Annotated in this window: 57 protein-coding genes (2 of these 57 cut by a window edge); 32 read left to right on the top strand and 25 right to left on the bottom strand. The window is 63.8% G+C overall.

The genetic code is table 11. The features are described 5' to 3' along the window. The 3 genes in view from L858_RS0104955 to L858_RS0104945 are tightly spaced (at most 32 nt apart) and all read right to left on the bottom strand, a layout consistent with a single transcriptional unit that may run on beyond the window. Positions 1-1196 carry the 5' portion of an SAM-dependent methyltransferase gene (locus L858_RS0104955; RefSeq protein ID WP_022682046.1) on the bottom strand. Its footprint begins 46 nt before the window's first position, so 1196 of the gene's 1242 nt are visible here — the first part of the coding sequence; it begins with the start codon at positions 1194-1196; the stop codon falls past the left edge of the window. Between the two features lie 32 nt (positions 1197-1228). Then, on the bottom strand, positions 1229-1981 hold the full coding sequence (locus tag L858_RS0104950) for a molybdopterin-binding protein (RefSeq protein ID WP_022682045.1): 753 nt from the start codon (positions 1979-1981) through the stop codon (positions 1229-1231). Further along, on the bottom strand, positions 1978-2694 hold the full coding sequence (locus tag L858_RS0104945; RefSeq protein WP_022682044.1) for a cytochrome b/b6 domain-containing protein: 717 nt from the start codon (positions 2692-2694) through the stop codon (positions 1978-1980). The genes L858_RS0104950 and L858_RS0104945 overlap by 4 nt, the downstream gene beginning before the upstream one ends. A gap of 289 nt (positions 2695-2983) precedes the next feature. On the opposite strand from L858_RS0104945, the gene L858_RS0104940 reads away from it, so the two are divergent. Both L858_RS0104940 and L858_RS0104935 read left to right on the top strand, forming a co-directional pair. After that, positions 2984-3496, top strand: a complete 513-nt coding sequence (locus L858_RS0104940; protein WP_022682043.1) for a porin family protein — start codon at positions 2984-2986, stop codon at positions 3494-3496. 311 nt (positions 3497-3807) lie between these two features. Next, positions 3808-4344 carry an outer membrane protein gene (locus L858_RS0104935; RefSeq protein WP_028055831.1) on the top strand — a complete coding sequence of 179 codons (537 nt, stop codon included), beginning with the start codon at positions 3808-3810 and terminating at the stop codon, positions 4342-4344. Positions 4345-4397: 53 nt separating this feature from the next. Here L858_RS0104935 and L858_RS0104930 read toward each other — a convergent pair whose 3' ends face one another. The 3 genes from L858_RS0104930 to L858_RS0104920 form a co-directional block, all read right to left on the bottom strand. After that, the gene (locus tag L858_RS0104930; RefSeq protein WP_022682041.1) at positions 4398-4820 is read right to left on the bottom strand and encodes a hypothetical protein; all 423 of its coding nucleotides are present in this window, start codon (positions 4818-4820) and stop codon (positions 4398-4400) included. A gap of 84 nt (positions 4821-4904) precedes the next feature. Next, the gene (rlmN, locus tag L858_RS0104925) at positions 4905-6164 is read right to left on the bottom strand and encodes a dual-specificity RNA methyltransferase RlmN (protein ID WP_022682040.1); all 1260 of its coding nucleotides are present in this window, start codon (positions 6162-6164) and stop codon (positions 4905-4907) included. 177 nt (positions 6165-6341) lie between these two features. Next, entirely contained in the window at positions 6342-6833 is a 492-nt protein-coding gene (locus L858_RS0104920; RefSeq protein WP_022682039.1) for a hypothetical protein, read from the bottom strand. Positions 6834-7004: 171 nt separating this feature from the next. On the opposite strand from L858_RS0104920, the gene dnaN reads away from it, so the two are divergent. Then, on the top strand, positions 7005-8117 hold the full coding sequence (gene dnaN, locus L858_RS0104915) for a DNA polymerase III subunit beta (RefSeq protein WP_022682038.1): 1113 nt from the start codon (positions 7005-7007) through the stop codon (positions 8115-8117). 240 nt (positions 8118-8357) lie between these two features. Next, entirely contained in the window at positions 8358-10964 is a 2607-nt protein-coding gene (locus L858_RS0104910; protein WP_022682037.1) for an EAL domain-containing protein, read from the top strand. Positions 10965-11035: 71 nt separating this feature from the next. Here the strand turns inward: L858_RS0104910 and uvrB are convergent, their stop codons facing one another. Beyond that, on the bottom strand, positions 11036-13219 hold the full coding sequence (uvrB, locus tag L858_RS0104905) for an excinuclease ABC subunit UvrB (protein ID WP_022682036.1): 2184 nt from the start codon (positions 13217-13219) through the stop codon (positions 11036-11038). 51 nt (positions 13220-13270) lie between these two features. On the opposite strand from uvrB, the gene L858_RS0104900 reads away from it, so the two are divergent. From L858_RS0104900 to L858_RS0104885, 4 genes are all read left to right on the top strand, one after another. Further along, entirely contained in the window at positions 13271-13807 is a 537-nt protein-coding gene (locus L858_RS0104900) for a DUF3617 domain-containing protein (protein WP_028055830.1), read from the top strand. Further along, positions 13804-14079 (top strand): HNH endonuclease, encoded by a 276-nt coding sequence (locus tag L858_RS0104895; protein ID WP_028055829.1) that lies wholly within the window; start codon positions 13804-13806, stop codon positions 14077-14079. The genes L858_RS0104900 and L858_RS0104895 overlap by 4 nt, the downstream gene beginning before the upstream one ends. 72 nt (positions 14080-14151) lie before the next feature. Further along, positions 14152-14649 (top strand): DUF3617 domain-containing protein, encoded by a 498-nt coding sequence (locus L858_RS0104890; RefSeq protein ID WP_022682033.1) that lies wholly within the window; start codon positions 14152-14154, stop codon positions 14647-14649. 109 nt (positions 14650-14758) lie between these two features. Continuing rightward, positions 14759-15229, top strand: a complete 471-nt coding sequence (locus tag L858_RS0104885; protein ID WP_022682032.1) for a hypothetical protein — start codon at positions 14759-14761, stop codon at positions 15227-15229. A 27-nt stretch (positions 15230-15256) separates the two neighbouring features. Here L858_RS0104885 and L858_RS0104880 read toward each other — a convergent pair whose 3' ends face one another. From L858_RS0104880 to L858_RS0104860, 4 genes are all read right to left on the bottom strand, one after another. After that, positions 15257-16477: an MBL fold metallo-hydrolase gene (locus L858_RS0104880; RefSeq protein WP_022682031.1), complete on the bottom strand. Its 1221-nt coding sequence runs from the start codon at positions 16475-16477 to the stop codon at positions 15257-15259. A 66-nt stretch (positions 16478-16543) separates the two neighbouring features. After that, complete coding sequence (locus L858_RS0104875; RefSeq protein WP_022682030.1) at positions 16544-17461, bottom strand: DMT family transporter; 918 nt, start codon at positions 17459-17461, stop codon at positions 16544-16546. 251 nt (positions 17462-17712) lie between these two features. Beyond that, complete coding sequence (locus L858_RS0104870; protein ID WP_022682029.1) at positions 17713-19116, bottom strand: AlbA family DNA-binding domain-containing protein; 1404 nt, start codon at positions 19114-19116, stop codon at positions 17713-17715. Positions 19117-19439: 323 nt separating this feature from the next. Beyond that, the gene (locus tag L858_RS0104860; protein WP_022682028.1) at positions 19440-20960 is read right to left on the bottom strand and encodes a fumarate hydratase; all 1521 of its coding nucleotides are present in this window, start codon (positions 20958-20960) and stop codon (positions 19440-19442) included. 129 nt (positions 20961-21089) lie between these two features. Between L858_RS0104860 and L858_RS0104855 the strand changes: the two genes are divergently transcribed. After that, positions 21090-21617 carry a hypothetical protein gene (locus tag L858_RS0104855; protein WP_022682027.1) on the top strand — a complete coding sequence of 176 codons (528 nt, stop codon included), beginning with the start codon at positions 21090-21092 and terminating at the stop codon, positions 21615-21617. Positions 21618-21642: 25 nt separating this feature from the next. On the opposite strand, the gene L858_RS0104850 is transcribed toward L858_RS0104855, so the two are convergent. Continuing rightward, a complete protein-coding gene (locus tag L858_RS0104850) occupies positions 21643-22293 on the bottom strand; it encodes a glutathione S-transferase family protein (protein ID WP_022682026.1) in 651 nt (216 codons plus the stop codon). 496 nt (positions 22294-22789) lie between these two features. Here L858_RS0104850 and L858_RS0104845 point away from each other — a divergent pair, with 496 nt between their 5' ends. From L858_RS0104845 to L858_RS0104825, 5 genes are all read left to right on the top strand, one after another. Next, positions 22790-24724: a ribonucleoside-diphosphate reductase subunit alpha gene (locus L858_RS0104845; protein WP_022682025.1), complete on the top strand. Its 1935-nt coding sequence runs from the start codon at positions 22790-22792 to the stop codon at positions 24722-24724. A 61-nt stretch (positions 24725-24785) separates the two neighbouring features. Next, positions 24786-25154, top strand: a complete 369-nt coding sequence (locus L858_RS0104840; RefSeq protein WP_022682024.1) for an endonuclease domain-containing protein — start codon at positions 24786-24788, stop codon at positions 25152-25154. A gap of 63 nt (positions 25155-25217) precedes the next feature. Then, complete coding sequence (locus L858_RS0104835) at positions 25218-26273, top strand: ribonucleotide-diphosphate reductase subunit beta (protein ID WP_022682023.1); 1056 nt, start codon at positions 25218-25220, stop codon at positions 26271-26273. Positions 26274-26276: 3 nt separating this feature from the next. Continuing rightward, positions 26277-26807 (top strand): DUF6680 family protein, encoded by a 531-nt coding sequence (locus L858_RS22525; RefSeq protein ID WP_022682022.1) that lies wholly within the window; start codon positions 26277-26279, stop codon positions 26805-26807. 197 nt (positions 26808-27004) lie between these two features. Then, a complete protein-coding gene (locus L858_RS0104825; RefSeq protein WP_022682021.1) occupies positions 27005-27541 on the top strand; it encodes a glycine zipper 2TM domain-containing protein in 537 nt (178 codons plus the stop codon). On the opposite strand, the gene L858_RS0104820 is transcribed toward L858_RS0104825, so the two are convergent. Both L858_RS0104820 and L858_RS0104815 read right to left on the bottom strand, forming a co-directional pair. After that, positions 27538-27945, bottom strand: a complete 408-nt coding sequence (locus L858_RS0104820; RefSeq protein WP_022682020.1) for a thermonuclease family protein — start codon at positions 27943-27945, stop codon at positions 27538-27540. The two genes, L858_RS0104825 and L858_RS0104820, sit on opposite strands and share 4 nt — an antisense overlap. Before the next feature lie 364 nt (positions 27946-28309). Continuing rightward, positions 28310-28657 carry a hypothetical protein gene (locus L858_RS0104815; protein WP_022682019.1) on the bottom strand — a complete coding sequence of 116 codons (348 nt, stop codon included), beginning with the start codon at positions 28655-28657 and terminating at the stop codon, positions 28310-28312. A 131-nt stretch (positions 28658-28788) separates the two neighbouring features. On the opposite strand from L858_RS0104815, the gene L858_RS0104810 reads away from it, so the two are divergent. The 5 genes from L858_RS0104810 to L858_RS0104790 are packed head-to-tail and all read left to right on the top strand — an operon-like array spanning position 28789 to position 31732. Continuing rightward, on the top strand, positions 28789-29169 hold the full coding sequence (locus L858_RS0104810) for a RidA family protein (protein WP_022682018.1): 381 nt from the start codon (positions 28789-28791) through the stop codon (positions 29167-29169). Between the two features lie 4 nt (positions 29170-29173). Beyond that, a complete protein-coding gene (locus L858_RS0104805) occupies positions 29174-29530 on the top strand; it encodes an ArsC family reductase (RefSeq protein WP_022682017.1) in 357 nt (118 codons plus the stop codon). Next, the gene (locus L858_RS0104800; RefSeq protein ID WP_028055827.1) at positions 29527-30567 is read left to right on the top strand and encodes a glycerophosphodiester phosphodiesterase; all 1041 of its coding nucleotides are present in this window, start codon (positions 29527-29529) and stop codon (positions 30565-30567) included. The genes L858_RS0104805 and L858_RS0104800 overlap by 4 nt, the downstream gene beginning before the upstream one ends. A 40-nt stretch (positions 30568-30607) precedes the next feature. Then, complete coding sequence (locus L858_RS0104795; protein WP_022682015.1) at positions 30608-31033, top strand: RrF2 family transcriptional regulator; 426 nt, start codon at positions 30608-30610, stop codon at positions 31031-31033. 42 nt (positions 31034-31075) lie between these two features. Then, complete coding sequence (locus tag L858_RS0104790) at positions 31076-31732, top strand: MBL fold metallo-hydrolase (protein WP_028055826.1); 657 nt, start codon at positions 31076-31078, stop codon at positions 31730-31732. Position 31733: 1 nt separating this feature from the next. Here the strand turns inward: L858_RS0104790 and L858_RS0104785 are convergent, their stop codons facing one another. Then, complete coding sequence (locus L858_RS0104785) at positions 31734-32165, bottom strand: MAPEG family protein (protein ID WP_022682013.1); 432 nt, start codon at positions 32163-32165, stop codon at positions 31734-31736. 214 nt (positions 32166-32379) lie between these two features. On the opposite strand from L858_RS0104785, the gene rpmF reads away from it, so the two are divergent. From rpmF to L858_RS0104760, 5 genes are all read left to right on the top strand, one after another. Then, positions 32380-32559 carry a 50S ribosomal protein L32 gene (gene rpmF / locus L858_RS0104780; RefSeq protein ID WP_022682012.1) on the top strand — a complete coding sequence of 60 codons (180 nt, stop codon included), beginning with the start codon at positions 32380-32382 and terminating at the stop codon, positions 32557-32559. A gap of 33 nt (positions 32560-32592) precedes the next feature. Continuing rightward, positions 32593-33651, top strand: a complete 1059-nt coding sequence (gene plsX, locus L858_RS0104775) for a phosphate acyltransferase PlsX (RefSeq protein ID WP_022682011.1) — start codon at positions 32593-32595, stop codon at positions 33649-33651. Continuing rightward, positions 33648-34616 carry a beta-ketoacyl-ACP synthase III gene (locus L858_RS0104770; RefSeq protein WP_022682010.1) on the top strand — a complete coding sequence of 323 codons (969 nt, stop codon included), beginning with the start codon at positions 33648-33650 and terminating at the stop codon, positions 34614-34616. Before plsX ends, L858_RS0104770 begins: the two co-directional genes overlap by 4 nt. A gap of 154 nt (positions 34617-34770) precedes the next feature. Then, entirely contained in the window at positions 34771-35067 is a 297-nt protein-coding gene (ihfA, locus tag L858_RS0104765) for an integration host factor subunit alpha (RefSeq protein WP_022682009.1), read from the top strand. A 75-nt stretch (positions 35068-35142) separates the two neighbouring features. Beyond that, positions 35143-35496 (top strand): MerR family transcriptional regulator, encoded by a 354-nt coding sequence (locus tag L858_RS0104760; RefSeq protein WP_022682008.1) that lies wholly within the window; start codon positions 35143-35145, stop codon positions 35494-35496. A 1-nt stretch (position 35497) separates the two neighbouring features. Here the strand turns inward: L858_RS0104760 and L858_RS0104755 are convergent, their stop codons facing one another. Genes L858_RS0104755 through L858_RS0104740 form a run of 4 tightly spaced genes read right to left on the bottom strand, consistent with a single transcriptional unit; the run spans position 35498 to position 39709 of the window. Further along, the gene (locus L858_RS0104755) at positions 35498-36016 is read right to left on the bottom strand and encodes a GNAT family N-acetyltransferase (RefSeq protein ID WP_022682007.1); all 519 of its coding nucleotides are present in this window, start codon (positions 36014-36016) and stop codon (positions 35498-35500) included. A gap of 6 nt (positions 36017-36022) precedes the next feature. Further along, entirely contained in the window at positions 36023-36562 is a 540-nt protein-coding gene (locus L858_RS0104750; protein WP_022682006.1) for a SixA phosphatase family protein, read from the bottom strand. Continuing rightward, positions 36559-39309 (bottom strand): ATP-dependent DNA helicase, encoded by a 2751-nt coding sequence (locus tag L858_RS0104745; RefSeq protein ID WP_022682005.1) that lies wholly within the window; start codon positions 39307-39309, stop codon positions 36559-36561. Before L858_RS0104745 ends, L858_RS0104750 begins: the two co-directional genes overlap by 4 nt. 52 nt (positions 39310-39361) lie before the next feature. Further along, positions 39362-39709, bottom strand: coding sequence for a PilZ domain-containing protein (locus L858_RS0104740; RefSeq protein WP_022682004.1), 348 nt, complete (start codon positions 39707-39709; stop codon positions 39362-39364). A gap of 197 nt (positions 39710-39906) precedes the next feature. Between L858_RS0104740 and L858_RS0104735 the strand changes: the two genes are divergently transcribed. Then, a complete protein-coding gene (locus L858_RS0104735; RefSeq protein WP_022682003.1) occupies positions 39907-41487 on the top strand; it encodes a lysine--tRNA ligase in 1581 nt (526 codons plus the stop codon). Between the two features lie 220 nt (positions 41488-41707). Here the strand turns inward: L858_RS0104735 and L858_RS0104730 are convergent, their stop codons facing one another. The 3 genes from L858_RS0104730 to L858_RS0104720 form a co-directional block, all read right to left on the bottom strand. Continuing rightward, positions 41708-42178 (bottom strand): RcnB family protein, encoded by a 471-nt coding sequence (locus tag L858_RS0104730; protein WP_028055823.1) that lies wholly within the window; start codon positions 42176-42178, stop codon positions 41708-41710. 176 nt (positions 42179-42354) lie between these two features. Beyond that, positions 42355-43032 carry a prolyl hydroxylase family protein gene (locus tag L858_RS0104725; protein ID WP_022682001.1) on the bottom strand — a complete coding sequence of 226 codons (678 nt, stop codon included), beginning with the start codon at positions 43030-43032 and terminating at the stop codon, positions 42355-42357. 114 nt (positions 43033-43146) lie between these two features. Continuing rightward, positions 43147-43998: an RcnB family protein gene (locus L858_RS0104720; RefSeq protein ID WP_037504384.1), complete on the bottom strand. Its 852-nt coding sequence runs from the start codon at positions 43996-43998 to the stop codon at positions 43147-43149. A 247-nt stretch (positions 43999-44245) separates the two neighbouring features. Between L858_RS0104720 and L858_RS0104715 the strand changes: the two genes are divergently transcribed. The 3 genes from L858_RS0104715 to L858_RS0104705 are packed head-to-tail and all read left to right on the top strand — an operon-like array spanning position 44246 to position 48221. Then, positions 44246-44785, top strand: coding sequence for a biliverdin-producing heme oxygenase (locus tag L858_RS0104715; protein WP_022681999.1), 540 nt, complete (start codon positions 44246-44248; stop codon positions 44783-44785). Beyond that, the gene (locus tag L858_RS0104710) at positions 44778-47351 is read left to right on the top strand and encodes an HWE histidine kinase domain-containing protein (RefSeq protein WP_022681998.1); all 2574 of its coding nucleotides are present in this window, start codon (positions 44778-44780) and stop codon (positions 47349-47351) included. Before L858_RS0104715 ends, L858_RS0104710 begins: the two co-directional genes overlap by 8 nt. Positions 47352-47411: 60 nt before the next feature. After that, positions 47412-48221, top strand: coding sequence for a DODA-type extradiol aromatic ring-opening family dioxygenase (locus tag L858_RS0104705; RefSeq protein WP_022681997.1), 810 nt, complete (start codon positions 47412-47414; stop codon positions 48219-48221). On the opposite strand, the gene L858_RS0104700 is transcribed toward L858_RS0104705, so the two are convergent. The 3 genes from L858_RS0104700 to L858_RS0104690 all read right to left on the bottom strand — a co-directional run bounded on the left by L858_RS0104700 (position 48206) and on the right by L858_RS0104690 (position 50624). Next, on the bottom strand, positions 48206-48754 hold the full coding sequence (locus tag L858_RS0104700) for a (2Fe-2S)-binding protein (protein ID WP_022681996.1): 549 nt from the start codon (positions 48752-48754) through the stop codon (positions 48206-48208). The genes L858_RS0104705 and L858_RS0104700 overlap by 16 nt on opposite strands. Next, positions 48751-49227: a DUF2721 domain-containing protein gene (locus tag L858_RS0104695; protein ID WP_022681995.1), complete on the bottom strand. Its 477-nt coding sequence runs from the start codon at positions 49225-49227 to the stop codon at positions 48751-48753. The genes L858_RS0104700 and L858_RS0104695 overlap by 4 nt, the downstream gene beginning before the upstream one ends. Before the next feature lie 188 nt (positions 49228-49415). Then, a complete protein-coding gene (locus L858_RS0104690; RefSeq protein WP_022681994.1) occupies positions 49416-50624 on the bottom strand; it encodes an LL-diaminopimelate aminotransferase in 1209 nt (402 codons plus the stop codon). A gap of 140 nt (positions 50625-50764) precedes the next feature. On the opposite strand from L858_RS0104690, the gene L858_RS0104685 reads away from it, so the two are divergent. The 4 genes from L858_RS0104685 to L858_RS0104670 all read left to right on the top strand — a co-directional run. After that, positions 50765-52504: a PHA/PHB synthase family protein gene (locus L858_RS0104685; protein ID WP_028055821.1), complete on the top strand. Its 1740-nt coding sequence runs from the start codon at positions 50765-50767 to the stop codon at positions 52502-52504. A gap of 141 nt (positions 52505-52645) precedes the next feature. Beyond that, the gene (locus L858_RS0104680) at positions 52646-53515 is read left to right on the top strand and encodes a phasin family protein (RefSeq protein ID WP_022681992.1); all 870 of its coding nucleotides are present in this window, start codon (positions 52646-52648) and stop codon (positions 53513-53515) included. A gap of 142 nt (positions 53516-53657) precedes the next feature. Next, the gene (gene clpS / locus L858_RS0104675) at positions 53658-54032 is read left to right on the top strand and encodes an ATP-dependent Clp protease adapter ClpS (protein WP_028055820.1); all 375 of its coding nucleotides are present in this window, start codon (positions 53658-53660) and stop codon (positions 54030-54032) included. A 45-nt stretch (positions 54033-54077) separates the two neighbouring features. Next, on the top strand, positions 54078-54847 hold the 5' portion of the coding sequence (locus tag L858_RS0104670; protein ID WP_022681990.1) for a glycerol-3-phosphate dehydrogenase. The gene runs 730 nt beyond the window's last position; the window shows 770 of its 1500 coding nt (coding positions 1-770); the start codon lies at positions 54078-54080; its stop codon lies beyond the right edge, outside the window.

Below are 54847 nucleotides of genomic sequence, written 5' to 3'. Positions count from 1 at the left end.
GTTATGGGCAGGGTGCGGCGGTCGCGCACATATTGAACCTGATAATTGACCATGCCGCCATGTTCGAACACCGTTGCCGCCCCCGCCAGGTAGAAGGTCCAGAGGCGGAAGAAGCGCTCGTCGTACAGCGCCACGATCTCCGCCTTGTTGGCGAGCGTGCGCTTATACCATTCGCGGATGGTGAGGCCGTAATGCAGGCGCAGCACCTCGACGTCAGTCACCATCAGCCGGGTGCCCTCGCTGCCCCGGATCATCTCCGACAGGGCGGGGATGTAGCCGCCGGGGAAGATATATTTCCGGGTGAAGGCATCGGTGATCCCCGGTCCATCGATGCGGCCGATGGTGTGGATCAGCATCACCCCCTCGGGCTTCAGAAGGTCGCGGCACTTGTTGTAGAAGGTCCGATAATCGGCCGTCCCGACATGCTCGAACATGCCCACCGACACGATGCGGTCGAACGGCCCCTCTATGTCGCGATAGTCGATCAGTTCGAACCGGACATGATCGGCTACGCCGGCCTCCTCCGCTCGCTGCCGCGCGACCTTCAGTTGTTCCTCTGATAAGGTGATGCCGGTCACATCCACGCCGCAGGTGCGGTGGAGATAGAGAGCCATGCCGCCCCAGCCGCAGCCGATGTCCAGCACTTTCATGCCAGGCTTCAGGTGCAGCTTGGCCGCGATATGCGCCTTCTTGTCTTCCTGCGCCTGCTCCAGGCTGATGCCGGCTTCATTGTCGGCGTCCGGGAAATAGGCGCAGCTATATTGGCGGTCGCGATCGAGGAACAGCGCGTAGAGCGCGCTCGACAGATCATAATGATGCGCGACATTCGCCTTCGACCGGCTGCGGTGATTGGCCGCCCAAAGCTTGCGCCGGATCGCCTTGAAGCCTCGCTTCAGCGAGCCAAGATCGCTGATCGACTTGCCGCTTTCCCATGCATTGTTGCTGCGGATGAGCGAGATCAGTTCCATGATCCCGCCGCCCTCTATGCTGACCCGGCCGTCGATATAGGCTTCGGCCATGCCAAGGCGCGGGTCCTTGATGATGTCGAACGGCACCCGCTTGTCGTGAAAGCGGAGCGCAAGCGAGGGGCGGGCGGGGTCGGGGGTTCCGACCGAGATCTTGCTGCCGTCATGATAGTGGATGGTGAGCTGGCCGCGCGTCACCAGTCGCTTGAGAACCCGATCGAATAATTTCATGGCGCGCAACCTGTCAGGTCATCTCGCGGACGTCAAATGCCGGCATACCAGTCATAGCCGGCATGGTCCTCCCAGAAGCCGCCTTTGCCCCCGCCGATCTCCTTCAAGCTGGCAACCGCCTCTATTTCCATCAGATATTTGGCGTGCTTGTAGCCCAGCTGCCGCTCGACGCGCAGCCGCAGCGGCGCCCCGTTGGCGACGCGCAACGGCTGATCGTTGAGGGCAAAGGCAAGGATGGTCTGCGGGTGAAAGGCATCCACCAGATCGATGCTTTCATAATAAGGGCGCCCGCCGCCCATGTCGTCGGCGCAGCGGAAGACTATATAGCGCGCATCGCTCCGCAAACCCACGCCGTCGAGGATCAGCTTGAGCGGCACGCCTCGCCACTTGCCGATCGCGCTCCAGCCCTCGACACAGTCATGGCGTGTGATCTGTTCCCGATGGGGCAGGTGGTGAAGCTGGGCGAGCGACAGCGACAAGGGGCGATCGACCAGCCCGCCGACTTTCAGCCGCCAGTCCGCGAAGCCATGGCGCCACAAGGCCTTATAGCCCGGAGTATTGGGGTTGGCGGTGCCGTTGGGCCGGAAGAAGGGGGATATCTGGTCCGGGCGGAACTCCTGTGCCAATGCATCGCGCGCCATCAGGCTGCGCTGCGCCCATTTATGGAAATTCTCGGCGGAAAACAGCGCCTCACGCACACTGTCATGGCGGGCGAGCCGGTCGCAACCGGCCAGCGTCGCGCCCATACCCAGCACCAGCGTACGGCGATCGAGGATCAGGCTCATGACCGGGCCTCCGGCAATCGATAGCGGCCCGTGATCATCGAGCGGAGTTCATTGGCGGCCCCCGCCAGCAGTACCATCAGCACATGGACGAGGACGAAGGCGACGATGGTAAAGGCGGCGATGAAATGGATCGAGCGCGCCGACTGCCGCCCGCCGGACAGTTCGGTCAGCCAGGGCCAGGCCGCGTTCATGCCCGGCGACATGCTGAGCCCGGTGAAGATCAGCAGCGGCAGCACCACGAAGAGGATGCCGACATAGCTCGCCTTTTGCAGGACATTGTAACGGAGCGCAGTTTCGCCGGTTGGGAAGCGAAGCCGCGCATGATCGCAAATGTCCTCCCACAGATGCCGCGGCGCGAGCTCTTCCCGGCGAAAGGAGAGGTTGCGCGAGAGGTGACGGCTGATCACGCTCCAGGCCATGTAGATGAGCAGCGCAAAGGCGAAGATCGGCGCGGCGGCCAGATGCCAGTGCCGTGACATGGCAAGGCTGTAATGCGCGGGCAGGGTGACCCAGCTTCCGAACCGCTCCAGCGTCAGCCACGGCGTATCGAAATTCGCGCCATAATGGCCCCAATAGAGCCGCGGATGCGCGTTGAAGATGCCGAGCCCACTGGTGAACAGCACATAGAGCAGCAGCGCGTTCAGCCAATGCCACAGCCGCGTCGCCAACCTGTGGCGCAGCACCAGTCTGGATTCGGGCGGCTCGCTGTCCATGTCCGACTGTTACTCTCCTGCACCACCAGGGTCAAAAATCCGGATGACGTTACGCACATGGACCCGATTTAATCTTTCCGTTCATCTGGGAGCCAGCTTGCCGGCCCATAAGCGCACAGCCGGTGCGAAGTAATGCAGCGGCTCCGTTAAGTTCGTATGGGTCGCCATCCTGATTTTCAACCGAAGCCTGAAAAAATAAAATCAATATCTCAGTCTCTTTGAAAAACCGGTCTCGAACATAGATTGTTCCTGCCCGGTCCAGGGTGCCGAATAAGATATGAGGAATATTATGAAGACTGCGATTTTCGCAGCTATTGCTGCTGCCTCGGTTTCTGTTCCTGCATTTGCTCAGGATACCGCGCCTTTCACTGGGCCGCGCGCGGGCGTCACTGCGGGCTATGACAAGTTCCAGGGCGAGGAAGGCTTCAGCTACGGCGTCACTGCCGGCTATGACGTTGCGCTCACCCCGCGCGTGACCGTCGGCCCGGAAGTCTCCTTCGGTGACTCCACCGCCGACGATGCAGCGGGCACCAAGGCGAGCCGCGACATCGCTGCGTCGCTCCGCGCCGGCTATGTGCTGACGCCGCAGGTCCTGGCTTTCGGCAAGGTCGGCTATGCCAGCAGCCGCTTCGACTTCGCGGCCGGCGGTCATGACAATCTGGAAGCGGTCCGCTACGGCGGCGGCATGGAATATTCCGTCACGCCGCGCACCTATATCTCGGCCGAATATCAGCGTACCGAATATGAAGGCGGCTTCGGCGGCCGGGATGCGGGCGTAGTCGGCGTCGGCTTCCGCTTCTAAGCAGATCGGTTCACGGAAAAGGAAGGCGGCCCCTTGCGGGTCGCCTTTTTTTGTGCCCGGGCGTGAATAACTGTTGCGAAAAAGCAGCACTGTTTCATAAAGTTCATATCTATATTGCAACAACGACGGAAGCTGAGCATATGCCGGCCACCGATGACCAAGTTCGCGGTATGGAGGATGGGGTAGAGCTTGGATGAAGTCCTGGCTCGACAGGTGAATAGCTAGAAGAGATCGCAACGCTGCCCCACGAAAGATGAGCGCCGTCCATTATTCATGGACTGATGAGCGCATTTTTATTGAACGAGGAATTTATGAAGACTGTGATTTTCGCAGCCGCTGCTGCTGTCGCCGCCATTTCGGCTCCCGCCTTCGCGCAGGACGCCGCGCCCTTCACCGGCGCGCACGCCGAACTGCTGGCCGGCTATGACAAGATCGACACCAACAGCGTGATCGGCTCGCCCGACGGTTTTCTGTACGGTCTGAACCTTGGCTACGACTATCAGGTCGGCAGCGCCGTTCTGGGTATCGAGGGCGAAGTGTCCGACGCAACCACCAACTTCGATTATGTCGGCGGTGAGCTTGATGCCGAGCGCGACCTGTACATCGGCGGCCGCGTCGGCTTCCAGGTTGGCGATCTGGCGCTGCTTTATGTCAAGGCTGGATACACCAATGCCCGTCTGAAGGACACTCTTGCCGGTGGGGCCAACGCTGACGGCGTCCGCGTCGGCGGCGGCATCGAATATAAGCTGGGTGGCCAGCTGCTGGTGAAGGGCGAATATCGCTACTCGAACTACGAAGCTGGTCTGGAGCGCCATCAGGTTCTCGCCGGCCTCGGCATCCGTTTCTGATCCCCTCTCGGATCGAACAGGGGAGGGCGGTCCCATCCGGGGCCGCCCTTTTCTTATGGACTGAAGGGCCGAATGTCCGGCTCGACCCAATGCCGCCTTGCCTCTACCGACATGAGCCGCTCGCGCGACCAGTAGCTGAGCAGCCAGTCCTTATCAGCGACCGGTGAGGCCATCAGCGCCGCCAAGGCCTCTGCCGGCGTTACCTCTTCGGGCAATCCGGCCAGCAGGGTCCGCGCCGCCATCAGCGAGGCGCGGGTGATCGTCTCATGATAACCCGCCGCGTCGCTGTTCACGCCGCCGACGCTTTCATTATAGGCTGCGATCATGCCGGGCATGTCGCGCTCCGGCAGGATGTCCGGCCGACACAGCATCAGCCAGAGCGCCGTCGAGAAATGCGCCTGGTGCGTCCATTCCTCCTTGGACAGCGTGCGCGCGCAAAAGCCGAGCGCGACACGTTCGATTTCAGCATCCGTCATCTCGCCTCGCCATCCCAAAAGAAAAGCCCCGCCATCGCTGACGGAGCCTCCACCAGCGCCCGAAGGCGCTTATGTCTGAAGCCCTTATCCGAGCGCTGCCTGCTTCTCCGCCGCCAGCCGGTCCAGCTCGGCGCGGCTCTTCTTCTCGCTGGCGGATTTCAGCTGCCCGCAGGCCGCCATGATGTCGCGTCCGCGAGGCGTGCGCACCGGCGCGGAAATGCCGCCCTCGAACACGATGTCGGAAAAGCGCCTGATGCGCTCCGGCGTGGAACATTCATAGTCGGTGCCCGGCCAGGGATTGAAGGGAATGAGGTTGACCTTTGCAGGCAGCTTGAATTGGCGGATCAGGCGAACCAGCTCGCGCGCATCCTCGTCACTGTCATTCTTGTCCCTGATCATGACATATTCGAAGGTGATGCGCCGCGCATTATTCGCGCCGGGATAGTCGGCGCAGGCCTGCAACAGCTGCTCGATGCCGTATTTCTTGTTGAGCGGGACCAGCTCGTCGCGCACATCCTTGGTCACCGCGTGCAGCGACACGGCGAGGTTCACACCGATTTCCTCGCCCGCGCGCGCCATCATCGGCACCACGCCTGACGTAGACAGCGTGATCCGCCGCTTCGATAGCGCCAGGCCGTCGCCGTCCATCACGACCTTGAGAGCATCGCGCACATGGTCGAAATTATAAAGCGGCTCGCCCATCCCCATCATCACGATATTGGTCAGCATTCGCCCGTCGCTGCTATATTGCGACGCATCGTCCGCTTCATCGTCATTGGCCGACGCCATGCTGCCCTTGGGCCACTCCCCCAGCGCATCGCGCGCCAGCATGACCTGCCCGACAATCTCGCCCGGCGTCAGATTGCGCACCAGCCGCATCGTGCCGGTATGGCAGAAGCGGCAGTTGAGCGTGCAACCCACTTGGCTGGACACGCAGAGGGTCCCGCGATCGGCGTCCGGGATGAACACCATCTCATAATCCTGCCCGTCGTCGGACCGCAGCAGCCATTTGCGCGTACCGTCGCTCGACACCTGAGCCTCCACCACCTGCGGCCGGCCAACGACAAAGCGCTCCGCCATCCAGCCGCGCATCGGCTTGGCAAGGTCGGTCATCGCGTCGAAGTCCGTTTCCCCGCGATGGTAAAGCCAGTGGAACAACTGCTTGGAACGCAGCTTTGCCTGCTTCTGGTCGAGCCCCGCTTCCTCCAGCACGCTCTTGATCTGCGGCCGCGAAAGCCCCATCAGATCGACGCGCCCATCCTCACGCGGCGTCACCGCGCGGGGCACGGGCACAGGATCGATAGCGCCGGGAATCGGCATGAGAGGCGTAGCGGATGACTGCATGGCCCGCCCATAGCCGATTTTCAGGGATTTTGGAAGTGGAGGATCGGCCCGCCTCCCCCGTGCTCCTGCAAGGCATCCGAACGAGACGAGTGGCTCGTGAGAGCCCAGTCCCGCCCTTCGAGAATCCGCCCCGTCTGAACCCGGGTCCTGCCCGCGCGGGAACACATCGTGAATAATTCACCGTGTCCTCGCGCATCCCAGCGCCGCCGCATCGATCGCCGTCGCCGCGCCGCGCAGCGCATAAGTATCCGCAAAGCCTCGCCCGCGCGCGTCCCGCGTCTGCACGCTCATGCTGGTGGCCGAACGCAGCGCCGCGACGATTGCGGCGTCCGCCCGGGCATCGGGCGCCCAGGCATCGACCTGTCCCGCGACCAGTGGAAAGCGCCGGTCGCCGATGCTCAGAATGACCGGCGCCTCCTCCGAACGCATACGGCTGAGGCGAAAATGCACCTGGCCGCGAACCTGGCGCCGCGGCCAGCTGCCGATCGCGGCGAAACCCTGACGATCGCGCGCCACGGGCATGGCGATGGCGTAGCAGCGCGGGGTGGCAGGATCGCGAAACGCGCCCCAAGCTTCGAATATTCCCAGCGAATCCCGCGCATGCGCGCTTGTACCGCAGAGCGTGCCGAAGATCAGCAGGGGCAGGGCAAGGCTGAGTGCGCGTCTCATCGGTCCGGCAAAGCGCACCCTGTCTCCTTTTGCAACCCCGCGCCATGACGAAAGCGCGAGCCAATGCTTGCCCAGACCGCAACAGCGGCTATGAAGGATCATCCATCATTGTCGCCCGGATTCGACCTGATCCGGGCTTCGGCTTAAAAAAGAAACGGACAGAACAGGGACATGAAGGCCACTATCGAACGCGCAACGCTGCTCAAGAGCCTCAGCCACGTCCAGTCGGTGGTCGAGCGGCGCAACACGATCCCGATCCTGTCCAATGTGCTGATCGAGGCGTCCGCCGATGGCGCCATCAAGCTGATGGCGACCGACCTTGATCTCCAGGTCGTCGAGAGCGTCGCCGCGCAGGTGGAGCAGCCCGGCGCGACCACGATCAGCGCCCATACGCTGTTCGACATCGCCCGCAAACTGCCCGAAGGCAGCCAGGTGTCGCTGCACGCGGCCGAGGGCAAGATGCTGATCCAGGCCGGCCGTGCCCGTTTCAATCTGTCGACCCTGCCGCGCGACGACTTCCCGGTGATCGCGGAAGGCGACCTGCCGACCAGCTTCGAACTGCCGGCCGAGACGCTCAAGCAGATCATCGACAAGACGCGCTTCGCCATCTCGACCGAAGAGACGCGCTATTATCTGAACGGCATCTATTTCCACGTCTCGGACGATGGTCAGCCGGTGCTGAAGGCGGCCGCCACCGATGGTCACCGCCTCGCCCGTGTCACCGTGCCGCGGCCCGACGGCGCCGATGGCATGCCGGGCATCATCGTGCCCCGCAAGTGTATCGGCGAACTGCGCAAGCTGCTGGACGAGGTCGAAGGTTCGGTCGCAATCTCGCTCTCGGCGAGCAAGATCCGTTTCGGCCTCGGCAGCGCGATCCTGACCAGCAAGCTGATCGACGGCACCTTCCCTGATTATAGCCGCGTCATTCCGACCGCTAACGACAAGCTGCTGAAGATTGATCCGCGCGGCTTCGAGGAAGGCGTGGACCGCGTCGCCACCATCGCCACGGAAAAGACCCGCGCCGTCAAGATGACGCTGGAGCGGGACAAGATCGTCCTGTCCGTCACCAGCCCAGAAAACGGCACGGCGGCTGAGGAAGTCCCTGGCGCGTTCCAGGGTGAGGGCTTCGACATCGGCTTCAATGCGCGCTATCTGCTCGACATTCTGGGCCAGATCGACAGCGATCTGGTGGAGTTGCATCTCGCCGATGCCGCCGCGCCGACGCTGATCCGGGAGAATGATCGCAGCCCGGCGCTCTACGTGCTGATGCCGATGCGGGTGTAAGGACTACCTGAGCTCTCAATGAAGAAGTTGCGTGACTGCGGGCCTGACCCGGGGTCCCGCTTTCTTCCGTTCCAATCGGCCCGATCAAGGTAGCCGGACCCCGGCTCCAGTCCGGGGGACCAAGAACATCATGGGATTGGTGCCACGATAGTAAAAGCGGGAACCCCCCAGCTCTACGCCCTGAACCCCCGCCACGAAGCGTAAGCATCTTTCAATAACTCGTCCTTACGCAGGGATCCCATGACTTCCTTGCGCGCGAATCCGGCTGAATTGCATCGATCGACCGGCCTTGTCATGGCCCTCGGGCTGGCAGAGGGCGGGGCTGATGTCGATGCTTCCTGGGTTGCCGCCAATTTCGTCCATATCGCGCGGCTCTGGCCGCTGATCCTGCTCGGCAAGCTGTGCATCACGGCACTGCTGCATGTATCCTTCTACGATCCCGGCAATGTCGCCCACGGCGCGGCGATGATCGCGATGTTGCTGGTTGACGGCATCGCCATCGTCCTGCCGCGCCGCGTGTGGTTTCAACGGCAACGCCCCCATCATCAGAAATGGATGATGCTGCCGCTGGTGCTGCTCTCCGGCCTGACCTTCAGCCTGATGCTCGGCCCTTCGCTGATCGAGGGCGCCTTGTCGCGCAATCTGGCGGCGGAAATGGCGGTGGCGCTGATGGCCGTGGCGATTTTCGGCGACCGGCGTCTGTTGGGGGTGGCCTATTTCCTTGGCCTCCTCATCGCCTCACTCGCGCATGGCGCGGACTTCGCGCAGGTGGGCCTGCTCATCAGCTGCATCGCTGCCATCATGGTGGCAGCTCTCCGCCAGGCCAATGCCGACATGAGCCGCGCCGCGCTCCTCTACCAGCGAGACTTGCGCGCGCAGCGGTCCGACCGGCTGCTCCACGAATATGAGCAGTCGGGCCGAGGCTGGTTCTGGGAAACCGACCGTCACGGTTGCATCACTTATATTTCCGAGACGCTGGCGCGCACGCTGGATCGTACCAGCGATACGCTGATCGGCGGCCCGATTACGGAGATCATCCGCCCCGGCGATCCGCAGGAGGGTGATGGCGAACGCACGCTAGGGTTCCACCTGTCGGCCCGCACAGGCTTTTCCGATATCGCCGTCAGGGCGGCGATGGCAAAGGATGAGCGCTGGTGGTCGATTTCTGGCCAGCCGGTGTTCAATGACTTCGGCCAGTTCCATGGCTTTCGCGGCAGCGGGACCGATCTTACTGAAATGCGCCGCAGCCAGGCCGAAGTGACGCGGCTCGCGCAATATGACGCGCTGACCGGCCTCGCCAATCGCGTGCAGATGATGCGCTCGCTGGAGCAGGCGGTGGCGGGCAGGAACGGCCAGCCGCGCGAATGCACGCTGATGATGCTCGATCTCGATCGGTTCAAGACGGTGAACGACACGCTCGGGCATCCCGCAGGCGACGCCTTGCTGCGCCAGGTGAGCGAGCGTATTCGCCGCGTAGTCGGCGATCGCGGGCTCGTAGGCCGGCAGGGCGGCGACGAGTTCAAGATTCTGCTACCGGCGCCCCCCAACAAGGTCCAGCTCGACCATCTCGCCCGCGCGATCATCGCGGATGTCTCCCAGCCCTATACGGTCGAGGGCACGGCGGTGGTCATCGGCGTGTCGATCGGTATCTCGCTCTGCCCGCAGGACGGCGTGACCGCCGACGCCCTGATCCGCAATGCCGATCTGGCACTCTATGCGGCCAAGGGCGGCGGGCGCGGCGTACACCGTTTCTTCTCACCGGAAATGCATGCCGATGCCGAAGATCGCCGCCAGTTGGAGGAGGATCTGCGCAAGGCGCTGGTTCAGGATGGGTTGCACCTCGTCTATCAGCCCGTGGTGTCGTCCAAGACCGAGCGGATCACCGGCTATGAGGCGCTGCTCCGCTGGGAGCATCCGGTGCGTGGCCCTATCTCTCCCGCCCTGTTCGTGCCGATCGCGGAGGACAGCGGGCTGATCGGCCCGATCGGCGATTGGGTGTTGCGCACCGCCTGCCGTGACGCGGCGCAGTGGGACGAAGGCATAAGGGTGGCCGTCAACGTCTCACCGATCCAGTTCGCCAATCGAAACCTGCCTTCGACCGTCATGAGCGCGCTTGCCGGGGCGCAACTTGCACCCGCGCGCCTTGAGCTGGAAATTACCGAAAGCGTTTTCCTGAACGATGATGACGGCACGGACTCGATGTTCTCGCGACTGAAGGCGCTGGGCGTCCGCCTTGCGCTGGACGATTTCGGCACCGGCTATTCCTCGCTCGGCTATCTGAAGAAAGCGCCGTTCGACAAGATCAAGATCGATCAAAGCTTCGTGCGCGGCGCAGCGATCAAGGGCAGCCGGAACAGCGCCATCATCAAGGCGATCGTCAGCCTCGCTGAAGCGCTGGGCATGGATACCACGGCGGAAGGGGCGGAAACGCAGGACGAACTGGCGCTCATCCGTCAGCTCGGGTGCAGCCATATCCAGGGCTATGTCTATGGCCGGCCATTGCCGGCGGCGGATGTGCTGGCGCGCCAAAGCGAGCAGGGCATGACAGTCGCTCCGCAGGGCTTCCTGTCCAGCCGCCCCGCGCGCCGGACGATGCTGCGCACGGTGACCGTTCATCATGAGGGCCATGCCTATACCGGGCGGGTCCGCAATATATCGGATACCGGCTGTCAACTGGAAGGGCTGTGGAACGTGCCGGAAGGGACGCTTTTCGCCATCGATCTGGGCAACGGACAGATGATGAATGCCGTCGCGCGCTGGTCGAAGGATGACCGCATGGGGGTGGAGTTCGTGCAGTCGGCTGACGCTGCCCGGCTCAACGCGATGCCGCGTGCCGTAGCGTCGTAGCGATCAGGGGCGCCGTGCTCCTGTCTCCGCAGGAACACGGACGCTCTTAACCGGCCCGCATCAGTGATCGATCACCGCCCGAACTTCCGCTGCGTCTTGCCATAACGCAATTTCCGGGTGCCCGGCTTGCCTTCGGTCGCGCGCCCGCGCGGCGCGGCGACCTGCTGTTCTGACGGCAGACCCAGTTCGTCCGCTTCCAGCTTGCGGATCTCGTCCCTTATGCGCCCGGCTTCCTCGAACTCCAGGTCGGCCGCCGCTGCGCGCATCTTCTTCTCCAGTTCCTCGATATAGGCGCGCAGATTATGGCCGACGAGGTGCGGCCGGTCGTCCAGCCCCGTGTCGACCGTGACCTGATCCTTCGACGCCACATGAGCAATGATGTCGCCGATGTTGCGCTTGATCGTGGTCGGCGTGATGCCATGTTCCAGATTATAGGCCTGCTGCTTCTCGCGGCGGCGGGAGGTTTCGTTGAGCGCGCGCTCCATAGAGCCGGTGATGCGATCGGCATAGAGGATCACGCGTCCCTCGACGTTTCGCGCGGCGCGGCCGATGGTCTGGATCAGCGAGGTTTCGGAGCGCAGGAACCCTTCCTTATCCGCGTCCAAAATCGCCACCAGCCCGCATTCGGGAATATCCAGCCCCTCGCGCAGCAGGTTGATGCCGACGAGCACGTCATACACGCCGAGGCGCAGGTCGCGGATGAGCTCGATACGCTCCAGCGTCTCGACGTCCGAGTGCATGTAGCGGACCTTGATCCCCGCCTCATGCATGAACTCGGTCAGGTCCTCCGCCATCCGCTTGGTCAGCGTCGTCACCAGCGTGCGATAGCCCTTCTGCGCCGTCAGCTTCGCCTCATGGATCAGGTCATCGACCTGGTCCTCCACCGGCTTGATCTCGACCGGCGGGTCGATGAGGCCGGTCGGGCGGATCACCTGCTCGGAGAAGGTGCCGCCGGTCTGCTCCATCTCCCAAGGTCCCGGCGTCGCTGACACGCTGACAGTCTGCGGCCGCATCGCGTCCCATTCGTTGAAGCGGAGCGGACGGTTGTCGATGCAGCTGGGCAGGCGGAAACCATATTCGGCAAGCGTGATCTTGCGCCGGTGGTCCCCGCGCGCCATCGCCCCGATCTGGGGCACGGTCTGGTGGCTTTCGTCCACGAACAGCAGCGCATTTTCCGGCAGATATTCGAACAGCGTCGGAGGCGGCTCGCCCGGCAGCCGGCCCGTCAAGAAACGGGAGTAATTCTCGATTCCCGCGCACGAGCCGGTGGCTGCGATCATCTCGAGATCGAAGTTCGTCCGCTGCTCGAGCCGCTGGGCTTCGAGCAGCTTGCCCTCGGCTTGCAATTCCTTGAGCCGCTCGGCCAGTTCAAAACGGATCGCCTCCATCGCCTGCTTGAGCGTCGGACCGGGCGTCACATGGTGCGAATTGGGGAAGACCTTCACATATTCAAGGCTGGCGACCTTCTTGCCGGTCAACGGGTCGAACTCGACGATATCCTCGATCTCATTGCCGAAGAAGCTCACCCGCCAGGCCGTGTCCTCATAGTGAGAAGGGAAGATTTCTAGATTGTCGCCCTTCACCCGAAAATTTCCGCGCGCGAACCCCGCGTCGTTGCGCTTGTACTGGAGCGCGACGAGCTTGCGGATGATCTCCCGCTGATCCTCGATCTGCCCCTTCTTCATCGAGAAGGTCATGGCGGAGTAGGTTTCAACCGACCCAATGCCGTAGAGGCAGGACACGGACGCCACGATCAGCACATCGTCCCGTTCCAGCAACGCGCGGGTGGCCGAATGGCGCATCCGGTCAATCGCCTCGTTTACCGAGCTTTCCTTCTCGATATAGGTGTCCGACCGCGGCACATAGGCCTCGGGCTGGTAATAATCATAATAGCTGACGAAGTATTCGACGGCATTCTCCGGAAAGAAGCTCTTGAACTCGCCGTAAAGCTGCGCCGCCAAAATCTTGTTGGGGGCCAGGATGAGTGCGGGCCGCTGCATCGCCTCGATCACCTTCGCCATGGTGAAGGTCTTGCCGGACCCGGTGACGCCAAGCAGCACCTGGTCGCGCTCGCCCGCGCGGGCCTGTTCGACCAGTTCGGCGATCGCGGTCGGCTGGTCGCCCGAGGGCTCATAGTCGGAAACCAGCTTGAACTTGCGCCCGCCCTCGCTCTTTTCCGGGCGCGAGGGTCGGTGGGGGACGAAGCCTTCGCCGGTCTGGGGCTCGTCCAGCGTGGTGCGGATTTGAATTGTCATCGCCGCTTGATATGGTTCCGCCGCAAGCGGGGTGCAACAGGGAGGATGTTCATGGTCAAGATGCTGCTGGGTTTGGTGGCTGCGACGGCTTTGGTCGCATCGTGCGGGGAGAAACGATCCAATGAGCCGCAGACGCGCGAAGAGGTCCGGCAGGAGGTGCAGAAGGTCCAGCTGAAGCCTGGCCAGTGGGAGGGTGCTTACGAGCTGACCGACATCGACATGCCGAACATGCCGGCTGGCGGTGCGCAGATGAAAGACCAGATGAAGAAGATGATGAGCCGCACCTCGATGCGCTATTGCGTGACCCCCGAAGAAGCGGCCAACCCCAGCGGCAAGATGTTCTCAGGGCAAGAGAATAAGGACTGCACCTACAAGGGGTTCGACGCCAGCGGCGGCTCCGTGAAGGGCGAGATCAGCTGCAAGTCGCAGGGCGGGACGATGAACGCCGTCATGACCGGTGACTACGGGCCCGAAAGCTATGCAATGCACATGGACATGAAGATGGTCGGCGCGCCCAATGGCATGAACATGAGCATGAAGGCAAAGACGTCGGGCAAGTGGACCGGCTCGACCTGCGCGGCCAAATGAGCGATGGCCCGGCGTGCTGGCTCTGCGGCCGGACGCTGGGCAGGCGGATCGAATGGCATCATCCCGTGCCCAAGAGCCGGGGAGGGCGCGACACGGTGCCGGTCCATCCGATCTGCCATCGGACGATCCATGCGAACCTCGGCAATGCCGAGCTAGCCCGCGTGCAGGGCGACGTCGCGGCCTTGCGGGCGCACCCGGCCGTGGCGCGCTTCCTCGGCTGGATCGCAGGCAAGCCGCCCGACTTCCATGCCCCGACCCATCGGAAGCGCTAGAAAATTCCTCTTGCTCTTTGCACGACTTGGCGCGAGCCTTCGTTCGTTCCGACAGAGAACAGGGGAGAGGTTATGCAGAAATACGCGCTGGCGGCGCTGCCGCTTGCTTTGGGTCTTGCCGCATGCGGGGAACAGGCTGAACCTACAGCCGAAGCCGTCGAAGCGCCGGTCATCATGAAAGGCGGCGAGTGGACGCTGACCCGCAAGACCACCGGCTATAACACACCCACCGTGACCCCGGCCGAATATCAGGCCGCCCTTAAGGAAGTAAGCGAAGACAAGGTCTGCATCGCCGTCGATGCAACGGGCTCCCCGGATGCCAATGCGCTCGCCGGGGAAGAGGGCAAGAACTGCACCTATAAGGACAAGCTGATCCGCAAGGGCCGGCTGATCGCCACCCTGGCCTGCACATCCGGCAAGGGCACGTCGGAAATCGTGCTGGAGGGCAATTTCACTGCCGACACGCTGACACTGGGCAGCACCACGACCAAGACGGAGGGCGGCAGCCCCGTGCTGCGCACTACCCATGATGTGACCGGCAAGCGCGCCGGGGAGTGCAGCAAGGCCTGATCTGTCGGGCCGGGCTAATCCTTGCGGGGCACGGTTCGGTCCGAAATCTCCAATGCGCCGCCGCGCCTTTGTGCGATAATCCGCCCGCTCGTCAGGGAAGGGGTTTTCCATGCTGTTCCATCTCTCGATCGCGGCGCAGGAGCCGCAGCATGTTGCCGAGGTGATCGCCGAATTCTGGCGGGGGGAGGCTCATCCTTTCCCGCCGGTCACGCCCGGCAGCTGGATTGCGCTGGCCCGGGATGATCGCGGCACCGCGATCGAAGTCTATCCGATCGACACCGTATTGCGGGAGGCGGAGGGCGATGCCGACAGTTTCGGCGAGCGGACCGGCCAGACCCGCTTCACCGCGACGCACGCCGCCATCGCCACGCCGCTCAGCCAGGATGAGGTGCTCGCCATCGCCGCGCGTGAGGGGTGGCCAGCCAAATATCGCAAGCGCGGCGGGGCCTTTGGCGTCATCGAGTTGTGGATCGAAGGGCGGCAGATGGTGGAACTGCTCACCCAGGAGATGCAGGCGGAGTATCTCGCCGCCATGACACCCGCCAATTACCGCGCGATGATGGGGGCAGGCGCTCGCTGACGCTTGTCGCCAAGGCAGGCTTGCTCCCTATTTCAGCGCGGTGATCGCGCGGCGGTCGCAGTGTTTCTCGCCGCGCGGCACGGGCGTATAGCCGGGCACCTGGATCGATTGCCCGATCCTGAGTGGGGCAAAGCGCCGCCGCTCGATCCCCTTGCAGCGCAGGAACAGCTCCAGCATGCGGGGCGGGGTGCTCCATTGTTCGTAGGACAGGCGGAAAGTGCCCCAATGGATGGGAATAGCCGTCGCCGCGTTCAGCTTTTCGAACACGCGAACCGCATCCTCCGGCCCGATGTGCGAGTCCGACCGCATCTGTCCCGGATAGAAGCGGAAGGCGCCGATCGGGATCATCGCCAGCCTGATCGGCCCCAGCCGCGCCGCTTCCTCTGGCCAAGCCATGTCGCCGGCGCCCGTGTCGCCCGCGAAGAAGATGTTGCCCGCCCGCGTCTGGATGACGAAGCTCGACCAGAGTGCGCGGCTGCGGTCGGTCATCCAGCGGCTGCTCCAATGATGGTTGCGCAGCACATGGACGCGATAGTCGGGGCAATGCTCGTAATTCTCGCACTGGATGACCGTCTGCGTGCCGAGGCCATTGAGCGCCGCCCCGCTCACGGACTGGCCCCAGTCGAGCGCGGTGGCGGGGATGCCGTTGTCCCGCAGCAGCGTGTCGTTGCCGAGGCTTGTCACGATCCTGGGCTGGTCCCGTTCCCACAGACGTTTCAGCGTCGGGATATCGAGATGGTCGTAATGATTGTGGCTGATGATGATGAGGTCGATCTTCGGCAGGTCGTCAAAGCGGATGCCCGGCTCCGCCACCCGCCTGGGTCCGAGCGGGGGAAAGGGGCTGGCATAGTCCGACCAGATTGGATCGGTGAGGATGTTGATGCCCGCCGCCTGCACCAGCACCGTCGCATGACCGACCCAGGTCGCGACCATGCCGCGCGGGGCCGCGAAAGGGGAGGGGCGCGTCGGCTTCACCGCGACCGCATCGGGCCATGACGGACGATCGTCCCGCCCCATCAGCCACCGCGCGATGAAACCGCGCCGGTTGCTGCCCGGCGGGGCCGAAAACTGGATTTCCCCGTCTGGATTGAAGAAGCGGGCCCCATCATAATGAGAGCTGACCGGCCCCTCATAATAGATGCGGTCAAGGAAGGGCGGAACGATGGTGATCGCCAGACAGGCGGCGATGACGAGGAACAAGAGCGTAAGCCCCAGCCCCTTCGCGATTTTTCCGATGATGCGGCCCATGCCGTCTCCCGCGATGATGACGCGACCGACATAGCGCCGCGCGGGCCGGCGGCAAGGGCGAAGGCGTCAGAGGGAGCCCGCCAGCGCCAGCACCACGCCGCCCGCGATCAGCAGCAAGGCGGTGATTTCGCTCCGTTTCACCTTCTCGCCAAGGTAGAAATGACCGAAGGCGAGGGTGAAGCCCACCTCCACCTGCCCGACGATGCGCACCAGCGCCACCGGAGCAGTGGCAAATCCGGTGAACCAGCAGGCTGATCCGACGGCGGAGAGCAGGCCGACCTGCCCCGACACTCGCCAGCTTGCCAGCACCTTGCCCATCTCGGCTGGCTCCCGCAGCAGCAGATAGCCGCCCTGCATGACGGTCTGGAGCGCAACCGTCACGCAGAGGACGAGCAGCGCCGCGAAGATCGGATCGGGGCTCGCGACCTCCTGCGTCGCCCGGCGGATGGCGACAGCCGTCAGCGCGAAGAAGAAGCCCGACGCGATGCCGGTGAGCGCGGCCGGCTGCTTCAGCGCCTTGCCAAGGTCGAGCAGGCTCATCCGCTTGCCGCCTGTCGAAAGCAGCATCACCCCCATGACGCCGCAGCCGATCCCGGCCCAGGCAAGCGGATGCAGCCGCTCCCCCATCAGCAGGAACGAAAGGATCGCGCCCTGCACCGCCTCCGTCTTCGAATAGGCCGTGCCGACGACGAAGTTGCGGTGCGCGAAGGCCATGATGAGGAGGTTGGTGGCGATGATCTGCGCCAGCCCGCCGCCCACGCAGAAGAGCAGGAAGCTGGGGTCGGGCGAGGGCATCTGGCCGCCGGTCAGCAGCCGGTAGCCGCCCAGCAGAAGGAGCGCGAAGGGCAGGCCGTAAAGATAGCGCACCAGCCCCGCGCCGTTGACCGACAGGCTGTGGCTGACGCGCCGCTGCACGGCGGTCCGCCACGCCTGCGTCGCCCCGGCGAGCAGGGTCGCGGGTAGCCAGATGGGGGAGGAGATCATGGCCGTCCTATAGCGGCTTTCCTATCAGCGTCACGATGAAGAATGGCGGAAAAGCGCCATTCTTGCCCCGAAGTTCACAGTGTATGCGCGCGCGAGGGCAAGCGCGCGTGGGCGCGAGGGGGTGAAAGATCGACTTTTTCAAAGACGGGTGTGGGGTAGGCTGGGTGGGGGTGAATAGGACAGGGGGGAATGGGGTGTGTTGGGGGAATAGGATGCTTTCTTGGAGGGGTGTGGTTGTTGGGTTACATGACCTAGTTGTCCAATTTGCGCTCGATCAGCTTACGAACACTCGTCTCGATCAACTCGGCCGACGGCTGATAACCTTCAAAGAGGGAAAATAGCGGTGCAAGAGCAGTGCTCACATAAGGTGCCAAGGCAGCGCCCGGTGTTTCAAGCGGAACAGCAACGTATGCTTCCGCCCCCGAACTGCGGGATATGCTACCGCTTCCCCCGGTTGATCGGAACGCGTTTACCCATGGTCGCAACGCTCGATTCTTGAGGCCGGTCCAGCGGAACGCAAATCCCGCTACGCTCTGGGCTCCCCACCCCAAGCTCCGCCCGAGGATCGTCCCCACCGCAAGCACCTCCGCAACGCGATAAATCATCAAAATAACGTCAAGCGCGGTGCCCGGGGCAACCTTTTCGGTGAGGTCATCTTGCATCACTCGCTGCAAGTAAAATTCACCGCGCGGGTCGAATCTGAGAAATTCGACATGCTCTGACCAACCGCCATCAAGATCGATGATGAGCGTTTCCCACATGTTGCTGTTGACATATGGCCGATCCAGCTTTTCCATGAACCCGCGACTGTCGAGCCAAACAGGCCACCCGGTGTAGTTGGGGTTGCTCGACGAAACCTTGTTCAGAAACTCTTGCGTTGGAAGAGCATCCGGATGTGCTGGATCAAGAGCCAACCCGACGTGCATCGTCAGTGCATTGCCGATCCGACTGAGTTGCTCTGCTGTCGCGCGCTCGGCAATGGCGTTACTGGCACCAGTTGAGCCGGACTCCAATAGGTCGAACGCGCGCTTTCGAAGTTTGCTCTCCTCGCTTTCGATACCTAATGCTGCCGAGAGGGTCGCTGCTGGACCGACACCGGCCAGATGGCGGCGTAGGAATCGCCCGATATCAGCCTCACGATTTTCGAAACATACGTCTAGCAGGTCGGCATAATCGGGCGGCAAAATGCGTGCACTGCTGGCTGTCCCGTTTGAATTAAACGTGCGGAAATAAAGATCGCCTTCAGTCAGCAGCTTCTTGCCGCCTTGGCCGATTAAATCTCGCCTAACGACCGCCGGTACTTGCACGCCTTCAGGGATGGAAATTACCGGATGGCTCTGACCGTCGCGATCAACAAATGCAACTTCAATTTCAAATGACGGACTGACATACCGCGAGACAAGACCCTGCAAGATATCGATATGAAAGAGAGTTTCTACGGGCTGATCGAAAGCATAGGGGTCCGATTTTCTTGTTGCATTGTCGAAACCGATGAGCAGAAATCCACCGTTTCGGTTTCTGATTGCGAAAATCGCCTTCACTATCTTGGAAATCCCGTCGTCGGTACGCGGATCAAGCCAAGTCTTTAGTTCGACCTGAAGCGCTTCGACAGGTTGCTCAACAAGCGCTCTAATCTGATTAGGATCGACAGTCATGAAATACGCGTAGCCATCATGGCACGACAACGCGAGACATAAGCCGCAACCAACTCCGTTTTGGTTTATAAAGGGTAGCTATCGGGGGCAGGTACTGGGAAGCAGACTGACATAAATTTCCCAAGCCGGCTATCTAACCGTCGGTTCTGACATGGCGATTTATGTCTGGGCTGAGAATCAAGAAAACAGTCTGATGGCGAAGATAGGCGCAAAGCAGCCGCAGACCGGCGCGCTCACTCAGCCGGAGCTTCCCTCCGCGAACAAAAAAACGCCGCCCGGATGGCCCGGACGGCGTCTCGTCTCAAGCTAGCAAAAAGCCGCGCTTATGCCTGCTCCAGCAGACCTTCCCGCTTGATCTTCTCCTGCCACACCAGAGGGGCGAGGCGGTGGACATTCTGGCCTTCGCTATCCACGGCGACCGTCACCGGCATGTCCTGCACTTCGAACTCGTAGATCGCTTCCATGCCGAGGTCTTCGAAGCCGACGACCTTCGCGCCCTTGATCGCGCGGGCGACGAGATAGGCTGCGCCGCCGACCGCCATCAGATAGGCGCTCTTGTGCTTGGCGATGCTCTCCGTCGCAGCCGGGCCGCGTTCCGCCTTGCCGACGCAGGCGGCGAGGCCCTGTTCCAGCATCATGTCCATGAACTTGTCCATGCGGGTCGCCGTGGTGGGACCGGCGGGGCCGACAACTTCGTCACGCACCGGATCGACCGGGCCGACATAATAGATGACGCGGCCCTTGAAGTCGACGGGCAGCTGCTCGCCGCGTTCCAGCATGTCCGCGATCCGCTTGTGCGCGGCGTCGCGGCCGGTCAGCATCTTGCCGTTCAAGAGCAGGCGGTCGCCATGCTTCCAGCTTTGCACCACTTCGGGCGTCAGCGTGTCGAGATCGACGCGGATCGCTTCCTTGCTCGGCTTCCAGTCGACCTGCGGCCATTCGCTGAGCTTGGGCGCTTCCAGATAGGCCGGGCCTGAACCGTCGAGGGTGAAATGCGCATGGCGGGTGGCGGCGCAGTTGGGGATCATCGCCACCGGCTTGCCCGCCGCGTGGCAGGGATAGTCGTAAATCTTGACGTCGAGCACGGTGGCGAGGCCGCCCAGGCCCTGCGCGCCGATGCCGAGCGCGTTCACCTTGTCGAAAATCTCGATGCGCAGGCGTTCGATGTCGTTCTGGGGCCCGCGCGCCTTGAGCTCGCCCATGTCGATGGGCTCCATCAGCGATTCCTTGGCCAGCGCGACGGCCTTTTCCGCCGTGCCGCCGATGCCGATGCCCAACATGCCGGGCGGGCACCAGCCAGCGCCCATCTGCGGCACCATTTCCAGCACCCAGTCGACGATCGAATCGCTGGGGTTCATCATCTTGAACTTGGTCTTGTTTTCCGAGCCGCCGCCCTTGGCCGCGACATCGACGATGACCTTGTCGCCCGGCACCATCTCCACATTCAGCACGCAGGGCGTGTTGTCCTTCGTATTCTGGCGCGAAAAGGCGGGGTCCTTCAGGATCGAAGCGCGCAGGCGGTTTTCCGGGTTGAGGTAGGCGCGGCGCACGCCTTCATCGACCACGTCCTGCATGGAGCGGCTGTTGTCGTCCAGGCGGCAGTCCATGCCCCATTTGATGAAGACGTTGACGATGCCGGTGTCCTGGCAGATCGGGCGATGCCCCTCCGCGCACATGCGGCTGTTGGTCAGGATCTGCGCGATGGCGTCCTTCGCCGCCGGATTGGCTTCGGCGTCATAGGCTTTGCCCAGCGCGCGGATATAATCCATCGGGTGGTAATAGCTGATGAATTGCAGAGCGTCCGCGACGCTCTCGATCAGATCGGCGGTCTTGATGACGGTCATCTTGCCTTCATGTCCCTATCTTCGGGCCGCCCTGCACAGCGGCTCCATGCAGGGGAGCGGCTAGTAGGGAATCGCGCGCGAGTCCAGTGGCGGCGGGAGCCAGGCGCGATCGCGGCGCGTTCGGACCCCATGCCCCGCGCGCTCAAAGTCTATCGCACCGCCATCGGCTTCCACGACGCCTATGTCGCAGCGCCAAGCCAGAAGGCCGCGCTGGAGGCCTGGGGCGCGGACGTCAATCTGTTCGCGCGCGGGGTGGCCGAACTGGTGACGGACGAGGCGTTGGTGAAGGAGCCGCTCGCTGCTCCCGGGAAGGTCATAAAGCGGGCGCGTGGGTCCATCGCCGAGCATCTGGCTGCACTGCCTGCGGATGAGCCGGCGCCGCGTCAATCCGCCAAGCCGGCCTCCCCGCGCAAGCCTGCCCGGCCAAAGCCCCGTCCCAGCCGGAGGGCGTTGGAGGAGGCGGAAGAGGCTCTTGCCCGGCTGGAGGAGGTGCAGGCGGGGGAGCGTAAGGACCTCGCGCGGCGTGAAGCTGCGCTCAAGCGTGAAAGGCAGGCGCTGGAGAAGAAGCAGGCCGCCGACCACGCCCGACTGGAAGAAGCGCGCAATGCCGAGCAGGCGCGCTATGAGAAGGCGCTGCGGGCCTGGGATGGGGAGTAGGGGACATCAATGACAGCATGGGGGCTTAGCCCGCCTCGTCCGCGAACGGGAAATTGGGCCACCAGGGCTCCTTCTCCCGCAGCACCCGCGCGAAGCTGTCGCGCGCTGCCAGCCGGTCCAGATAGGCGCTGAGTATCGGAAAGCCGCCACGCATCGGCTCCACCTTGTCGGCATAGAAGAGCGCCGGTGCGGCCGCGCAGTCCGCCAATGTTAAATCCTCGCCCGCAGCCCAGCGCCGGTCGGCGATCCGCTCTTCCAGCAGCGCATAGGCCTTGCCCAGCATGCGCCGCGCCTCGCCGACGCCATGAGGGTCGCGCGCTTCTTCGGGCCGCAGCCGGTCGGCCACGATCGCCTGCATGGGGGTCATGACATAATTGTCGAACAGCCGGTCCATCAACCGCGTCTCGATCGCGGCGTCGGCGTCCTGTGGGATGGGGCGGAAGGGTCCCGGCGCGCATCGGTCCAGATATTCGATGATGATGCTGGCCTCGCCCAGTGTACGGTCCCGCGCCTCGTCACGGAGTACGGGGAACTTGCCGAGCGGCCAGAGCGCCATCCAGGCCTCGGCCACGCTCGGTTCCTCCAGCATGCGCGGCTCGAACGCCGTCCCATTCTCATAAAGGGCGATCAGCACCTTCCAGCAGTAGGAGGAGAGGGGATGATAATAGAGAATCATGTCGGCTGCTCCTGCTCGCGCCTCGCCTCGATCAGCACCGCTACCATATCTTGTCACTTGCACCTCGCCAGCCGAACCAGAGGTTGAATCGGGGTCCCCAGGCAAATCCGTGGCAAGCCATATTTATTTTATCCACGACATTGTTGCTCTTGCCTTTTCGGGAGCCAAGGAAAGTCCATGCGTCGCCGGATTTTTGCCGCTGGCAAGGCAGGTTAAGGGGTAGCCCAAATGCGCTTCGGAGTCCCCGAACTGTCATTTACCCTCTTGCAAGCAAATGAAGCTGTGGCACTATCCCTTGTATCGGGTTAACGGGGGTTACCCAACAGATTGTGATTGTGTTAGCTGGCCTCGTTCCTGAATGGGAGGGAGTTTTGGTCTTGCGATCCGATCTGCTGGCCCCATCTCCGTGCCTGACCGATTGAAAAATGCAAGTTCGTTCGGTTCACCGACATCGGCTTGACCGAATCGAACGAACCAGGAACATTCGGGGGCTCGCATGGATTTTCGAGACAGTGAACAGGTGAGTGCAAGCGACGTGGCAACCGTGATTGACGAAGTGGTCGAAACCGTGACGGACAAGAAGCCTGCGCCGGCGCCCAAGGCCGACCCCACGCCCAGTTCCTCCACCGTGCTGGAGCGCCGTTTTCATGTCGTGACCGACGCCAGCCGCGACGTGCTGCTGACGGAGTTCGGCAAGGAGACATTGCAGGACCGCTATCTGCTGCCCGGCGAAAGCTATCAGGACCTGTTCGCCCGCGTCGCCGCCGCCTATGCCGACGATGCCGACCATGCCCAGCGCGTCTATGACTATATCTCGCGCCTCTGGTTCATGCCCGCAACCCCCGTGCTGTCGAACGGCGGCACCGGGCGCGGCCTGCCGATCAGCTGCTATCTGAACAGCGTCGATGACAGCCTGGAAGGCATCGTCAACACCTGGAACGAGAATGTCTGGCTCGCCTCGCGCGGCGGCGGCATCGGCACCTATTGGGGCAATGTGCGCGGCATCGGCGAGCCGGTGGGCCTCAACGGCAAGACCAGCGGCATCATCCCCTTCGTCCGGGTGATGGACAGCCTGACGCTGGCGATTTCGCAGGGGTCGCTGCGCCGCGGTTCGGCCGCCTGCTATCTCGACATCTCCCATCCGGAGATCGAGGAGTTCCTCGAAATCCGCAAGACGAGCGGCGACTTCAACCGCAAGGCGCTGAACCTGCATCATGGCGTGCTACTGACCGACGAGTTCATGGAGGCGGTGCGCGACGGCAAGGACTTTGCCCTGCGCAGCCCGAAAGACCAGTCGGTGCGCGGCTCGGTCAACGCCCGCGCCCTGTTCCAGAAGCTGGTCGAGGTGCGCCTCGCCACCGGCGAACCCTATATCGTCTTCAACGACACCGTGAACCGCACGATGCCCAAGCATCACCGCGATCTGGGGCTCAAGGTGTCGACATCGAACCTCTGTTCCGAAATCACTTTGCCGACGGGTCGCGACCATATCGGCAATGACCGCACGGCCGTCTGCTGTCTCTCGTCACTCAATCTCGAAACATGGGATGAGTGGAAGGACGACAAGCAGTTTGTCGAGGATGTCATGCGCTTCCTCGACAATGTGCTGCAGGACTATATCGACCGCGCGCCGGATGAAATGGCGCGGGCGAAATATAGTGCGAGCCGTGAAAGGTCAGTGGGCCTGGGGGTGATGGGGTTCCACTCCTTCCTCCAGGCCCGGGGACTTCCCTTTGAAGGCGCGATGGCGAAAAGCTGGAACCTGCGCATCTTCAAGCATATCAACGAGAAGGTGAACGAAGCGTCCATGCAGCTCGCGGTCGAGCGCGGTCCGTGCCCGGACGCTGCCGACATGGGCGTGATGGAGCGCTTTTCCTGCAAGATGGCGATCGCGCCCACCGCGTCGATCTCCATCATCTGCGGCGGCGCGTCGGCCTGCATCGAACCGATCCCGGCGAACATCTACACGCACAAGACGCTTTCGGGCAGCTTCGCGGTCAAGAACCCCTATCTCGAAAAGCTGCTGGTCGAGAAGGCGAAGGACTCGACCGCGGTCTGGAACTCCATCCTGGAGAAGGGCGGCTCGGTCCAGCATCTCGATTTCCTGAGCCAGGAAGAAAAGGACACGTTCAAGACCAGCTTCGAGATCGACCAGCGCTGGCTGCTCGAACTGGCCGCCGACCGCACGCCCTATATCGACCAGGCGCAGTCGCTGAACCTGTTCATCCCGGCGGACGTGGAGAAGTGGGATCTCCTGATGCTCCACTTCCGTGCGTGGGAATTGGGCATCAAGTCGCTCTATTATCTGCGCTCCAAATCGGTGCAGCGCGCGGGCTTTGCCGGCGGCGTGGAAGCGGACAATACGATCGACGCACCCAAGTTCGAAATTGGCGAGACGACCGACTATGACGAGTGCCTCGCCTGCCAGTGACTTAAAGCTCTCTCCCGCCGGGAGAGGGAGGGAGCCGCGTAGCGGCGGAAGGGTGAGGGCGATGCGCAACTACCGCGACTTGCCTTCCGGCTCGGTGGATCGAGCCAAGACTCTCCGTCGCAACGCAACTGAGGCTGAAAAACGCCTCTGGAACGCGTTGCGCGAGAAGCTCCCTGGAGCGAAGTTCCGTCGCCAGGTGCCGTACGGACCTTATGTTGCGGACTTTCTCTGTTTCGCTGCCAAGCTGGCCATCGAAGTGGACGGCGTGACGCATGCAGAGCGCACCGAACAGGACGCCGCGCGCAGCCGCTACTTCGAAGCGCAGGGCTATCATGTCCTGCGCTTCTGGAACCATGAAGTCATGGAAAATATCGACGGCGTCGTAGCGGGGATCGCGGCGCGCCTTTCACCCTCACCCTCCCACGCCTGACGGCGCGGGCCCCTCCCTCTCCCGGCGGGAGAGGGGTATAAGAATATTCGCGGAGTAACCACCATGCCTCTTCTTCAAGCCAGCAAGGTCTACAAGCCCTTCGAATATCCCTGGGCCTATGAATTCTGGAAGCGCCAGCAGCAGCTGCACTGGCTGCCGGAGGAAGTGCCGCTGGGCGAGGATTGCCGCGACTGGGCGCAGAAGCTTTCCGACCATGAGCGCAATCTGCTCACGCAAATCTTCCGCTTCTTCACCCAGGCCGATGTCGAGGTGCAGGATTGCTACCACGAAAAATATGGCCGGGTGTTCAAGCCGACCGAGGTCAAGATGATGCTGACCGCGTTCAGCAACATGGAGACGGTCCACATCGCCGCTTACTCGCATCTGCTCGACACGATCGGCATGCCGGAGAGCGAGTACAGCGCCTTCATGCAGTATAAGGAGATGAAGGACAAACACGACTATCTCCAGCAGTTCGGCGTCGACACGGACGAGGATATCGCCAAGACGCTCGCCATGTTCGGCGGCTTCACCGAGGGGTTGCAGCTCTTCGCCAGCTTCGCGATGCTGATGAACTTCCCGCGCTTCAACAAGATGAAGGGCATGGGCCAGATCGTCAGCTGGTCCGTCCGCGACGAGACGCTGCATTGCGAGGGCATCATCCGCCTGTTCCACGCCTTCGTGAAGGAGCGCGACTGCCTGACCAACGCGGTCAAGGAAGACATTATGGACATGTGCCAGAAGACGGTGCGGATCGAGGACGCCTTCGTCGATCTCGTCTTCGAAATGGGCCCGGTGCCCGGCATGACGCCCAAGGACATCAAGAAATATGTCCGCTACATCGCCGACTGGCGGCTGGGGCAGCTGGGCCTCAAGCCCATCTACATGATCGACGAGCATCCGCTGCCCTGGCTGACCCCGCTGCTGAACGGCGTGGAGCATGCCAACTTCTTCGAAACCCGCGCGACGGAATATTCGAAGGCAGCCACGCGCGGCCAGTGGAACGACGTCTGGGACGCCTTCGACCGCCGCAAGAAGCTCAAGAGCGGCGACGCCGCCAATGTGGACGAGGCTGGCGATCCGGACATGTTCAAGGCTGCGGGGATCGCGGCGGAGTAAGAAATGAGGATCGGGGATTGGGCTATAATCTTAGCAACGTTGGTCGGCCCGATTGTGGCAGTCGTTATCACGCTCTGGTACCAGAAGCGTGATAACGATTACTCCCGGAAAATTCAGATATTCCGATCCTTGATGCAATGGCGAGCGAATTGGCTGCACCCTGATTGGGTTGGTGCCTTGAACATGATCCCTGTAGAATTTTCGGGATGCACGGAGATAATCTCCGCGTTTAATGGCCTGATAGATAAGCTAAATGACCGCGGTTTTTCCGATGGGGGCGAACATTTGGGTCATGCATATCAACGCGCAGAGGCTGCCTTTGTTGAGTTAGTTCAACAAATTGGGGCGCGGTTGCGCATAGATTTGACGGGAGTGGACCTTCGTAGCCGTGTTTATGCTCCCCGGGGCTGGGCAGATGAGCAAGCATCAATCCAGTCGCTCAGGAGTGAAACCTTAGCTCTGTTGAGAGGTGAAACTGCCGTTAAGGTGGAGGTAGGCTACACAGTTCCGGCACGTGCTGTTGCGGCCCAGTGAAAGCTGATTGGAGCGACACATGGTGCGCCAAAAATGAAGGAACCGCTCCTGCGGTTCACTTATGCTTCCAATCGAATGGGGTAGCCGACTGCATCTGATCACAGAATGAACACCCCGTTTTGTTCCGTTCATGCAACGGCTCGTCGCCTCATGTGTTCTTCCTTGGCTGATCGAAATCAGAACAAGGAAACACCCCGATGAAGTTCAACCTGAAAGCCGCCATTGCCGCGCTTTCGCTGGGCGCGGTGACGTTGACGGCTGCGCCTGCGATGGCGCAGCGCCACGACGACCATCGTGATCGAGCCGCCTGGAGCAAGGACCGCTATGATCGTGACGATCGGCGCGGCGATCGCGACTGGAAGCGCGACGGCCGCCACGACAATGGCCGTCACAATGGCCAGTGGAAGCGCCCCGGCAGAACAGTCTATAATTATGACTGGAACCGGCCCGACCCGCGCTACGGACGGTCCTACCGCCCGGACCGCTATTACCGCACCGGCTATGAGCCGATCCGCGTGAACCGCAATATGCGCATCTATCGCGGCTATGACGATCGCTATTATTGCCGCCGTTCTGACGGCACCACCGGTCTGATCGTCGGCGCGGCGCTGGGTGGGTTGCTCGGCAACCAGCTGGATCGCGGCGGATCGAGCCTGTTGACCACCCTGATCGGCGGCGGCGCTGGCGCGCTGCTGGGCCGCGAGATCGATCGCGGCGGAGTGAGTTGCCGTTAACTACGGCACCAGGGCTGGCGCGAACCCGTCCACGGGCGCGCCAGCCCTTCTTTTATCAGCGCCGACCCAATCGAGCGGCCTTCCCGCTTGACGACGCGCAGAGTGCGGCCGTAGCGGTCGCGCTCCTGCCCCACCGGCTCCAGCGCGAAGCCGCCCTCGCTCAATAATGCCCGCAGCCGCTCGGTCGCGCGCGCGCCGAGTTCCGCCTCGGCCTCGCAGCGCGGTCCGTGCGTTTCCGGCGTGTCGATGTCCGCCACCCTGATCTTCTGCCCGCCGAACCAGAATGTGTCGCCATCCACCACGCAGTCGCCACGGATCGCACCGTGGCACAGCGCGAACCCGGACGCTGTTGCCGGTGAGGAAAGGGACAGGAGGGCGAGTGAGCAAGCAGCGAAGCGAACCATCAGGCGAGCATAGGAAGCTTGGTCCGCACCGCCCGCGCAAGCTGATCCACAGTTCCTCCGCTATGGAGGCTCATGGGAAAAGGCGTCGGTTGTAAGGCAAGCCGTTCGCGTTGTTCGAACGACGCCACTTGGTTCGATCGAACGTCGAAGGCTGCGCGCGTTCTTCGACCTCAGAACGAACGGAGTAGGACGTGTGCTGCTCAACAGGCTTTAATTACCTGAATCCGAAGTCCGCCTCATCGCTCCGTCACCCCGGGGTTGACCCGGGGTTCGGCTTCCTCACGCGCAGAGTGAAGAAAAGCGGGATCCCGGGTCGAGCACGGGATGACCAGGATGAAAGGAGCTTTGTTTCACCATATTCACGTCAGCCCTCATCCACTATGTCGGTAGGCTCCAGGCCTTCCTCGTCATCCTCAAGATCGGTCTGGCCGAGCGAGCTTTCCTCATCGTCCATCATCGGCTCGCCGAGATAGGCGTCATTGTCGATATGTCCGGAGCGGTTCATTTCCTCCATCCGCTCGACCAGATCGGGCGTGTCGTCGGGTATGATCTGCGCCGGGTTGGACTTGCCGCCGCGCTCGCTATCCTCCGACAAGTCGGTCGAGCGGACGCGGGCGTCGTCGGTCACCGTCTGCGCCTGCGATCCTTCGTCGCGCTGCTCGTCATTTTCTTCGATGCTGTCGGGAAAGCGGTCCTTGTCGGGCTGGTCCATGGCATGTCTCCTTTGCCACACCAACGGACCAGTGCCGCCGCCGTTCCTTGGGGCGCAAAAGCCACTGGACAGGGCGGGGCGAAAGCGGGCAAGAGCCGCCGCAATCCCCTTCGCACCGCAAAGGTCTTTCCATGCCCCGCCAGCTCATTACCTCCGGCTCGCCCTTCGAGGCGCAGGTCGGCTATTCCCGCGCCGTTGTCCAGGGCGACTGGTGCTTCGTCGCCGGCACCACCGGCACCGATCCCGAAACCAAGGCGATGCCGGAAAGCGTCGTTGATCAGGGCAGGAACGCGCTGAAGGTCATCGGCAAGGCGCTGGAAGACGCCGGCTTCTCGTTCGCGGACGTGGTGCGCGTGACCTATTATATCACCGACCCCGCCTATTGGGACGTGCTGGGCGAAGCGACCGCGTCCGTCTTCGGCGAGATTCGCCCTGCGGCCAGCTGCGTCGTCGTCGGCCTTATCAAGCCGGAAATGAAGATCGAGATCGAAGTCACCGCCTTCAAGGGATAATCCCATGCTCACCATGTACGGCATCAAGAATTGCGACACGATCAAGAAGGCGCGCAATTTCCTGGACAATAGCGGCAAGGCCTACAGCTTCCACGACTATAAGGTGTCGGGCGTCGACAAGGGCAAACTGGAGGAATGGGTGATGGAACATGGGTGGGAAACCATCCTCAACCGTTCCGGCACCACCTTCAAGGCGCTGGACGCGGGCGACAAGGCGCATATCGACGCGGAGAAGGCGATCCTGCTGATGACCGCCAACCCGTCGATGATCAAGCGCCCGATCCTGGACCTGGGCGACCGCACCATCGTCGGCTTCAAGGCGACCACCTATGAAGAGGCGCTGGAGCGCGTGAAGGCATGACCCTCGGGAGGATGCTCCGAACCATCGCCATCCTCCTCCTTGCTCTTTCCCCGGTGACGCAGGCCATGGCCGAACCCCTGATCATCGCGCATCGCGGCGCCAGCGGCGAGCGGCCCGAACATACGCTCGCCGCCTATGAGCGCGCCATCGATGAGGGCGCCGACTATATCGAGCCCGACCTTGTCCTCACCAGGGACGGGGTGCTCGTCGCCCGGCATGAAAATGAGATCAGCGGCACCACCGATGTCGCGGATCGTCCCGAATTTGCCGATCGCAAGACGGTGAAGACGATCGACGGCGCTTCGGTCACCGGCTGGTTCACCGAGGATTTCACCCTTGCCGAACTGCGCACCCTGCGCGCGAGAGAGCGGCTGCCGCAGCTTCGCGCGGCCAACAGCCGCTTCGATGATCTCTATCTGGTGCCGACATTCGAGGAGATATTGAAGCTGGTCCGCGCCAAGGAGGCGGAAGCCGGCCGCCGCATCGGCCTCTATCCCGAAACCAAGCATCCGAGCTATTTCGCCGGCATCGGTCTGCCCCATCAGGCGCCCTTGCTCGATCTGCTGAGCCGCTATGGCTATCAGACGGAGGCGGACCCGGTCTTCATCCAGTCGTTCGAAGTGGGCAACCTGAAGGCAATCCGCGCCGTATCGCGGCTGCGCCTGATCCAGCTTGTGGACAGTGAGGGCGGGCCTGCGGACCTGCCCGGCACCTCCTATGCCGACATGCTGACGCTGGAGGGATTGAAGCAGGTTGCCGACTATGCCGACGGCATCGGTCCGGCGGCGGGGCTGGTCCTCGCCCCGGAGGGAGCCACCGGTCTGGTCGCCCGCGCCCATGACGCAGGGCTGCAGGTCCATGTCTGGACGCTGCGCATGGAAAACAGCTTCTTGCCGTCCGCTTTCCAGCGGCCCAGCGATCCGCAGGGCAGGGGCGACTTTGCGGGCTATGTACGGGCGGTGGCCAAGACCGGCGTCGATGCCTTTTTCAGCGACTTTCCCGGACAGGCTCGCGCTGCGCTGACATCGGTCCCCTGAATGGCTTGTCAAATCGGCGGCGGAGGCGAATAACTGTCCCATGCTCTCGCAGAAGACCCGTTACGCCATCCGTGCTCTCCAACATCTGGCAGACCGATACCGACAAGGGCCCGTGCCCCTGAACGAGATCGCGACGCGCCAGAATATCCCGTCCAAATTCCTGACCGTGATCCTGTCCGAACTGGCGCGGGAGGGGCTGGTCGCGACGCAGCGCGGGCGGGACGGCGGCTACTGGCTGGCGCTGGCGCCGGTGGACATCAGCTATGGCGACATCGTCCGGCTGACGCGCGGGTCGCTGGCGCTGACGCCCTGCGCCAGCCGCTTCGCGCACGAGACATGCACCAACTGCCTGCCCGAATCGGAATGCCGGCTCCATCGCGTGATGCTGCGGGTGCGCGATGAAACGGCGAAGGTGCTCGACGGCATCAGCCTGGCCGAGCCGCTCGCGGCCGAGGAACTGTCGTAGCAGGGGCTTGCGCGGGGCGTGCGGCTTCGCCACATCTGGGCCATGATGACACCACCCCTCAAAGCCGCGCTGATTCCCGTGACACCGCTCCAGCAGAACTGCACCCTCTTCTGGTGCACGGCGACCAATCGGGGCGCCTTCGTCGATCCCGGCGGTGATCTGCCGATGCTCAAGAAGGCGGCGGAACAGCATGGCGTCACGATCGAGAAGATCCTGGTCACCCACGGCCACATCGATCATTGCGGAGAGGCCGGCATATTGGCGCGCGAGCTCAACGTGCCGATCGAGGGGCCGCATGAGGGCGACCGCTTCTGGATCGATCGTCTGGATGAGGATGGTGCGCGCTATGGCGTGAACGGCGAGGTGTTCGAGCCCGATCGCTGGCTTGACGATGGCGATCAGGTGAGCGTCGGCAATCTTGTGCTCGACGTCTATCATTGCCCCGGCCACACGCCCGGCCATGTGGTCTTCCACCATGCCCCCAGCAAGCTTGCCATCGTCGGCGACGTGCTGTTCCAAGGGTCGATCGGCCGCACCGATTTCCCGATGGGCAATCATCAGGACCTGATCGATGCGATCACGGGCAAGCTCTGGCCGCTTGGCGGCGATACCGCCTTCGTGCCGGGACATGGCCCGATGAGCAATTTCGCGCATGAGCGGCGCACCAATCCCTTCGTCGGGGACGCGGTGCTGGCCTGAGTCAGTCGCTGACCGCCAGAGCCGGCGGCGCAGGAATGACCCGCGTCGCCTGATAGGCGACAAGCAGCGCCGCGACCGCCAGCCCCACCATCACCGCCCAGGTCAGCAGCGCGCCGCCCGCTCGCCAGGGGTTGGGCGCGTCACGGTCCATGCCGAAGCCATGGCCGATTCGCGCAAGCACATAGAGCAGCGCCGCGCCCCACAGCCAGTTGGACGGGCCGAGCGCCAGCTCCACCAGGCCGAACAGGATCAGGATGATCGGCGTATATTCCGCGAAATTGGCGTGGGCGCGCATGCGCTTGCCCATCAGGCTGTTGCCGCCGTCGCCATGCAGCAGCTTTGCCCCCATCCTTACCCGGACGCACCGGCTCGCCAGCCACAGGTTCAGGAAGGCGCAGGCGGCCGCCAGCGTCAGCGTGATCGGCAGCAACATCGGCAAATCCCCTCAAGCGAATGATCTTTATGGCCGCACCATAAAGGGCGGCGGCGAGGGGGCAAGGAAGGACTTGCGCCTCTGCCAAAAAGCGCTATAGGCGCAGGGCTTCGCGATCATCCGGGCCGCATGGGTCTGCGGCGCCGTTGGCGTCGACATCCATCGGATACGGCCAGTCGCACTAACAGATCAATCTATGGAATAAGGTGCCGACATGGCTGTCCCCAAGAGGAAAACTTCCCCGTCCCGCCGTGGTATGCGCCGCAGCCACGATGCGCTGCGCGTCGAAGCCTATCAGGAATGCTCCAACTGTGGCGAACTGAAGCGCCCGCATAATCTGTGCGAAGGCTGCGGCCACTATAACGGCCGCGAAGTCGTGGCCGTCGGGGCCTGACAGCTGAATTTCTCCTGAAAAGGGTGCGTTAACTTGTCCAGTCAACCGCGAATCGCAATCGACGCGATGGGCGGGGATGAAGGCGTGCGCGTGATGATGGCGGGTGTTGCGCTCGCCCGTCACCGCCACGAAGGACTGCGCTTCACCCTTTTCGGAGACCAAGCGCGGATCAAGGCCGCGCTTGACGATCACCCGAACCTGCGTGCCGCGTCGGAGGTTGTTCACGCCCCCGATGTGGTCGATTCGGGCGACAAGCCCAGCGTCGCCATCCGCAAGAAGACCAGCTCGATGAGCATGGCGATCGCGGCGGTGAAGGCGGGTGAGTGCGGTGCTGCCGTCTCCGCCGGCAATACCGGCGCATTGATGGCGATGGCGAAGCTTGCCTTGCGCACCATGAAGGGCGTCGATCGCCCGGCGCTGGCCGCCATGCTGCCGACCCTTGGCGACAATGATGTGGTCATGCTCGACCTTGGCGCCAACACGGAATGCGACGCGCGCAACCTTGTGCAGTTCGCCGTGATGGGCGCGGCCTATGCCCGCATCGCCCTTGACCTGGAGCGCCCGCGCGTCCGGCTGATGAATATCGGCACGGAGGAGATGAAGGGCACCGAGGAAATCCGCGATGCCGCCGCCATCCTGCGCGCCGCGACCAGCCTGCCGCTGTCCTTCGAGGGCTTCATCGAAGGCGACAAGATCGGGCGCGGCGATGTCGATGTGATCGTGTCGGACGGCTTTTCCGGCAACGTTGCGCTCAAGACGGCGGAGGGGACCGCCCGCTTCGTCACCGACCTGCTGCGCACCGCCTTCACCAGCTCGATCCGCTCGAAGCTGGGCTTCCTGATTTCGAAGCCGGCGATGCACCTGCTCAAGCATCATCTCGACCCGAACAACCATAATGGCGCGGTCTTCCTCGGCCTCAACGGCGTCGTGGTGAAGAGCCATGGCAGCGCCAACGACAAGGGCGTCGCCAACGCGGTCCATGTCGCCGCGCGCCTGCTGGAAGAAGATATTACCCGGCGGATCGCCGCCGACATGCACGGGATCGAGGGGCTGACGGCCGCTGGGTCCAAGTTGGAGCTGCCTGCAAAGTGATCCGCCGATCCATCCTTCTGGGCACGGGCTCCGCCCTGCCGGCGCGCAAGGTCAGCAATGCCGAACTGGCCGAGACTGTCGACACCAGCGACGAGTGGATCGTTGAACGCACCGGCATTCGCAGCCGCCACATCGCGGGTGAAGGCGAAACCACCTCGACCCTTGCCACCGATGCGGCGCGCAATGCGCTGGAGGCAGCGGGGCTGAGCGCGCAGGACATCGACCTCATCATCCTCGCCACCGCGACACCCGACCAGACCTTTCCCGCGACGGCCACGATCGTGCAGGCGGCGCTGGGCATCAATGATTGCATCGCCTTCGACGTGGCAGCGGTCTGCTCGGGCTTCCTTTATGCCGTGACGGTCGCAGACAGCATGATCTGCTCGGGCGCGGCGAAAAGGGCGCTGGTGATCGGATCGGAAACCTTCAGCCGGATCCTTGACTGGGAAGACCGCACCACTTGCGTCCTGTTCGGCGACGGTGCCGGCGCGGTCGTACTGGGCGCTGAGGAAAGCGCGAATGGCAAGCGGGGCATCCTCGCTTCCAAGCTGCATGCCGACGGCCGCCACAACCAGCTTCTCTATGTCGATGGCGGCCCGTCCACCACCCAGACCGTGGGCAAGCTGCGGATGAGGGGGCAGGAAGTCTTCCGCCATGCCGTCACCAACCTGGCATCGGTTTTGACCGAGGTGATGGAAGCGGCGGGCCTGCCGCCGACCGAGATCGACTGGCTCATCCCGCATCAGGCCAATGCGCGCATCCTCGACGCCACCGCGCGCAAGCTCAAGCTCTCGCCCGACAAGGTCGTCATGACCGTCGATCGGCATGCGAACACCTCGGCCGCTTCGGTGCCGCTGGCGCTGGACCTCGCGATGCGGGACGGGCGTATCAAGCCCGGCGACCTGCTCGTGCTGGAGGCGATGGGCGGCGGCTTCACCTGGGGCGCCAGCGTTTTGCGCGTCTGATCCCGATCTTTCCCTGCCGATGCGGAAAATTCACCGGGTCTTCTGCCTGGCTCCGGGACGCTGCTCTCCATCTTGCAGAATCGCTTTGAATCGCGCACATTATCCAGTGATCATCCGCATTTAGGCTCGACGGTGATCAAGGTGGGGAAAGCCGATGACTGGGACAGGGACTTTGACGCGCGCGGATTTGGCAGAGAGCGTTAATCGTCATATTGGCTTGTCCAGGGCCGAGGCGGCAACGCTGATCGAATCCATATTGGAGCATATGTCTTCTGCGCTGGAGCGCGGGGAAAATGTGAAAATCTCCAGCTTTGGCACCTTCGTGCTGCGCGACAAGACGCAGCGGATGGGCCGCAATCCCAAGACGGGGGTCGAAGTACCGATCGAGCCGCGCCGCGTGCTGACCTTCCGCGCCAGCCAGACGATGCGGGACAAGGTCGCCTCCGCCTGACATAAGGCGCGTTTCGACCCGCCCCGTCGTTCCGGCGGTTGACCTGTCCGCAGCAGGGGATGCAACATCGCATTCATGGAAAAGGCTGACGGCGCATTTCTGACCATCAGTGAGCTGGCAAGCGAACTGGGGCTACCGCAACATATATTGCGCTACTGGGAAACGCGCTTCACCCAGCTGCGTCCGTTGCAGCGATCGGGCAATCGCCGCTATTACCGGCCGGCCGATGTCGATCTGGTGCGGCGCATCAATCATCTGCTGAATATAGAGGGCTTTACCGTCCGCGGCGCGCAGAAGGCGCTGGCGGACGGGAACGGGGACAGCCCGGTGCCTCAACCGGCCGTGAATGACGCAGGGCGCCCCGAAGCCGACCTGCTTCCCCGTCTGGAGGCAATCCGCGCGGCGCTGGCCCGCGCCATCGGCGAATAGGCTAGAGATCGCTCGCGTAGATCAGGTCGCGGAAAGGGACGCCGGCGACCATGAACAGCGTCTCGCCAATCTCCGCAAACCCATGGCGCGCATAAAAACGCTTCGCTCGGTCATTCTGCGGATAGACGGCCAATAGCAGCCGCGCGGCACCCTGCGCCTTTGCCTCATCCACCACCCGCTGCATCAGCGCGTCGCCATGGCCGGCGCCCTGCCAGCCGCCAAGCAGGTAGATGCGCTTGAGTTCGATATCGTCGGCACATGTTTCGGTCGGCAGGTCTGGCGGGGTCAGCATGGCATAGGCAACGGGCGCACGCAGCGGCGTTTCGCCGATCAGAATGGTGCATGCCGGATCGGCGAGGGCGGCCTCATAATAAGCGGGCCCATGCGCGTCCCGGATATGAGCGATCAGCGCTTCGCCGGGATGATCATGGGCGAAGCTGGCGAGGAATGTGGCCCCGCCCAGCACCGACAGGGCGGCTGCATCCTTGGGGCCGGCCCGCCGCCACAGGATCGGCGTCATTGCCGTTCAGCGCGAACCCGGCCCGAGTGCGGGGTCGAGGTCGCGTGGGCGCGTGAAGCTGGCGAGCGTGGCAATGTCCGGCTTGGCTTCGGTCCAGCGGTCGATCGGCAGGTCAAGCTCCGCGATGCTGGCGGTCGGAAACTTCACCTCCACATCCTCGCGCAGCGGCCCCGTGCCGTCGGGCACCAGGTCGAGGATCAGTTCCTCCAGCCCCGGATTATGCCCTGCCATCAGGACGCTGCCCGCGCTCTCGGGCAGATCGCGGATGACGTCGAACAGCGTCGGCGCGGAGGCGAGATAGATGCGCCGGTCCCATCGCGGGTCGATCGTCTCGCCATAGCCGACAAAAAATGTTTCCAGCGTCTGCACCACACGGACGGCGGGGGAGGCGACCAGCAGATCGAACCGCATGCCCCGCGACTGGGCGAACTGCCCCATCAATTGCGCCGCCTTCTCGCCCCGCCGGTTCAGCGGGCGGTCGAAGTCCCTGGCGACGGGATCGTCCCAGTCGGACTTGGCATGGCGCAACAGGGTCAACCGCTTCATTTTCGCTCCAGGTCGTGAGTGCCGGATTCGACGTCACGATGCCCTAACGAGAGAGGTCCGCCAAGGCTAGGGCGCGAATGGCTGCTCACCGCAATGATGGCTTCATCGAGCGTCAGGCGGCGGATCGGCGTGCCGGGCGGGAAGGCGCTGAGTAGGCGGCTGGGCATCGCGGCGGAGAGGATGACGAAGCTGCCCCGGTCCTCCGCCCGCCGGATGAGCCGTCCGAACGCCTGCGCCAGCCGCGCGCGGATTAGCCGGTCGTCATAGGCGGAGCCGCCGCCTGCCAGCTTGCGCGCAGCATGCAGCACGGTCGGCTTCGTCCAGGGCACGCCCTCCATCACCACCAGCCGCAGCGAATGGCCCGGCACGTCCACGCCATCGCGCAATGCGTCGGTGCCGAGCAGCGAGGCGCGCGGATCGTCGCGGAAAATGTCGATCAGCGTGCCGGTGTCCATCGGATCGACATGCTGCGCGTAGAGTGGCAGCCCCGCCCGCGCCAGCCGGTCGGCGATCCGCGCATGGACTGCGCGCAGCCGCCGGATTGCGGTGAAAAGGCCGAGCGTGCCGCCGCCCGCCGCCTCGATCAGCCGGGCATAGGCGCCCGACAGCGCCGCGATGTCGCCGCGCTTGATGTCGGTGACGATCAGCACTTCGGCGCGGCCGGGATAGTCGAAGGGGCTCGCCGCCTCGAACCGCTCCGGCCCGCGCGGGAGATGGGTGGTGCCGCTGCGCTTCTCCGCATTGTCCCAGTCGCCGCCGCCCTTCAGCGTCGCCGATGTGATCAGTACGCCCTGCGCCGGCTTCAGCACCGTTTCCGCCAAAGGCCGCGTCGGATCGAGCCAGTGGCGGTGGATGCCGATGTCATATTCCCGCCCCTCGACGCGGTCGACCGCCAGCCAATCGACGAAGTCCGCGTCGGCGGGGCCGCCAATCCGCGCCAGCAAGGAGAGCCAGGCGGTGATCAGGTCGCGCCGCCAGCCGAGCGAGGCGATCGCCCCCTCCACCCGCGCGCGCGCCGCGCCGTCCAGCCAATCGGGGGCTTCCTCGATCACCGCTTCCATCCGCTTGCCAAGGTGCGTCAGCGGCCTCACCAGCGCATCGAGCGCCCGGGCTGCCTCCTGCGCGGCCTCGACCAGCGCCCCGTCGGGCTCGGCAAGCTCGGTTTCCAGCCCATAGCCCGCGTCAGCCTCGCCCGTGTCGGCGGCGCGCGCATAGACGGTCGCGCGCACCGCCGCCAGCAGTTCCTCGACCGGGCCGAACGGCTCGCCCGCGACGATGCGCTTCAGCCATTCGTCGGCAGGCAGGGCGCGGGCTGCCTCGGCCGCCGCCCGGATTGCCTCGCCGCCCTGTTCGTCATAGCTGGCAAGGTCCGACAGGCGGGCGGCAAGGCCCCGCCTCCGGCCGCGCGAATTGCCCTCCGGCCCCATCACCCACCGGCGCAGTTCGATCGCCTCCTGCCCGGACAGCGCGACAGAGAAGGTCGAATCGGAGGCGTCGAACAGATGATGCCCTTCATCGAAGACGATGCGCTGCGGCGCCTGCCCTATTTCCCGCCCGCGCGCGGCGTTGATCATCACCAGCGCATGGTTGGCGATGACGATGTCCGCCTCCGCCGAGGCGCGCGCCGAGCGCTCGATGAAGCAGCGGCGATAATGGGGGCAGCCGGCATAGATGCATTCGCCCCGCCGGTCGGTCAGCGCGGTCGACCCGTTGCGGCGGAACAGGGTCGGCAGCCAGCCGGGCAGGTCGCCGCCCACCATGTCGCCATCCTTGGAGAAGGCGGCCCAGCGCGCCACCAGCTGCGCCAATATCGCCGCGCGTCCGGTGAAGCCGCCCTGCAACGCATCTTCGAGGTTCAGCAGGCAGAGATAATTTTCCCGCCCCTTGCGCACCACGACGCGCCGGGCCGCCGTCGCGGGATCCGGAAAGAGGCGCAGGGATTCGCGGTCTAACTGCCGCTGCAGCGCCTTGGTGTAGGTGGAAATCCACACCGTCCCCTGTGCCTCACCCGCCCAGAGCGATGCGGGCGCGAGATAGCCCAGCGTCTTGCCGATCCCCGTGCCGGCCTCGGCGAGCAGCATATTCGGTTGATCGCGATGCGCCTTGGGCCGGAATACCTCCGCCGCCGCCTTAGCATAGGCGCGCTGGCCCGGCCGCTCTTCCGCGCCGCTGCCGGTGAGGCTTTCCAGCCGCGCCAACACTGCGTCCGATTGCAGCGCGACGGTGCGCGGGGCGGGGCGGGGCGGGGCCTCCTCCCACTCCGGCAATTTGGAGAAGAGCCAGCGCTCCGCTTCGGCAGGGCGGGGGATACGGGGCGTGACCAGCGGCGCCCACGGCCAGCGTAGGCGCATCAGCGATTGAGCCGAAGTCCAGCCGCCTTCGCGCTCCGGCCAGCGGGGGGATGCCAGCGTGTCGAGCAGCTTGCCGGCCGCCGCCTGCAACAATGCGGGAATGTCCGCCTCATTGGCCGGGCGCTGCAGGTCGAGCGCCTCGGCAAGCCCCTTGGGCGTCGGCACCAGGAAGCGGGCCGGGTGGACGAAGGCCCACAGCTCCAGCAGGTCGAGGCCGTTCAGTTCGGGATAGCCGAGCCGCTGGCCGGCGAGCGGGGCGTTCAGTAGCAGCGCGGGGGTTTCAGCCGTGCGGGCGATCGCCATGCCCTTCGCCACCGCCTGGGTGGTGCCGCCTTCCCGCAGCCAGATGCCGCCATGGCTGGCGTGAAGGGCGGGCAGGGCGGCAGGGTCGATCACTTGCCCGGCTTTAGGCGAGCCGGAACAAAAGGGAAACTGAAAATCGCCGAATTCAGGCGACTCGCCGCCCGAAACCGCCAGCGCCGATCGGACGCGGCATGAAGGCGTTCGGCGTTGTTCCGGTCGCCCGTGCGATCTCCAGCCGGTCGAATAGAGGCCCGTCGCTCAGTTCATAGGGGAAGCGGAGGCCCATGCGATCCTGCTCCGACCACTGGACGATGCCGAACACGATATGCCCGTCATAATCGAGCTGGCACTGACTGCGGACCGGCAGGCTGCACCCCGTTATCTGGGCGCCTCCTTCGCTCAGGTCGACGATGATACCCTCCAGGCTGTCGAGCACGGACGTCACGACGACGGGGATATCGACGGCTGTTCTTTGACGGCTCCTCGGTATCATTATTCCTCCTGAGCCCCCTAAGCTCCGGATAAATATGGACCATCAGGGTTAATCAAAGTTAAAGTCGCGGGCTACCGGAGCACCATTCGTCTCCATTTCGGCACGAAAAGCCGGCTATGGTGATCGACAGCCGCCACATTTTTCTGAAGCCGCAGATGTTTCCATCCGGGTCGAAAATGCTCTAGGGGGCTGCCATCATGACCGTGTCCGACACCCACCGCACCGCCGCTCAGGCGTCCAAGGCCTGGCCCTATGAAGAAGCCCGCAAGCTCCTGAAGCGCTATCAGAACGGCGCGCCGGAGAAAGGCTATGTCCTGTTCGAAACCGGTTACGGGCCCTCTGGCCTGCCGCATATCGGCACTTTCAACGAAGTGCTGCGCACCACCATGGTCCGCAATGCCTATCATGCGCTTTCGGACATTCCCACGCGACTGATCGCGTTCAGCGACGACATGGATGGCCTGCGCAAGGTGCCGGACAATGTGCCCAATCAGGCGATGCTGGCCGAGCATCTGGGCAAGCCGCTGACGCAGGTGCCGGACCCCTTCGAAAAGTTCGAGAGCTTCGCGCATCACAATAACGCGATGCTGCGCGAATTCCTCGATCGGTTCGGCTTCGACTATGAATTTGTCTCGGCGACCGACCGCTACCAGTCCGGCGCGTTCGATGACGCGCTCCGCAATGTGCTGCGCCATTATCAGGACATCATGGACATCATGCTGCCGACACTGCGCAAGGAGCGGCAGGCGACCTATTCGCCGGTCCTGCCGATCAGCCCGAAGAGCGGTGTCGTGCTTCAGGTGCCGGTCGAGGTGCTGGACGCCGACGCGGGCCTCGTCCGCTTCGAGGATGAGGGCGAGGTCATCGAACAATCGATCCTGTCCGGCGGCGCGAAGCTGCAATGGAAGGTCGACTGGGCGATGCGCTGGGTTGCGCTCGGCGTCGATTACGAGATGGCGGGGAAGGACCTGATCGATTCGGTGACGCAGTCGTCGAAGATCTGTCGCGCGCTCGGCGCCCGCCCGCCCGAGGGTTTCAACTATGAGATGTTCCTCGACGAAAAGGGCGAGAAAATCTCCAAGTCCAAGGGCAATGGCCTCAGCTTAGACCAGTGGCTGACCTATGGCCCACAGGAGAGCCTGGCCTTCTACGCCTATCGCGAGCCGAAGAAGGCGAAGCAGCTGCACATGGGCGTCATCCCCCGGGCGGTGGACGAATATTGGCAGTTCCGGGGCAATTATCCCAAGCAGGCTATCGAGCAGCAGCTGGGCAATCCCGTCCACCACATCCATGACGGCAAGCTGCCGCAGGGCGAGTTGCCGGTGACCTTCGGCCTGTTGCTCAATCTGGTCGGCGTGATGGGCGACGCCAGCCGTGAGCAGGTCTGGGGTTATTTGCAGAATTACGTCCCCGGCTCCAGCGCGGAAACCTATCCCGAGCTGGACGCGCTGATCGGCCATGCGCTGGCCTATCATCGTGATTTCGTCGCGCCGACGCTCAAGCGCCGCGCGCCTGCGCCGAACGAAGCGGCCGCGCTATCTAAGCTGGACGAGGAACTGGCCGGCCTGCCCGACACCGCTTCGGCGGAGGATATCCAGAACATCGTCTATGCCATCGGCAAGGACGAGGCGTATGGCTTTGCCGAGCTGCGCGACTGGTTCAAGGCGCTGTACCAGACGCTGCTTGGCGCCGATCAGGGGCCGCGCATGGGCAGCTTCATCGCGCTCTACGGCATTGCCAACAGCCGCCGCCTGATCGCGGAAGCGCTGGCCGCCTGAGCGGAACCCTTGGGGAACATTCAGGTCCGGTAAACGTTCTAATAACTGGTCCACCCCCTTTCGGACTGATGGCGCGCCCTAGAGCGCGCTGTCGGCCGCGCCCGCTCGGAGACGAGCGGCGCGGCCAAGGGGAGGGGCCCCTTACGGGTCGCCTAAAAAGCAGAACGGCTCCGAACCCACGTAGGTTCGGAGCCGCTGCTTTTTTGGGATTTGGCGCTTCTTACCAGAAGAAGCCGCGATGCACCTCGACCACGCGGCCGGTCCGCACATTCACCAGCAGCACGTCATTATAGTGCCTCACCCACTGAAGGTTACGGCCGGGGCGCTGCAGACGATAGCGGTCATAGTCAGTGATATAGTAGCGCGAGTTGTAATAGCTTGGGCGCAGCTGCGAACCGGCTTCCCAGCGATTGTAGCGGAAGGGCGCGCGCCAGTTGCCGCCGCGATAGACGTCGCGGTGCGAGCGGCGATAGTCGCGCCAATCCTCGCGCAGCTCCTGCCGGGCATCGCGCACGTCGCGCCGCTGCTCGCGCACATCGCGGCGATCGCCATAGCGCTGGGCGTCGCGCAGTTCGCGCTGTTCCTGGCGCAGGTCGCGCGCACTGTCGCGCACCTCGCCTCGGGACTGCGCCATGACGGCGCTGGGCATCACGGCAGCGGCCATCAGGCCAAGGATGATCATCTTACGCATATTTTCTTCTCCCATCAGCGTGTCGCTGAACTGTGGTGACGGTAAAACCCTCATCTGCGAAATGGGTTTCCGCCGCCAACAGCATCCTTATGGGGGAGCGCCGCTGAACAGGCCGGGAATGAAGCTGTCAGCTATCAGTCATTTATGTCGCAATGTGTATCAGCCGTGCGAGCCTCTCATGCGGTCCATCTCCGCTCGCGAAACCATTTGGTGACGACATATTTGGTGCCGCTTTCCACCGGCCGCGCGGCGTGCAGGCTGAAGGGATTGGGCGCGCCCTCGCGGTCCAGATTGTTCCAGATGAGGATCATGCCCTCGACCGGCGGCACCATGAACTCGCAGCGGGGGAAATGCGTCTCACCCCCTGCCTCGACGGCTGAAAGATAGATCATCGCCGTCCAGCAGCGTTGCCCGCCGGTTTTCAGCATCGCCGGCCAATAGCTCGCCGTCACCGGGAAATAGTCGCAGTGGACCTTATATTCCTGGCCCGGCGTGTAGCGCTGCCCCTGCAGGCTTTCGCCATTTTCAGGCGACAGGCCGGTGAGCGCGCAGATGCGGTCGCTGACCGTCTTCACCAGGGGCTCCCAGGGGATGAGGTTGCAGCTGTGGCTGGTGCGGTAATCGGCATTGGCGCTGCCGGAAAAGAGAGTGGAGGGCTTCGCGTCGGCGTCGATCAGCGCCCGCAGCCCGGCAGTCTCCTCCCGCGACAGGAAATCCTGCCGTCCATAGATTTCCAGATGCGGCGAATCGATCCGGCTGACCATCGGATTGCGGTCCAGCCGTGCGCGTACGGCATCGCCGATCGCTGCCCGCGCCGGGGAAACGATGCCACCATCATCAACAAGGTCGGTCATGGCGCTTTCCTGCCATCGCTGGCGTCTCCCATGCAAATGAAAAGGGCCCGGAGCGCGGCTCCGGGCCCAGTTCTTCCTGAAGATCAGTTCAGGAGCCAATCAGCTCTTCCCCGCTTACCAGAAGAACTCGTGGATCACGTCGACCACATAGCCGTCGCGAATGTCGACCAGCAGCGCATCGTCATAATAGCGGATCCAGCGCAGCGTGCCGTAAGCGGGCGGCAGGCGGTAGGAATAAGGATCGTCGATCCAATAATTATTCGCGTAGAGCAGGCTGTTCAGGAAGATCCCGACGCTGAACCGCGAATAACCATAACCCCATCCGCTCGGCGCATAATAGCGCCCGATCCGATAGCGGTCGCCATAGCGTGAGCGATAGCTGGACCAGTCGTAGCGCCGGTCATTGCGCCAGCCGCTGTCCCAGCGCCGCTGCCCCGACCAGCGCGTCCGATCATCGAAGCGGCGGCCATCATTCCAGTTGTTTCCGCTCCAGGCGCGGCCGGTGCGGGTGTCGCGCCGGTCATTGTCGCGCCAGCGATTATCGTCACGCTGCCCGTCCCAGCGGCGGTCGCCCTGCCAATCGCGGCGGCCGTCGCGATTTCTGTCGTCACCGCGCTGCGTCACGTCGTAACGCTGCTCGGCGCGATTCCAGCGCATGTTGACGGAGGGAGCGCGCTGCTCAACCCGGCCCTCATTGCCGCGCCATTGCGGCTGAGCCTGCACCGCGCGGTCGCCGCCGCGCTGCTGCCAACGCCCTGCCTGCTGCTGCTGGCGCATCTCGCCGCCTTGCCACTGCCGCTGCGGACGCGCATCGCCGCCGCCGCGCGCGCCGCCATCGGCCCGGCCCGACTGTTCGCCGCCCCGGCCGCGCCAAGCGCCGCCTTCACCCCGCTGGGCATAAGCGGGCGCAATCCCGCCAAGGACTGTCGCGGCCATCAGTCCAGCCAGCATCATTTTCTTCAACATGCCATTTGCCTTCATTGTCTCTGGGGCGAGAAGCCCCGCATGCTTCCTGTTTATCTTTGTTGCGATGACATGATGCTGAACCTGTCTGTCAGCCTTCAGAAAGAATATCGATCCCCATGGTGGACATTGTTCGACTTTGGGCGCAGCGAGGTTTCTTTGCCAGAATTTTGGCCTTGGCGGGCCAGACATCTTCGCAAGGCTGATTCAGATCAAGGCGGAGATAGTAAACAGTTCCTAGGGATGTGATGTGACGAACCCGACCCATGCCGGCCGTGCCCGACAGGCCTTGCGACAGGCGACGACCGCCAGCCACCAGCGGGTCGATGATCTGTTTACCCATTTCACGCTGTCGGATGTGCGCAGCTATGCCTCTTTTCTGAGGGCGCATGCCCGCGCGCTGGTGCCGTTGGAGGCGGTGGCGCGGCCTGATGCCTCCCGGCTTGCCTTGCTGGCGGAGGATTTGGCCGCCCTGGGCGAGGTGCTGCCGCCCTCACTGGACATTAACGGGGCCGAGGGCGAGGGGTTTCGCTGGGGCGCGCTCTACGCGCTCGAAGGATCGCGGCTCGGCGGCGCGGTGCTGGCGCGGCGCGTCGGATCGGACCTGCCGCATGCCTATCTCTCGGCGGTGCATGACAAGGGTGGATGGATCGCCTTCCAGGAAAGACTAGACGCGGCGGCAGATGATGGTGACGCCGACTGGATGAACCAGGCGGTGCGCGGCGCGGAGGCTGCTTTCGGCCTGTTCGAGGCAGCGGCACGGGCGGAGATGGCTGCCGGCAATGGATGAGCGCGGCGAAACCCCTGCGGGTGGCTTCGACGTCGACCTGACAAATTGCGATCGCGAGCCGATCCATGTGCTCGGCCAGGTCCAGCCCTTCGGCTTCCTGATGGCGCTGACGGCCGACTGGCTGGTGTCGCGGGTTTCCGCCAACAGCGCCGATTTCATCGGCTTTGGCCCGGAAGAGATGCTGGGCAAGCCGATCAGCGGGATTTTTCGGGGCGAGGCGATCCACAGCCTGCGCAACCGCATCACCCTGCTGCGCGGACCCGACGCGGTGGAGCGCGCCTTTTCGCTGACGCTTATCGACGGCCTGCCGCCCTTCGACGTCGCCGTGCATTTTTCCGGTTCGCTGGTCGTGATCGAGGCCGAGCCTGCCTCCGCCGATGAACTGGAGGCGAGCAGCATGGTCCGGTCCATGGTGTCGCGGCTGGCGCAGACGGACGGGATGACCGCCTTCCTGCGCGACGGCGCGCGTCAGGTGAGGGCGCTCACCGGATTCGACCGGGTCATGGTCTATCGCTTCAGCGACGGGGGCGATGGGGAAGTGGTGGCGGAAGCGCTGCGCCCCGGCATCGATAGTTTCTTTGGACTGCATTACCCCGCGTCCGATATTCCGGTGCAGGCCCGCGCGCTCTACATGCGCAATATCTTCCGCGTCATCGCCGATGTGAAGGCGGTGCCGGTGCCGATCGTGCCACAGCTTGACCCATCCGGCGCCGCGCTCGACATGTCGCTCTGCCTCACCCGCGCGGTGTCGCCGATCCATATCGAATATCTCGGTAATATGGGCGTGGGCGCTTCGCTCTCCATTTCGATCATCGTCGACGGCAAGCTGTGGGGCCTGTTCGCCTGCCACCATTATGCGCCGCGCCTCCCGAGTTTCGCGCAGCGCAGCGCGGCCGAATTGTTCGGCCAGATCTTTTCGATGATGCTGGAGAGCCGCGAACGCAGCGAGACGGCGCTCTATGAGGGCAGGGCTCGGCAGGTGGCCGACCGGCTGATGTCCGCCGTGGCGCAGGACCATGATCTGCTGTCCAATGCGCGCTGGCTGGGCGACACCATCTTCGACACGATCCCGGCGGATGGGGTGGGCGTCTATGTCGATGGGCAGATGACCTTTTCCGGGCTGACGCCGGAGCCGGCAGCCTTCGCCGCCATCGTCGCGATGCTGAACCGCAATGCGGCGGGCCAACTCTTCACCACCGACAATCTGTCGAAGATCATGCCGGAGGCCGCCGCCTTTGCCGACCGCGCGGCCGGCCTGCTGGCTCTGCCCCTCTCGCGCCGCCCGCGTGATTATGTCGTGCTGTTCCGGGCGGAGCAGCTTCGATCGGTGCGCTGGGCGGGCAATCAGGAAAAGCATGTCGAATATGGTCCCCACGGACCACGCCTGACGCCGCGCAAGAGCTTCGAGGAATGGTCGCAGTTGGTGCGCGGCACCGCCATCCCCTTCAATGCCGCCGAGATGCGCGTCGCCGAAGCGCTGCGCAAGGCGCTGCTGGAAGTCGTTCTGCGGCTGGCCGACTCGGCCAATGAGGAGCGCCAAAGGGCGCATGAGAAGCAGGAACTGCTGATCGCCGAGCTCAACCATCGGGTCCGCAACATCCTGTCGCTGATCCGCGGGCTGATGTCCCAGACCCGGGACAGCGCAGGCTCGGTCGAGGACTTCATCGGCACGCTCGAAAGCCGGGTGCATGCGCTCGCCCGCGCGCATGACCAGATCACCGCAGACCGCTGGGCGCCCGCGCCCTTGCGCGACCTGATCGAAATCGAGGCCGCCGCCTATTTGGGTGATCGGCGAGACCGGGTCCGCCTGTCGGGTCCCAATGTGCTGCTGACCCCTGCCGCCTTCACGGTGCTGGCCCTCGTCATCCACGAGATGCTGACCAACGCCGCCAAATATGGCGCCTTGTCGGACAGCGGCAGCGTCATCATCGACTGGAAGGTCGATGCAGAAGGGAGCCTTTTGCTGCACTGGAGCGAGATCGGCGGGCCTGCCGTCGTCGCGCCGACGCGGCGCGGCTTCGGCTCGACCGTGATCGAGCGGTCCATCCCCTATGATCTCAGCGGCAAGGCGGAGATCCACTTTCGGCTTTCGGGACTGGAAGCGCATTTCTGCGTGCCGTCGGTCCATGTCGTCTCCGTCATGCCCGAGGCAGCGCGGGCAGATCGTCCGACTCCTCCTGCGCCGCCGACGCCCGAATTGCTCAAGGGCCGCAATGTCCTGCTGGTCGAGGACAATATGATCATCGCGATGGACGGCGAGGATGCGCTGCGCGATCTGGGCGCGGAGGTCATCACGGCGTCCAGTATCGGCCGGGCGCGCGAGGCGATCTCGCTCAACGATCTCGATTTCGCCGTGCTCGACTTCAATCTCGGCCATGAAACCAGCCTGCCGATTGCAGAGATGCTGGCGGAGCGGGGCGTCTCCTTCCTGTTCGCCACCGGATATGGCGACGGGCTGGAGGTGCCGGAGCGGTTCACGGACGTGCCGCTGCTCAAGAAGCCTTATTCCGGCGCCACGCTGGCACAGGCGATCGTTCCGGCGCTGGAGGCGGTGAAAGCCGGCTGAAACGCTTCGTTTCTCGCGCGGCGGCTTGCGCGCGCCCTGCGCTCCTCCGACCTTGCAGGCATGAAACAGCCAGCCATCTTCATCCCCCATGGCGGCGGTCCCTGCTTCTTCATGGACCCGACCGATCCTGAGCGCCCCCACAGCGACCCGATGTGGCATCCCATGCAGGACTATCTGGCCGGCCTTATCGCCAGCCTGCCGGAGCGGTCGCGCGCGATTTTGCTGATCTCGGGCCATTGGGAGAAGGAGCGCTTCACACTGCATGGCGGGCAGAAGCCCTCGCTCCTGTTCGACTATTACAACTTCCCGCCGCACACCTATCAGCTGCGCTGGGACGCCCCCGGCGCGCCGAGTCTCGCCCGGAGCGCCGCCGATCTGCTGGAACAGGCAGGCTTCCCCACCGGCTGGGAGGAGGAGCGGGGCTGGGACCATGGCGTCTTCATCCCGATGAAGGTGGCGCTGCCCGACGCGGACATCCCGGTGGCGCAACTCTCCCTTCGCAGCGACCTCGACCCGCAGGCTCATATCGCCGCGGGACGCGCCCTCGCGCCGTTGCGGGAGGAGGGTGTGCTGATCGTCGGTTCTGGCATGAGCTTCCACAATCTGCGCGTGCGCGGCCCCCAGGCGACGGAGCCGTCCCGTATCTGGGACGAGGCGCTCACCGAGGCGGTGACCGACCCCGATGCAGCCCGCCGCGCGGGGCGTGTCGCCCGCTGGGCCGATCTGCCCGAGGCCCGCTTCGCGCACCCGCGCGAGGAGCATCTGCTGCCGCTGATGGTTGCGCTCGGCGCGGGCGGAGACGATCCGGCCAAGCTGGATCATCGCAGTACCGTGCTGGGCTGGACCGTATCGGGTTACCGCTTCGGCTGAAAGCGGCTCAGCGCGGGAACGGTTCGCGCCGCGTCCTCCGGCGCGATCCCCGAGGGCGGCACGGCATCAACCTGCTCCTCGCCGCGCATGATGCGTCCTGCGCGCTGGATCGCGCCGCGCAGCCGGGGATAGATGCCGCAGCGGCAGATATTGGTGATCGCCGCGTCGATCTCTTCCTCGCTCGGATCATTGGTCCGCCGCAGCAGCACCGACGCCGCCATGATCATGCCCGGCACGCAATAGCCGCATTGCGAGACATTGTCGGCGGCGAACACCTGTTGCAGCGGATGGCCGCGATCGGGCGAAAGCCCCTCGATCGTGGTGACGAACTTTCCCTCCGTCGCGGCGATCGTGACCTGGCAGGACCGCACGGCCGCGCCGTCTATGTCCACTGTGCAGGCGCCGCAATCGCCCGTGCCGCAGCCATATTTGGTTCCGGTAAGGTTCGACGCATCCCGCAGCGCCCAGAGCAGCGGCGTCGCCGGGTCCATCCGATACTGAACCGGGCGGTCGTTGACGGTGAACTTCGTCATCGCGCCTCTTCCTCCTCCACCTTGTGGTAGAGAACCTCGTTGCGGATGTGGATGGTGCGCGACGCCAGCCGGATTTCCTGGATGAAGGTGCCGAACGCCGCCGCCTGCACCACCATCGCCAGGCTGAACAGGATGGCGATGGGGGTGCCGAGATGGGCGCCGAACAGATTGCCCGCGAACAGCAGGATGACGACCAGGCAGACCGCGCAGGCCGAGGCCACCGACAGGAAGATCGCGCCGTTCACCACGCTCATCCGCCGGTCGAGCACGCAGATCTCGCCGACCATCCGGTCATGCTCCTTGCCGCGCGAGGTGAGGATTTTGTCCTCCACCAGACGGGCGCGGTCGATGATCCGCGCGAGCCGGCCGACGCAGACGTTCAGGAAAGCGCCAATGCCTGCCAACAGGAAGACGGGTGCGAGCGCAAGCTGGATCGTTTGCGCGACCTGGGAAACTTGCGGAAGGGCGATCATCCGCGCGGGGCTTTCATCATAGTCGCTATCCAGCGCATAGCGGGAAGGATGGCAAGGCAGAAAAGGCCGGAGGCGGACGCCTTATGTGCTCCTGCGCAGGCAGGAGCATGACCCCCACCGCCGAGACATCCCTATGGTTTGAACTGGGCTCCTGCCCGCGCAGGACCGCCATGTGCCAAGCTATCGGCTCAGGCGGCGCCCTTGGCGGGTGTGTTGATGCCCATGGATTTCAGATATTGCTTCACGTTGCGGGCCGCCTGCCGCAGCCGCTGTTCGTTCTCCACCATGGCGATGCGGACATAGCCCTCGCCATCCTCGCCATAACCGACGCCGGGTGCCACCGCGACCTTCGCGTGGGTCAGCAGCTGCTTGGAGAACTCCAGGCTCCCCATATCCTTGAGGGCCGGGGGCAGGGGGGCCCAGGCGAACATCGACGCCTTGGGCGCGGGAATGTCCCATCCTGCGCGGCCGAACGCCTCCACCATCACGTCGCGGCGCTTGTGATAGAGTTCGCGGTTCTTCTGGACGATATCCTGCGGCCCGTTGAGCGCGGCGCAGGCCGCAGCCTGGATGGGGGTGAAGGCGCCATAGTCGAGATAGGATTTCACCCGCTTCAGCGCCGCGATCAACTGCCTGTTGCCAACCGCGAAACCGATGCGCCAGCCGGCCATCGAATAGGTCTTGCTGAGTGAGGTGAACTCGACCGCCACATCCTTGGCACCCGGCACCTGAAGGATGGAGGGCGTGGGGTTGCCGTCATAATAAAGTTCGGAATAGGCAAGGTCGGACAGCACCCAGACCTTGTTCTCCTTCGCCCAGGCGACAAGGCGCTCGTAGAAGGCGAGATCGACCGTCTCGGCCGTCGGATTGCTGGGATAGCCGACGACGAGGATCGAGGGGCGCGGCACGGTGAAGGCCATCGCCCGCTCCAGCGACTGCCAATAATGCTCGTCGGGTGTGGTGGGAACCGACCGGATGGTTGCACCCGCGATGATGAAGCCGAACATGTGGATCGGGTAGCTGGGGTTGGGCGCCAAAACGACATCGCCCGGTGCGGTGATCGCGGTGGCGAGGCTGGCGAGACCCTCCTTCGACCCCATTGTCACGACAACTTCCGTCTCGGGGTCGAGATCGACGCCAAAGCGGCGGCCGTAATAATTGGCCTGCGCGCGGCGCAGTCCCGGAATGCCCATCGACTGGGAATAGCCATGGGCGCTCGGCTTCTGCGCGACTTCGCACAGCTTGGCGATCACATGGTCGGGTGGCGGCAGATCGGGATTGCCCATGCCGAGGTCGATAATGTCCTCCCCACCGGCTCGCGCGGCGGCCCGCATCGCATTCACTTCAGCGATGACATAGGGCGGCAGGCGCTTCATGCGGTAGAATTCTTCGGACATTGGGGCTTTCCTAAAAGCTCGGCGTAAGGAATAGTGGGCGACACGCAATCACTGTGTCACAGATCCGGCTATAACCCGCTGGACTGCGCCGCGCCAGTGAAAGCGGCGACATAGACCATACCGGGAGGATGAAGGTGGCCATGAATGCACGGGATGCCATGGAACCCCGCCTCCCCACTCTTAACGAAATGCAGCAATGGACACAGGTGCTCGGCCGCGCGCAGCAACTGCTGCTCGAACAGGCGGCGGGCGCGACGGGGCAGGCCCTGCCATTCGATGCTGCCGCTGTCGCGCGTATACAGTCCAGCTTCGCCGACGAGGGACTGGCTTTGTGGCAGCGTTTCCTCGATTCCGGCGGGCTGCTGCGCAATCAGCCGGAGCCGCCCCCGCCCGGCAGCCCGGCAGGCGCGAAGGACCGCCGCTTTTCCGACCCGGCCTGGGCCGATCACCCCTTTTATGACCTGATCCGGCAAAGCTATCTGCTGATCTCGGACTATCTGATGCGCCTGACCGACGCGGTGGACGGCGTTGATCCCAAGCAGAAGGCCAAGCTGCGCTTCGCGACCAACGGCCTGCTCGATGCCCTGTCGCCCACCAACTTCCCCCTCACCAATCCGCTCGTCGTCCAGAAGACGATCGAGAGCGGCGGCCAGAATCTGGTAAAGGGCCTTCAGCATATGCTGGCCGATATGGAAAAGGGGCAGCTCACCCACACGGACGGCTCCGCTTTCGAAGTCGGCCGTAATATCGCCTCTACGCCGGGCAAGGTGATCAAGGAGACGCCGCTCTACCAACTGATCCATTATGCGCCATCGACCGACAAGGTGCTGGCGACCCCGCTGATCATCTTTCCGCCCTGGATCAACCGCTTCTACATTCTCGACCTCGCGCCGGAGAAGAGCTTCGTCAAATGGGCGGTGGATCAGGGCCTCAGCGTCTTTCTCGTCTCGTGGAGGTCGGCCGACGCATCGATGAAGGACCTGATCTGGGACGATTATATCGAACAGGGGCAGATCGACGCGATCGATACCGTGCGCGATCTGCTGAAGGTGCAGAGCGTGCATACGATCGGCTATTGCGTGGCGGGAACCACGCTTGCCGCCACGCTGGCGCTGCTCGCCGCGCGCGGGGAGGCGGACAAGGTCGCGAGCGCCACCTTCTTCACCGCGCAGGTGGATTTCAGCAAGGCGGGCGATCTGACCCTGTTCGTTGATGACGAGCAGATGAAGATGGTGGAGCAGCTGTCCTCCGGCGGCTTTCTGGACGGGCGCTACATGGCCGCGACCTTCAACCTGCTGCGCGGGCGCGACCTCATCTGGAACTATGTGGTCAATAATTATCTGCTTGGACAGGATTATCCGCCCTTCGACCTGCTTTACTGGAATGGCGACACAACAAACCTGCCGGCGCGCTGGCACAGGGATTATCTGACGCAGCTTTACCGCGACAATCTGCTGGTCCAACCCGGCGCGGTCAGCGTTTCGGGCACGCAGATCGACCTGCGGCAGGTCAAGACCCCCGCCTATGTCCAGGCGGGCAAGGAGGATCATATCGCCCCGGTCGAAAGCGTGTGGAAGCTGACGGAGCATTTCACCGGTCCCGTCCGCTTCCTGCTCGCCGGGTCCGGCCATATCGCCGGCGTCATCAATCCGCCCGCTGCCAACAAATATCAATATTGGGCATGCGAGGAGGCGCAGCCTTCGCTCGAAGCTTTCCTAGACAAGGCGCAGGAGACGAAGGGCAGCTGGTGGCCCGATTGGATCGAGTGGATTCGCGAGCGCGACCCTGCGCAAGTGGCGGTCAGGGGCGCGCGGGTGCCAGGCAAGGGCAAGCTCAAGCCCGTCGAAGATGCGCCCGGCCGATATGTCAGGTTGCGCTAAGTCCTTCACTTGCCTCGTCTATGCGGCAGGCGGCACTTCCCTTACGGCAAGCTGTCTGAAATAATTTTGCTGCACCGCACAAAATGGCTTGCAAACATCTGTCCGAATCAATATTGTGCACTGCAGCAAACGGAGGATGGCATGGCCGGTACCCCCAAGAATGTGCGTGCAAAGACGGGCCCCGTTAAGGCGTCGTCAACCCTGTCGGCGAGCGAGGCGCTGAAGGCCGCTGAAGCGGCGATCTCACCTCCCGCCAAGCCGGCCAAGAGCCCGGCAGTTTCCAAGGCACCGGCGCCCAAGGCGGCGCCGCCCAAGCCTGAACCCGCTGTCGCGGCCAACCCGCTGGCTGCGATCGCCGCGACCACCGCAGTGGATGCGGCGCCCGAGCCTGTTCCCGTATCGGAGCCGGTGCCCGACCCGGTCATCGCTCCCACTCCTGAGCCGCTCGTGCAGGCAGCGTCGGCGGCGCCGCAAGAAGCCAAGAGCCTGTCATCCAAGGCCGGGCCGGTAGAGCCCATATCGCTGCCCGCCACAGAAGGAACCAAGATAATGAACGACGTGATCGAAACCGGAAAGAAGTTCGCTGAAGAAACCAAGGCCAAGTTCGAAACCGCCTATGCCGATTTCAACGAGAAGGCCAAGGTGAACGTCGAGAAGTCGACGAAGGCGCTGGAAGAGTTCAGCGACATCGCCAAGGGCAATGTCGAGGCGCTGGTCGAATCCGGCAAGATCGCTGCCAAGGCGTTCGAAACGCTGGGTCAGGAAGCCGTCGACTACAGCCGCAAGAGCTTCGAAAAGGCGACCGCCTCGATCAAGAGCTTTTCGACGGTGAAGACCCCGACCGAATTTTTCCAGCTGCAGAGCCAGCTCCTGTCGAGCAGCTTCGACGAAATGACCAAGGAAGCGGCTAAGAGCAGCGAAGCGCTGATCAAGCTCGCCGGCGAAGTGGCCCAGCCGCTGACCGCCCGCGTGACCGTGGTCACCGACAAGGTGAAGTCGCTCGCCGTTTGATCGGCTGAGCCACTACGACTATTGAGGAACGGCCCCAGCCTTCGCGGGGCCGTTTCTTTTTTCCGGTTCACCCTCCGACAGGGCGCGAACCGCTGCCGGACCCCTTGCCATAGAAGCGGGAATCGCCATATTCTTCCCCATCATGAACAGTATCTTGGCAACGGCATATCCCGTAATGATGGCGGGCAGGGATCAGGACGACCAGGGCGACGGCACGGGCGGTCCCAATGTCGGCATCGCCACGCGCACCCGTGCGCGGACGAAAAAGCCCTCCCTCTACAAGGTGCTGATGCTGAACGATGACTACACGCCGATGGAATTCGTCGTGCACGTGCTTCAGCAATTTTTCCGCATGGATATGGAGGAGGCGACTCGCGTCATGCTCCATGTGCACCAGCGCGGGGTCGGGGTCTGCGGCATCTTCAGCTATGAGGTTGCGGAAACCAAGGTGAACCAGGTGATGGACTTCGCCCGGCAGAACCAGCACCCCCTTCAGTGCACGCTGGAAAAGGCCTGACCACAGCCGCTTCCGCCTGCTCTTAAAGCAGGCTAGGTTCGGCCCGTGACAAGGGAGAAGGAGCCTGCCGCCTACGACCTTGCCGTGATCGGCGGCGGGATCAACGGCTGTGGCATCGCCCGCGACGCGGCGGGGCGCGGAGCCAAGGTGCTGCTGCTGGAGCGCGGCGACCTGGCGCAGGGGACATCCTCCGCCTCTACCAAGCTCATCCATGGCGGCCTGCGTTATCTGGAGCATCGGGAGTTCGGACTCGTCCGCGAATCCCTTGCCGAGCGCGAGCGGCTCTGGGCTATGGCGCCGCACATCATCCGCCCGATGCGCTTTGTCCTGCCTTGGGTAGCCGGATTGCGCCCGCGCTGGCTGCTGCGCCTCGGCCTCTTTCTCTACGATCATCTGGGCGCTCGCCACGCCTTGCCGCCGACGGAGAGCATCGATCTGCGCCGCCATCCCGCCGGAAGGCCGCTGAAAGCCGGTTTCAAGAGAGGCTATGTCTATTCTGACGGCTGGGTCGACGACGCTCGTCTGGTGATCCTCAATGCCCGCGACGCGGCGGACCGGGGCGCGGATATCCGTACCCGGACCGAGGCGTTGGCTTTGGCGCGGCGCGGCGCTGAATGGGCCATCCTCACCCGGCACACGGACGGCAGGGAGGAGAGCTTCCGTGCCCGCGCGGTGGTCAACGCGACCGGCCCGGGCGTGCTCGACCTGTTGCGCCGCGCCCATGGAGACGCGAGCCGGTCGGTCCGGCTGGTACGCGGATCGCATATCGTGGTGGCTCGCCTGTTCGACCATGGCTTCGCCTATTTCTTCCAACT

The organism is Sphingobium bisphenolivorans, assembly GCF_000412635.1.
Classification (GTDB): domain Bacteria; phylum Pseudomonadota; class Alphaproteobacteria; order Sphingomonadales; family Sphingomonadaceae; genus Sphingobium; species Sphingobium bisphenolivorans.
Note: the sequence above shows the minus strand (reverse complement) of the source record. Positions and strands in the feature narration are given on the sequence as shown.

Coding starts and splice junctions, on each gene's coding strand:
- L858_RS0104950 (WP_022682045.1), bottom strand. CDS start 1,981: ATGAGCCTGATCCTCGATCGCCGTACGCTGGTGCTGGGTATGGGCGCG.
- L858_RS0104945 (WP_022682044.1), bottom strand. CDS start 2,694: ATGGACAGCGAGCCGCCCGAATCCAGACTGGTGCTGCGCCACAGGTTG.
- L858_RS0104940 (WP_022682043.1), top strand. CDS start 2,984: ATGAAGACTGCGATTTTCGCAGCTATTGCTGCTGCCTCGGTTTCTGTT.
- L858_RS0104935 (WP_028055831.1), top strand. CDS start 3,808: ATGAAGACTGTGATTTTCGCAGCCGCTGCTGCTGTCGCCGCCATTTCG.
- L858_RS0104930 (WP_022682041.1), bottom strand. CDS start 4,820: ATGACGGATGCTGAAATCGAACGTGTCGCGCTCGGCTTTTGCGCGCGC.
- rlmN (WP_022682040.1), bottom strand. CDS start 6,164: ATGCAGTCATCCGCTACGCCTCTCATGCCGATTCCCGGCGCTATCGAT.
- L858_RS0104920 (WP_022682039.1), bottom strand. CDS start 6,833: ATGAGACGCGCACTCAGCCTTGCCCTGCCCCTGCTGATCTTCGGCACG.
- dnaN (WP_022682038.1), top strand. CDS start 7,005: ATGAAGGCCACTATCGAACGCGCAACGCTGCTCAAGAGCCTCAGCCAC.
- L858_RS0104910 (WP_022682037.1), top strand. CDS start 8,358: ATGACTTCCTTGCGCGCGAATCCGGCTGAATTGCATCGATCGACCGGC.
- uvrB (WP_022682036.1), bottom strand. CDS start 13,219: ATGACAATTCAAATCCGCACCACGCTGGACGAGCCCCAGACCGGCGAA.
- L858_RS0104900 (WP_028055830.1), top strand. CDS start 13,271: ATGGTCAAGATGCTGCTGGGTTTGGTGGCTGCGACGGCTTTGGTCGCA.
- L858_RS0104895 (WP_028055829.1), top strand. CDS start 13,804: ATGAGCGATGGCCCGGCGTGCTGGCTCTGCGGCCGGACGCTGGGCAGG.
- L858_RS0104890 (WP_022682033.1), top strand. CDS start 14,152: ATGCAGAAATACGCGCTGGCGGCGCTGCCGCTTGCTTTGGGTCTTGCC.
- L858_RS0104885 (WP_022682032.1), top strand. CDS start 14,759: ATGCTGTTCCATCTCTCGATCGCGGCGCAGGAGCCGCAGCATGTTGCC.
- L858_RS0104880 (WP_022682031.1), bottom strand. CDS start 16,477: ATGGGCCGCATCATCGGAAAAATCGCGAAGGGGCTGGGGCTTACGCTC.
- L858_RS0104875 (WP_022682030.1), bottom strand. CDS start 17,461: ATGATCTCCTCCCCCATCTGGCTACCCGCGACCCTGCTCGCCGGGGCG.
- L858_RS0104870 (WP_022682029.1), bottom strand. CDS start 19,116: ATGACTGTCGATCCTAATCAGATTAGAGCGCTTGTTGAGCAACCTGTC.
- L858_RS0104860 (WP_022682028.1), bottom strand. CDS start 20,960: ATGACCGTCATCAAGACCGCCGATCTGATCGAGAGCGTCGCGGACGCT.
- L858_RS0104855 (WP_022682027.1), top strand. CDS start 21,090: ATGCCCCGCGCGCTCAAAGTCTATCGCACCGCCATCGGCTTCCACGAC.
- L858_RS0104850 (WP_022682026.1), bottom strand. CDS start 22,293: ATGATTCTCTATTATCATCCCCTCTCCTCCTACTGCTGGAAGGTGCTG.
- L858_RS0104845 (WP_022682025.1), top strand. CDS start 22,790: ATGGATTTTCGAGACAGTGAACAGGTGAGTGCAAGCGACGTGGCAACC.
- L858_RS0104840 (WP_022682024.1), top strand. CDS start 24,786: ATGCGCAACTACCGCGACTTGCCTTCCGGCTCGGTGGATCGAGCCAAG.
- L858_RS0104835 (WP_022682023.1), top strand. CDS start 25,218: ATGCCTCTTCTTCAAGCCAGCAAGGTCTACAAGCCCTTCGAATATCCC.
- L858_RS22525 (WP_022682022.1), top strand. CDS start 26,277: ATGAGGATCGGGGATTGGGCTATAATCTTAGCAACGTTGGTCGGCCCG.
- L858_RS0104825 (WP_022682021.1), top strand. CDS start 27,005: ATGAAGTTCAACCTGAAAGCCGCCATTGCCGCGCTTTCGCTGGGCGCG.
- L858_RS0104820 (WP_022682020.1), bottom strand. CDS start 27,945: ATGGTTCGCTTCGCTGCTTGCTCACTCGCCCTCCTGTCCCTTTCCTCA.
- L858_RS0104815 (WP_022682019.1), bottom strand. CDS start 28,657: ATGGACCAGCCCGACAAGGACCGCTTTCCCGACAGCATCGAAGAAAAT.
- L858_RS0104810 (WP_022682018.1), top strand. CDS start 28,789: ATGCCCCGCCAGCTCATTACCTCCGGCTCGCCCTTCGAGGCGCAGGTC.
- L858_RS0104805 (WP_022682017.1), top strand. CDS start 29,174: ATGCTCACCATGTACGGCATCAAGAATTGCGACACGATCAAGAAGGCG.
- L858_RS0104800 (WP_028055827.1), top strand. CDS start 29,527: ATGACCCTCGGGAGGATGCTCCGAACCATCGCCATCCTCCTCCTTGCT.
- L858_RS0104795 (WP_022682015.1), top strand. CDS start 30,608: ATGCTCTCGCAGAAGACCCGTTACGCCATCCGTGCTCTCCAACATCTG.
- L858_RS0104790 (WP_028055826.1), top strand. CDS start 31,076: ATGATGACACCACCCCTCAAAGCCGCGCTGATTCCCGTGACACCGCTC.
- L858_RS0104785 (WP_022682013.1), bottom strand. CDS start 32,165: ATGTTGCTGCCGATCACGCTGACGCTGGCGGCCGCCTGCGCCTTCCTG.
- rpmF (WP_022682012.1), top strand. CDS start 32,380: ATGGCTGTCCCCAAGAGGAAAACTTCCCCGTCCCGCCGTGGTATGCGC.
- ihfA (WP_022682009.1), top strand. CDS start 34,771: ATGACTGGGACAGGGACTTTGACGCGCGCGGATTTGGCAGAGAGCGTT.
- L858_RS0104760 (WP_022682008.1), top strand. CDS start 35,143: ATGGAAAAGGCTGACGGCGCATTTCTGACCATCAGTGAGCTGGCAAGC.
- L858_RS0104755 (WP_022682007.1), bottom strand. CDS start 36,016: ATGACGCCGATCCTGTGGCGGCGGGCCGGCCCCAAGGATGCAGCCGCC.
- L858_RS0104750 (WP_022682006.1), bottom strand. CDS start 36,562: ATGAAGCGGTTGACCCTGTTGCGCCATGCCAAGTCCGACTGGGACGAT.
- L858_RS0104740 (WP_022682004.1), bottom strand. CDS start 39,709: ATGATACCGAGGAGCCGTCAAAGAACAGCCGTCGATATCCCCGTCGTC.
- L858_RS0104735 (WP_022682003.1), top strand. CDS start 39,907: ATGACCGTGTCCGACACCCACCGCACCGCCGCTCAGGCGTCCAAGGCC.
- L858_RS0104730 (WP_028055823.1), bottom strand. CDS start 42,178: ATGCGTAAGATGATCATCCTTGGCCTGATGGCCGCTGCCGTGATGCCC.
- L858_RS0104725 (WP_022682001.1), bottom strand. CDS start 43,032: ATGACCGACCTTGTTGATGATGGTGGCATCGTTTCCCCGGCGCGGGCA.
- L858_RS0104720 (WP_037504384.1), bottom strand. CDS start 43,998: ATGTTGAAGAAAATGATGCTGGCTGGACTGATGGCCGCGACAGTCCTT.
- L858_RS0104710 (WP_022681998.1), top strand. CDS start 44,778: ATGGATGAGCGCGGCGAAACCCCTGCGGGTGGCTTCGACGTCGACCTG.
- L858_RS0104705 (WP_022681997.1), top strand. CDS start 47,412: ATGAAACAGCCAGCCATCTTCATCCCCCATGGCGGCGGTCCCTGCTTC.
- L858_RS0104700 (WP_022681996.1), bottom strand. CDS start 48,754: ATGACGAAGTTCACCGTCAACGACCGCCCGGTTCAGTATCGGATGGAC.
- L858_RS0104695 (WP_022681995.1), bottom strand. CDS start 49,227: ATGATCGCCCTTCCGCAAGTTTCCCAGGTCGCGCAAACGATCCAGCTT.
- L858_RS0104690 (WP_022681994.1), bottom strand. CDS start 50,624: ATGTCCGAAGAATTCTACCGCATGAAGCGCCTGCCGCCCTATGTCATC.
- L858_RS0104685 (WP_028055821.1), top strand. CDS start 50,765: ATGAATGCACGGGATGCCATGGAACCCCGCCTCCCCACTCTTAACGAA.
- L858_RS0104680 (WP_022681992.1), top strand. CDS start 52,646: ATGGCCGGTACCCCCAAGAATGTGCGTGCAAAGACGGGCCCCGTTAAG.
- clpS (WP_028055820.1), top strand. CDS start 53,658: ATGAACAGTATCTTGGCAACGGCATATCCCGTAATGATGGCGGGCAGG.